The organism is Lignipirellula cremea (assembly GCF_056501455.1).
In genome coordinates, this window is sequence record NZ_CM151415.1 from 5748284 (window position 1) to 5805379 (window position 57096).

Below are 57096 nucleotides of genomic sequence, written 5' to 3' on the forward strand. Positions count from 1 at the left end.
AGGAGCTCGTCGACTGTCTCGTCCATATCAGTCGCAAGGATGCAGGCGTTCGCAGGAACCTGCTGACGCTTGCCGCTTATCTCACGAAACACGCTTCGGAGAATGCCCCGCCGGAAGAAGGGGCGTTAGGAGCAGCGACAGAAACTGTCGCTGAGGCGGAAGCGGGTCGACCGTCGCAAAAGTTCGAGGACGAACTCGCGGCGGGCGCGTCGAGCGACGACGGGACCTCGGAAACCGATCGCTCCGCCGCCGCGCGGGCGAGCCTGCTGGGCAGATCCACCGGCGTCGTCAGAAGCGAACCGACCTTCCCCCGCCCTGCCCTGACGCTCGGCCAGGGCGTCGCCCGTAACGAATCCTCCGCGATCGAGTATCCGGAGCGCTACGCGCCGAAGGAGGCGCTCGGAGCGCGGGTCGATCTGGACCTCGTCGCGCGACGGTTGCGAATGAAGGCCGACGGCAGTCGCTGGGCCGCCGAGCGTCGAAGGTTGCTAGCCGAAGCGGCGGACTACGCCGCGCTGATCGAGCCGAACGATCGCGAGACCATCCGCCGGGCCAAAGAGATACCCGGCTGTTACTTGTGGACCAACGGACCCAACTCGCCGACGCCGGCCGACCTGTCGGTCTTCGATGTTCTGGCGAAGTGCTACGACAACTGCGCGGCCGCGGTTGAGTTAGTGCGACGCCTCGACGAAGCAGAGACGTCTTCGCAGGATCCCGCGATGCAGCGGGCCTTTCACCTGCTGGCGGAGTCGCAGTCGGCGCTTCGCGTGGCGGCGATGCGGGCAGACGGCCCTGAGGACTCCGACCAGTTCGAAGTTTTCCAGTGGCTCAAGACCAACACACGCGACCGGGAGATCTACGTCTCGCGGCACATGCGGGTGAACGATCCGGCGGACCCGGGCGACCGGGACGAACTCGGCGCCCGGATCGCGGCGTTCGACGAAGAGCTGGGCGAGCGTCAGACGCAGTCGAAGAAGCGCAAGAAGGCGCTCGGCAAGGTCAAGCACAAGGCGCAGCTTATCGCCGCCGGCGAAGGGGACGCCGAGGAGTCCTGGAACATCCTGCTCGACACGGTGCAGGAACTGATCGACGACGGGATGCCCCCCAGCAATCGCGAGCTGCGCGAGTCGCTGATCGACATCGTCGAGCTGCTGCCCGAGTCGCTCAACGTGCAGGAAGGCTCGGCCTTCGACCGCGTGCTGCGGGAGATCGACCGGTTCCTGGCGGAGAACCCCGAACCGGTCGCAGAAGTCGAAGCGATCGTCGCGCCGGAAGTCGAGAAGGCCAGAGAGCTGCTGGGGGGTCGCTCGATCATGCTGATCGGCGGCGAGCGTCGGCTGGATCGCGAGAAGGCCCTTCGCGAGGCGCTCGGTCTGGCCGAAGTCTACTGGATGAAGACCAGCGAGCAGCATCAGCCGCTCGACCAGTTCGAGCCGCTGGTCGCCAAGCCGGACGTCGCCTGCGTCGTGCTGATGATCCGCTGGTCGCGGCACGGCTACGGCGACGTGAAGCAGTTCTGCGACCGTCACGGCAAGCCGCTCGTCCGCCTGCCCGGCGGCTACGGCGTCAACCAGATCGCCAAGCAGATCCTCGACCAGGTCGGCGGGAAGCTGGAAGCGATGAACGGGGCGTAAAGCGTCGCCGCGTTCGGCTCTGCTCGAGTCTTACGAGCCAGCGTTCCGGCGGACGGAGCCGCATGGACGTCCGAGGCGCGGGCCGGCAAGACCGACGGCCCCTCGAACGTGTCCGCCTACTCGCTTCCCAGGCAGTAGAGAACCTCCTGCCGCTTGCCGTCATGATCGTCGATGACGCGGGCGTAGATCCGGCTGTCGACGACGGCGGGCGTGGCGTAGCAGGCCGTTCCGAGCTGGCTTTCGCCAAGCGCTTCGTAGCCCTCGGGCGTCGCGCGGAAGACGAGCGACTTGCCGGTCTCGTCCATGACGTAGATCCGATCGTCGACGAGGACCGGCGACGAGTAGTACGTGCCGCCGATGCGCTCCTTCCAGATCTCTTCGCCCGTACCGGCCTTCCAGCAGATGGCGACGCCCGCGTCGGCGACGGCGTAGAGGTAGCCGTCTTTGATCAGCATCGAGGGGACGTAGACCCGCTGGCCGCTCTCCCAGACGACCTTCTTCGAGCCGTCGGCGGCGTAGGCGCTGACATGATTCCGCGGGTAACCGCCCGAGGAATAGATGAGCTTGCCGTCGGTGACCGTCGAGGTGACGCACTCGGTCGTGGCGCCTTCCATCTCCCACAGTTTCTCGCCGGTCAGCGGATCGAAGCTACTCACCAGATCGCAGCCGGTCAGGAACATCTGCGTCTTGCCGGCGACGTCGAGGATGATCGGCGAGGGATAGTTCGGCGTCTTCGGTCGATCGTGGCGCCAGACGATCTTGCCGGTCGCCCGATCGAGACCGGCGACGGCGCCGCCCACTTCCTTGCTGTCGGCTGAAACGATGACGAGCGGCCCGAAGATCGCGGGCGACGAACCGTAGCCCTGGTGATCGACGTAGGGCGTGATCCGCGTCTGCCAGAGAATCTTGCCGTCGAGCGACAGCGCCGAAGTGAACACCGCGTCGTCATGCGGGAAGTTGATGAAGAGCCGCTCGCCGTCGCAGGCGACCGTCGACGAGGCCTGCGTCGCCTTGTCGTTCTTGGGCGGTACGGCCTTGCCGACATGCACGGGCGAGTCCCACACGATCTTGCCGGTCGACCGGTCGAGGCAGAGCACGCTGCGGCGCTCCTCTGCATCGACCGAGGTCGCCAGATAGATGCGGTCGCCGACGATCGTGGGCGAGGCGTGCCCCTTCCCGGGGATCGGCGTCTTCCAGACGACGTTCTCGGTTTCGCTCCACGTCAGGGGCGGATCCTGCCCCGCCGCTGCGACGCCGTCCCGCGAGGGGCCGCGCCACCAGGGCCAGTCGGACGTCTCCGCCGCGACGACCGCGGAGGGGACGCTCGACGCCAGAACCAGAGCGAACGAAAAGAGCGCGGCCGCGAACCTGAGCGACAAGATCGAACTCCTCGCCGGGAGGCAGGCGAGCGGCGAGATTCGCAGAAGCGAGCATCCGCCGCGTCGTGTTTCGGATGACGTTACAGGATAGTCGTCCCTTCGCGGAGAATGTTCCTCCGGGGCTCCTGTCGAATTCCCCTCTGTTCCTCATCGAACCAGCCATGCAGCCGACGATTCGCGAGGAAGAGCCGAGCGACTTCGACGCGATCCGCCAGGTGAACGAGGCGGCGTTCGGATCGCCGGCTGAGGCGGACCTGGTCGAAGCGCTGGGCGAGGGAGGCTACGTGATCGCGTCGCTCGTGGCCGAGACGGAGGCGGGAGTCGTCGGTCACGTTCTGTTCAGCCGGCTGCGGATCGAGACGAAGAGCGAAACTCTGTCCGCGGCGTCGCTCGCCCCGATGGCCGTGTTACCTGTGTTTCAGCGCCAGGGCGTCGGCCACCTGCTGGTCGAAGCGGGTCTCGCGCTCTGCCGGGAGCGAGGCGAGCGAGTCGCGCTCGTCTTGGGCCATCCGACGTTCTATCCGCGGTTCGGGTTCTCGTCCGAACAGGCGAGCCCGATCGTCTGTCCGTTCGGCGCAGGCGAGGCCTGGATGGCGCTGGAGCTGGTTCCCGGATCGCTTTCGGGAGTCACGGGGAAAGTGGTGTATCCGCCGCCGTTCAAGATGTTCGAGTAGCTCAATACCACCCCGGGACAACCAGCGCGACGAACCACGGCTCAGTCGACTTCGACTTGTCGTGCATACACAAATGCTCTGTGCTTTTTTCGCATCGAACGCAGAACGTCGTCTCATTTGGATGAACGTGAAGACTTAGATTCGAGCCGCAAACCGGGCACCTCATCGACTCGAACTCTTCCTGCGAGCACCCGGAAACAATCGTCTCTCGAATCTGTCCCCACGCGTCCATGTCACTGCATAACCAACGGGAAGAACACCAGGACGCGCCGTCATGACCTCCCGCAATTGGCGCCGTCTGAAGTCTGACAGCGCTTTTCCGGGCAATCCACCCTCCGGCGGAACGACGATCGTGACCAGTCCCCTGCCCCGCACGACGGAGAGTTCGAGCGGCGCGTGAGCGGGGATGGCGGTGAGCAGGCGGTGGATGTCGTCGACGCCGGCGACGATGCGTCCGTTGATCTCCAGGATCAGGTCGCCCGCGCGGAGGCCGGCTTCCGCCGCGACGCTGCCCGCAGCGACCTCGTCGACTTCTACGGCCTGATCGGAGTAAATCTGCAGCGCCCGGATCAGCGACTTAGGCAGCGGGACGGAAACCGCGGAGATGCCGAGCTTCCGCCGACGGACGCGACCATGCTCCCGGATCTCCCCCAGAACCCACTTCGCCGTATCGCTCGGGACCGCAAAGCCGAGGCCCTGGGCGAACGCGATAATCGCCGTGTTGACGCCGACGACGCGTCCGCGGGAGTCGACCAGCGGCCCGCCCGAGTTTCCCGGGTTGATCGGCGCCGAGTGCTGCACGACGTTCTCGATCAGCCTGCCGTCCTGCGCCCGCATCGTACGTCCGAGACCGCTGGCGACGCCGGTCGAGACCGCCGACGAAAGACCGAGCGGACTCCCCATCGCGATCACGAGTTGACCGACGCGAAGCGCCCGCGACTCGCCGAGTTCCGTGAAGGGCAGATCGCTGGCCGCCAGTTTCAACACGGCGACGTCGGTCGGCGGATCGTCGCCGACGACTTGGGCGTCAATGCGGTCGCCGTCGTCGGTCACCGCGACCAGCTTGGTCCGCCCGTCGACGACGTGACTGTTCGTGAGGGCGTAGCCGTCGCTGGTCAGCAGAAAGCCCGACCCCGCGCCGCCCGGCTGATGCCCATGCACGCTGATCACTGCCGGCGCGACGGTCTCCACCACACGCACGACGGCCTGCGAATAAGCGTCGAGCAGATCGACGTCGTGCGGGTCAGGCCGCTGCGGACGTTCGGCCCGTGCTGCTGCGGATGAGTCAGGAGACGCGGTATCGCGCCTCGCTTCGTCGTCCGAGGCGAGTCGCAGCCTTTCGTCATTGAATCGGTCGGAACGCATCGGATGCCTCGCTGCTGATAGATCGCGAATCGTGCCGAGCCAGCGCTCGAACGATCGTTCCCGCGATGAATCGTATGCAGCGAGGCAAGGAGGAAGGCTGTGTTAGGTGACGCTGGCTGAGACAACCAGCGCCGCCCAACCGCCGTTCCCCGACTACGGCGCGAACGTCGGCGGCCCCACGCGGACGTCGCGGTAGTCGACGCCGCCGCCGTGATGCTGCAGGCCGAGATAGCCTGCGACGGCGCGCTTGGCCAGTTCAGGCGCGTCGTCGGCTGTCGCATCCGTAATGACGTGGCCGTTCAGGATCACCTGGTACTTCGTCCCTTCGCACGTGATCTGCATCGTGTTCCACTCGCCTGGCCCGCGGGCGCTGCCGCGCTTCGCGGGAACGAGGCCGTAAAGCGATCCGGTGTACTGCCAGGGTTTCAGCGTGGCATACCGTTCGGCGTCGTCATGCAGCAGTTGGACCTCGATGCCGGCGCCATCGCCGTGATGCGAACCCCCTTCGGGAGTCCGCAGGTAGACGCCGGAGTTCCCCCCTTCAGCCAGGCGATACGACAGCCGCAGCGAGAAATCGCCGACCGGTTCTTTCGTGCGGAGCGAGGGGCCGGCCATCGGCAGGCAAGAGAGCACGCCCTCCTCCAGCTTCCAGCAGTCGAGCGGCTTGTTCTCGATGGCGGTCCACGCGTCGAGGTTGCCGGGCATGAGATCCTGAAAGCCGCTTTCGACGACGCGAAGATTGCGGAATTCGTACTGCCCCCCTTGAGGCACTTCGACCTGCAGCGCGAGCCAGCCGACGGGATCGGTCACGCCTTCGGTCGTCCAGGCAGGCTGGCCGTTAAGTTTCAGGCTGGCTTGGTTCCCGACCGCCGTCAGCTCGAACGAGCGCCACTCGCCCGGCTTGATCAGCGATTGATCCGCGACCTGTTTGGGATGCAGTAGCGTCCCCTCTTCGCCCTGTTTGAGGTTGATCTGGCGTCGATCGGGCCACTTCTTTCCTTCGGGCGGGAGAGGGCTGCGGAAGTAGATGCCCGAGTCCCACTTCGATTCCTGCAGCGGTCGATACTCGCCCGAGAAGACGAAGTCGCCCAGCGGTTGGGGATAACGGATCCACCCCTCGCCCGACACGAACCGCAGGACGTCCCCTTCGACTTCGATTTCGCAGTTCTCGGCGATCCAGTCGCCCGGCCCGGTCGATTCGCCGGACGCGTTTTCGCCGGGAATCGTCGGCGACGTCCAGCTTGGGGCATCGGTCGTCGGCTCGTCCGCGGAGGCGAGTCCCATCGACGAAACGAAGCCGATCGACATCGTCAGCGCGAGCGCGATGCAAGACGATCGACCGCGCAGACGGAGATCCGTTCGCGACACGGCGAATTCCTCGAAGAGCGACGGGGGAGCGTTAAGGCGGGATGCGAGAAGCTCTCGCAGCAGCTCCCGATTCTAGTCGCCACGCGCCCGCTCTTCTCTCGCGAGAGACGCCCCGTGGCGGAAACTCGCGTAACGGATTCCGCGCTTCGACGCTTCGCCCCGTACCAGGCGGTCGACGCAGCCGACGGCCTTTCCGAAACGATCATCTCAAGGAGGCTGAGCGATGGCACAAGCGAACAGGCGCAACGCGGCGACCCCAAACCTGGCCGATATCGGCATCAACCTGGCGAAGGTGCATTGCCCGCGCTGCCGGAAGCCGATGCCTCCGCTGCGCGTTCCGACGGGCCTGCACGAGATCCTGTGGGGCGGGTGGTCCTGTCCCCGGTGCGACTGCCGCATGAACAAGTGGGGCTACGGACTGGAACCCGACGTCAGCGAGCCGCCGCTCGCGATGTAGAACGGCTCAGCGGCCGTAGCGATCGTCGGAGGGGCGGGTGAAGCTCTTCTTGAAGTACGTGCCGGCGCGGCCGAGCAGTCCCTCGTCCGCTTCGTCCTGGCCGACGACCGAGGAGTCGCTCGCCTCCTCGTGCGCGACGAGGTAGGACTTCACGCTGTTCATGATCTGCCGCGCACGTTCGACGACGTTGCGAGCGCGGCGGTCGCGATTGCGTAGCGGGAAGACGCCGACCTTCAGTCGGGTTTTCGCGATCCGTTCGGTACCGTCCGCGGGCAGAAATTCCAGATCGATTCGGAACGGAATCGGTCGGTCGTCGGTCCGCCGATCGAGGCCTTGCTCGGCGCTGCTCAGTTTCAGCGAAGCTCCCTCGGCGTCGAATCGCAGCACCTCGGCCGAATGATCGCTCGCGAAGCCGCGAAGCTTTTCGAGAATCATCTCCGCGGGAACGGGCGTGACCAGCACGCGGGTGACGACCTTCTCCGGCGCCGACGTGCCGAGCAGCCATTCGAGCGGCCCGCGCTGCCGGGGAGCGGAGGGCGTTTCGTGCAGCCCGGCGCCGATGCGGACCACGACGTTGCGGCCCATCTCCTTCGCCTGCAACAACGCCCGGTCGGAACGGCGCAGCATCGTGTCGGCCGTATCGCCGTACTGGGCCTCGGTCACGCCGAAGCTCGATGTGAGATTCTTGTTCCCCAGGAACGACAGCGAAGTCCGTTCGAGCGCGACGCGAATCTCTTCCGCCAGCCGCGCGGCGCCCGCCAGATCGCAGTTGGGGCAGAGCAGCAGGAATTCTTCGCCGCCGTACCGGGCGACGACGTCTTCGGTTCGCTTGCGCTGTTCCAGGATCCGCGCGAACGCGATCAGCGCTTCGTCGCCCGCCTGGTGGCCGTAGGTGTCGTTGACCTTCTTGAAGTAGTCGAGATCGCAGATCACCAGCGCGCACGGAATCCGCCGGGCCAGGTGATCGGCCAGCGTCGCTTCGTGCGTGCGGGCGAACTCTTCGCGGTTGAGCACGCCGGTCAGCGGATCGCGGGTGGCCCGTCGCTGCAACGACTCCATCCGCTCTTCGATTTCCATCCGCCCGGAGATGTCCTCGATGACGATCGTGACGCCGTGAACCGTGCCGTCGCCGGAGACGACCGGGTCGATCCGGGCGTCGACCGTCAGAGGCGTCGCGCGACGACCGCGGAGGATCCAGCGGGTCGTGCAGGGGATCTTTCGCTCGACGGCCTTGCGGACCTGATCGTCGGCGGGCGAGAGCCGGACGCCTCGTTCCGAATGCAGATCGAGCAGGCCGGCCGTCCATTCCATGCGCCAGACCGCTTGGCCCGGGACGCCGGTAATCTGCTCCGCCGCCCGGTTCCAGGCGAGGATTCGCAACGACGAGTCGACGAAGATCACGCCGTCGCGCATCCCCTCGACCGCCTTGGCGTAGAAGATGGCTTCGGCAGGCGAATCGCCGCTCGACATCCGACGGCTCTGAAAGCCCCAGTACTGGTCGGCCAGGTTCTGACCCAGGTGCGAGAGCCAGCGCTGCCCCACCCGTTCGAGAACGCGCGTGGCGTCCTTCTGAAGGTACTCGGCGAAGTGGCTGACCAGTTCGGGATCGAACTGCGACCCGGCGCAGGCGAAGAGCTCGGCGACCGCCCGCTCCTGCGACATGGCAGGCCGGTAAACCTGGTCCGTCGTCATGGAGTCGAACGCGTCGACGATCGCCAGGATCCGGGCGCCGAACGGAATCGCCTCGCCGGCGACGTCGAAGCCTTTCTTCGACCCGTCGAAGTAGGCGGAGCTGAAGTGAATCGTTTCCAGCACGGTCCGCGGCGAGCGGCAGCCGAGCAGGATGTTGATCGCGTTCTGGCGATGGTGCTCGACCATCAGCAACTCGTCGCGGCTCAGCCGGCCCGGCTTGGCCAGCACCTGGTCCGGAACGCCGATCTTGCCGAGGTCGTGCAGGAGGAAAGCCATCTCCAGTTTCAGGAGCTCGTCCTCGGCGATCTTGCGGGACAGGAGCCAGGCCGACCCGTTCATCGCCACGCGGAACGAGTGCGCCGCGGAGGGTGCGTGCTTGGCTTCCAGCGCGGTGAAGAGCCCGCTCGCCATGCCCAGTCGCGACTGCACCAGCCGCAGACCCTCCCCCTCCGCGACCTTCCCCGCCGGCTTCGGCGGCGCGACGAGCGGGCGCTCGGCAGCGGTCGCGATCGAGTTTTCAGGGAGCGTCGACATGGGTCAGTCGGCAAGGTTCCGGGAGCTACGTCGACCCCGTTCTGTACGGGAGGGACGATTGCAGACCCTTCGCATGAGGAAACCTAGCTCGCGATCGGATGAGGCGATTCGCTTTCGAGAGACTTCTCCCCCCCGCAAGGCCGCCAGGACAGGTGAATCCCGGCAGAACGATCGCAGGGGTCGAAAGGAATGCTCCGTCCGTTCGGGATGCAGCGACGCGGGAAGCGCCGCCGGTTGGAGGTCCGTCGCCAATCGACTACGATCGACCCGCTCATTCTGAGGCGGTTTCCCACGCGATCGGAGCGACGGCGATGCGACTGGCGATGTGGCGACGCGACGGACAGGACCTCCTCGGCGTCGTCGAACCGGACGGCTGGTACGAACTGGAATCGGGCTCGGACCAGCCCCAGAGCGTGCAGCAGATCGTCTCCGATCTCGACTACTGGGAGCCCCGCGTCCGCGAGCAGATCGCCACCCTGACGAAGAACCCGGGCGAACCCCCTTACGCCTGGCTTCCGCCCATCGGGAATCCGTCGAAGATCCTCTGCGTGGGGCTCAACTACGCCGATCACGCGAAGGAAACCGGGGCCAGCGTGCCCGATCGCCCCGTCATCTTCAACAAGCTTGCGACGACGCTTTCCGCGCACGGGCGTCCGATTGTCCTTCCGCCGGAGAGTTCCAAGGTCGACTACGAGGCCGAACTGGTCGTCGTGATCGGTAAGCAGGGACGCCGGATCGCCGAGGCGGACGCGATGCGTCACGTCGCCGGCTACGCCTGCGGCAACGATGTTTCGGCGCGTGACTGGCAGAAGGAGACGCCCGGCGGACAGTGGCTGCTGGGGAAGAGCTTCGACACGTTCGCGCCGCTCGGCCCCTGCTTCGTCACGGCGGATGCGATCCCCGATCCGGGCAAGCTGAAGATCCAGTTCCGCCTGGACGGCGAGACGCTGCAGGAATCTTCGACCGATCAGCTTTTGTTCTCGATCCCGCGGGTGATCTCCTACATCTCGCAGGTCTGCACGCTGCTGCCGGGCGACCTCATCTATACCGGCACGCCCGCCGGCGTCGGCGTCGCCCGCACCCCCCGCCGCTATCTCCAGCCTGGCCAGGTCGCCGAAGTGGAGATCGAAGGCCTGGGCATTCTTCGGAACCCGGTCGTCGCGGACGGGGAGGGATAGAAGCCATCCCGTCACCGGGCGACGAGCGTGACGGTTAGGCGAACCCTGACATCCGCGACGGTCGGACGAGAAGCCTGCGATTCGATCATCCGATGCAGGCCGGGGCGCCGAATACCAAGAGCAGCGGAGTCGCTCTCGTGCGCTCCGTCAGGCGCTGCCGTCCGATGCTGCCACGACGTTTGCGGAGCGGCGCGACGATCGCCGCAACGCTCGCGACGCGGCGCATCGACCCGTGCGGCGTCGCACGAGCGGACGTCAAGGAAGGCGCCGCCTTATCGATCTCCGAGCGGAGAAGGATCCGAAAGCGAACGCGACGAGCCGGTGAAGCCGGCTCTCGACGTTACTGAGCCGGTATCGCCGGTTCTGTACGTTCCTGTCGGGCCTTTCCTCGCGAAGAGATATCACTCTCGCTCCGTCGCCTCTCCCGCGACGTATCGAAATCGAAGATGGATCTTCGGAGCGGAAACTCCTCGTCTCGTCGTCGGCGCGTTCTACGCGAAGACGCGGCCAACGGCGATGCCGAATCGCCCGCCCCGCGTCGCAGGGCCCGCGTGCGCATCGACGCCGCGCATTATCCGGAAGCGGCCCATCCCCATCGGCAGCCGCGTCTGGCCGACCTGCTTCCCACGAAGTGGTGGTCGATCGGTCTGACCGCGGGCGTGGGCGTCTTGCTCGCCGCCTCGGTGCTGACCGGGTTCGCGTATCGCGTCTCGCTGGCGAGCCTGCTGGGGGAGGAGACGGTCCGCCCGCTCGACCTGACGCTGCGCGGCAACCTCGCCGACTGGCTCGCCAGTTGGACGCTGCTGACGGCGGCGGTCGTTTCCGGAATCGTCTACTCGCTCCGCCGGCATCGCGCGGACGATTATCGCGGACGCTATCGCGTCTGGCTCTGGACCGCCGCCGCGCTATTGCTGGGCGCCGTCGACGCCGCCTGCGGCTTTCACCGCAGTCTCTCGGGCGGAATCGTCGCGCTCACGGGCGTCGCCGTCTGCGGCCAGGGCGCCTTCTGGTGGCTGCTGGCGGAAGGGCTGATCCTGCTCGCGGTCTCCGTCGCGATGATGCGGGAGTTCCTGCGCTGCCGGCTCTCGCTGGCGGCGCTGTCGCTGACGATGCTGGCTTACGCCGGCCTCGCGACCGCGACGCTTTATCGCATCGACGTCAGCGCCTCGACGATCGCCTGGCTGGCTCAGGAGAGCTTTCGCCTGGTCGGTCACCTGCTGCTGACGCTCTCCGTGCTGCTGTACGCCCGGCATGTCCTCCGCGAGGTGCAGGGGATGAGCAAGTCGGTCCGCCGCAAGCGGAAGGCGAAGACCGACGACGCGGAGGATGCTGCCGAGGAACCCCGCGTTCCCCCGCCGCACTTCCGCAAGAAGACCGACGCGGCGAAGCCCGATGCGGCGAAATCGAAGCCCGCTTCGTCGCCTTCGGCAGGAACCGCCCCCGTCGCCAAGGCTCCGACGCCGCCGCCCGCGCCGTCGAATCCTGAACCTCCGCGTCAGCAGCCCGCGCCCGCGGCGAACAAGCCGGCAGCGTCCAGCGCTTCCGACGCCCGCGCTTCCGCTGCGAAGCCGAGCGCCGTCCCGTCCGGCGAAGTCCGTCGCACCGATCCTCCGTCGAAGGGGGCCGGTCCGCTTGCCGGCAAGTTCCGACCGTCCAGCGCGCCGACGACGAGTCCCGTCGCTTCGCGATCGTCGGGGACCGACGAAGAAGAAGAGGACGACGACCGCGGCGCCCGCAAGAACAAGAAGCGCGGCCGGTAGAATGTTCGCAGCGACGACGAGCGGAAGGGACGAACCCTCCGTGGTTTCGTCGCGACGGTAGCTTTCAGACACGGAGGGCTGACACCCTCCGCTCGCCTGACGAACATTCTGCGGAGCCCTGCATGCTCGCTGTCGGATCGCATAACGGACTGGCCGCCGTCGCTCGAACCCGGGAGGCGATGCTCGCGGGCAGCACGCCGCTCGACGCGGTCGTCGAAGGGGTGACGCTGGTCGAGGACGATCCGGCGGAACTGACCGTCGGCTACGGCGGTCTGCCCAACGAAGAGGGGATCGTCGAACTCGACGCCGCCGTCATGGACGGTCGCACCGGACGCGGAGGCGCCGTCGCGGGCCTTCGCGGCGTCCGCAATCCGGCGAAGGTCGCCCGGCTGGTGATGCAGCAGACGAAGCGCGTGCTGCTCGTCGGCGACGGGGCGCTGAAATTCGCCCTCGCGAACGGCTTTCGCGAAGAGGATCTGCTGACCGAGCGCGCGCGGGAGATCTGGCTCTACTGGAAACGCACGCGATCGTCCGTCGATGACTGGAAGGCGCCCGAGGGGCCGCTCACCCCGGTCGCCGAGTGGATCGAAAAGTACTTCTACGGCAAGCTCGGTCCCGAAGGCGCCGACCTCAAGGGAGGCACCGTCCACGTCGCCGCACGCTCGGGCGCGGGCGATCTGGCCTGCTGCACGAGCACGTCGGGTCACGCGTTCAAGATCCCGGGTCGCGTCGGCGATTCGCCCATCCTCGGCGCCGGCCTGTATGCCGATAACGCCGCGGGAACCTGCGGCAGCATCGGCCACGGCGAGGCGAACCTCGAAAACCTGTCTTCGTTTCTGGCCGTGGAACTGATGCGACAGGGTCGCACGCCCGTCGAAGCCGGTCTGGAGGTTCTCCGCCGGGTCGCCGACCGGACGCGCGACGAGGACCGCAACGAGCAGGGCCGCCCGCGGTTCAACCTGCAACTCTTCCTGATCGGTCGCGACGGCTCGCACGCCGGCGTCGCCATGAGCGGCCCCAAGCCCTACGCCGTCGCCGACGAGAACGGCGCGAGGCTGGAAGAGTGCGAGTATTTGTTCGATCGGGAAACATGAAGGCCATCGCGAGAGCACGCGACCTTCATTCCGGCCCTTTCGCAAGCCGCCGGTAGAGTTCGCGATTCTTTTCCAGCGTCTCCTTCATCGCTCGTTCGAACCTTGCTTTATCGCAATCGAGCGCCCGTTGAAGGATCGACATCGCGAACGCTTCGGGCTCGATGGACGTTTCTCGCGCCCGACGCTCGATCCACTCCGCCAGTTCGCCTTCCACGTGCACGACGATCGACATCTGCTCAGATCTCCGACTTTTGATGACCACGGTCGGGTCGTTCAGATTGTCCCGCCGCTTCGGATGCGAACATTAAGGTTCCTTAATGTCAGCGCTCGTCGCTCTTCATCCCGTCAGAACGCGGACTAACGTGGGGTTCGTCCCCCCTCGGCACGTCTCACCCTTCGGCCTCCATGGTTCTCCGCCTCGCTGACAATCGTCGGCCTGACAGTCTGGCGACGCAATTTCGCAACCGCCGGTTCGGGCTCTTTCTGGAACTTTGCGAGCGGCGCTTCGCGGGCCAGGCGACGGTCCGGCTGCTCGACGTCGGCGGGACGTTCGATTTCTGGATGCAGCGGCGGGACATGCTGCCCGGGAACTGGACGATCGACGTCTGCAACGTCGAGGAGCCGAAGGAGCGCGGGTTCGCGGGACTGGCCTTCTTTCGCGACGACGCGAGAACGCTGGCGAGCGTGTCGGACGGCGCCTACGACGCCGTCTTCTCCAACAGCGTGATCGAGCATGTCGGCGGACTCGACGACATGCGGGCCATGGCAGGCGCCGTGCGACGCGTCGCGAAGGCCTACTTCGTGCAGACGCCCTACCTGCACTTTCCGCTGGAACCGCACGCCCTGACGCCCGGCTATCAATACGCTCCGTTCGGCGTCCGCACGGTCATGCACCGTATGCTCCCGCTCGGCTGGTATCCCCGCGCCGGCAACTGGCAGCGGGCGCGGGAGATGGCGCACGACTCGCGGCTGGTCACGCGGTCGCAGATGCGGGATCTCTTCCCGGACGCGACGATCTGGCTCGAACGGAAGTTCGGACTCGTCAAGTCGATGGTCGCCTACGACGGCTTCGGCGATCGGGCGGTTACATGAAGTAGACGGCCAAGCCGTCTCCGCTGTTCGCGGCGTTCGTTACGAGGCGTCGAAGAGGTTCGTAGTACTGAACGATGTAGTCCCGATGAGCGTCGTCGGGATCGTCCCATATCTGGGGGTAAAGTTCGAGGCGAGCCATCTCGCGATTATCGAACCGAGACATGAGCCTTTCGCCGTCGATCGGCGTCAGCGCCTGTGCGATCTCTAGCGTCGTGCTAGGAACGAAAAATCGCACCTCCGGTTCGTCGCCCGCAAGGAAGTCGCCCGGCCCCAACAGAAAGCCTGCCGGCGCCGTCGTCGACTCCTTCGATCCGACAAGAAGCCAGTGGATCGCGTGCCACGCCTTGTCCAAGTCGACATATCGGGACTCGTCCAGGGAGTCGAAGTCCGCCGCAGTATCCGCGAAGGCGGGCATCTCCGAGCGCGACAGAGCATGGATATAGCAAACCATTCCCATTCCGACCTCCGACGCTCGATCGACGATTCGACTACGGACGTCATTTATAGCGAAGCCGGCAACGTGCCTGCCCTGCCTTCCTTGCGAGCGCTGCCGACAGAGCCATAATGGCCTCTTTCCGCGGCGGACCCTGCTGCGGCGTCCTCGTTAGAAGTTGCCGAAAGCTCGCCTGATGTCTCTGCTCGTCGTCGGTTCGATCGCCCTGGACTCCGTGGAAACGCCGACCGAATCGCGCGACGACGTGCTCGGCGGCTCGGCGGTCTATTTCTCCTACGCGGCGAGCTACTTCACGCCCGTCAGCCTGGTCGGCCCCGTCGGCGAGGACTGGCCCGAAGAGCACACGACCCTGCTGCAGGGGCGAAACATCGACACCGCAGGTCTGATGGCGGAAAAGGGAGGCAAGACCTTCCGCTGGAAGGGGAAGTACCTCTCGAACATGAACGACCGGGAGACGCTGGAGGTCCACCTCAACGTCCTGGGCACGTTTCAGCCGAAGCTGCCGGAAAGCTTCAAGCGCTGCGAGTACGTCTTCCTCGCCAACGGCTTCCCGCGCACGCAGATCGAAACGCTGGCCCAGATGCACGGGCCCAAGCTGGTCGTCGCGGACACGATGGATCTCTGGATCCAGACGCAGCATGACGACCTGCTGGAGCTGATGAAGCAGGTCGACGGCCTGGTCCTCAACGACAGCGAGGCCAAGCTCCTCTGCGACGAAGAGAACCTGGTCGCCGCGGGTCGCAAGGTCCTGGAAATGGGGCCGAAGTTCGTCGTGATCAAGAAGGGCGAACATGGCGCCATGTTCTTCTCCCAGGGAGAGACCTACGTCCTGCCCGCGTTCCCGACGGAGCGCGTCGTCGATCCGACCGGCGCGGGCGACAGCTTCGCCGGCGGGATGATGGGCTACCTCGCCTCGGTCCGTAAGGACGACCCGAAGACGCTCAAGCGGGCGCTCGCTTACGGAACCGTCGTCGCCAGCTACAACGTCGAGGACTTCAGCCTCGGCCGCATGCAGCAGATCGAACGGAGCGACCTCGACCTGCGGATGGAACAGTACGAGAAGATGCTCTCGTTCTGACGCCCGTCGACTATCGCTATCGCAACGGCCAGCGGGGGACGGCAGTCCCCCGAGTCCGTCGATCGAGCGCAGCGAAGATCGAGCGTTTTCCTGTCGACCTCGACTCCGCGACGTCGCGAACTTCCTCCGCGCAATAAGCACGGAGGGCTTATACCCTCCGCTCGCCTGTTCGGAACCACCGTTTCATGCAATCCCTCCGCATCTTCCTAGCGATCGACGTTTCCTCGGGCGTGAAAACCCGGGCCAACGATCTGATCGATCAGTGGAGCGAGTCGGGCGCGGCCGTGAACTGGATGGCGACCGAGCAGATGCACCTGACGCTCAACTTCCTGGGCGACGTGCCGGTTGAAGCGACGCCCGCCATCTGCCGCATCGCGAAGCAGGTCGCCGCCGCGCATCCCCCCTTCAGCCTGACGGTGAAGGGCGCCGGCGCGTTCCCCAATCTCGACTCGCCGCGGGTGGTCTGGCTGGGCGTCGAAGAGGGGAGCGACTGGCTCAAGATGCTGCAGCGGGATCTGGAACAGCAGCTCGGCGAGGAGGGCTTCGCGATCGAGAACCGCGCGTACTCGCCCCACCTGACGCTCGGTCGCGTCGTGAAGTCAGGCGGCTCGCTCGACGAACTGATCGCGTGGGTCCGCCGGACGGCGCATTACAACGCCGGCCCGACGCACGTCGACGAGATCCTCGTCATGTCGAGCGTTCAGGAACGCAGCGGCCCCCTCTACCACGTCGTCTGCCGGGCCCCGCTGGGGCAATAAGATTCGCAGCGTAGACATCGACGTATTTCTGAGCGGGGGGGTGTGAACCCCCCGAGTCGGACGCGGCGCCCTGCGATCGACGAATGCGCCTCGCGCGGAAATATCAGCCCACCACGATGTTGATGCTGGACATTCGGATATGGGCGTGGAGAATGCGGGCCATCGTTTTCCAGCCGCTTCTCGATCTGCGAAGGGAGTATTCGCGATGGACCTTATCGACCGCCTGCGAGAACTGGGGACGCGCGTCGAAACGGTGCGAGATCGCTGCCTGACGGAGCAAGGCACGAAAAACGCGCTCGTCATGCCGTTCCTCGTGGCGCTCGGCTACGACGTGTTCAATCCGATTGAGGTCGTACCGGAGTTCACGGCGGACGTAGCGACGAAGAAGGGCGAGAAGGTCGATTATGCGATCATGCGGGACGGCCAACCCATCTTGTTGATCGAGTGCAAAACGCTCGGGGACAAAGGACTCGATCCGAAGCATGCCTCGCAGCTCTACCGCTACTTCACGGTCACCAAAGCGAAGTTCGCTCTCCTGACCGACGGCGCGTTCTATCGATTCTTCACGGATCTGGAAGCGCAGAACCTGATGGACTCGCGTCCGTTTCTCGAGTTCGATATTCGAGAGCTCGACGAACGAACGGTCGACGAGATAAAGAAGTTCACGAAGGACAACTTCGACATCGACACGATCAAGAGCACGGCAAGCGTGCTCAAGTATGTGCGAGGCATTCAGCGAATCCTCGGCGAAGAATTCGTAAACCCTTCCGAAGAGTTCGTCCGCATCCTGGCGCAGCGAGTCTACGAAGGTCGATTCACCCAAAGCGTCCGCGACGAGTTCACGCCGATCGTCAGAAGGGCGTTCCAGGAGTTCGTCGGCGAGATGCTGAATCGTCGCCTGCAAACCGCGCTCGACAGTTCGACGACGACGTTCATTCGTCCGGCCAGCATCGAAACCCCGCCTGAGACTGCGGCGGAACCAGTAGCGGCGATCGTGACGACGCCGGAAGAGATCGAAGCGTTCTACGTCGTGAAGAGCATCATTCGCGACGTCGTCGATCCCGCTCGGGTCTTCATGCGCGATACGCAGTCTTACTGCAGCGTTCTGCTCGATGACAACAATCGCAAGCCGATCTGCAGGCTGTTCTTCAACTCCGCGCAAAAGTACGTAGGCTTGCTCGATGACGCGAAGCAGGTGACGCGATATCCGCTCGATACGCTGAACAGCCTTTACGGCTTCGCCGACCAGTTGCGATCGGCTGCCTCCCGATACGCCCGCGTTACAAACGCGGAACTCGATGCCCCGGGGCGCGATGCAGCGCCGTCAGTCGCGGAGGCCTCTCCAGACGTGACCGTTTAGTTGGAAGAGACCAAGCGTGTACGACTTCAGAGCGCAAAGCGGCGTCGCAACGCGCAACGGCCCGCTCTACTGCGTCGGCTCGGGTACAGTGTTGATTCGCTGGGTTGGACGGATCGCTATGACGCGGTCAGCCCATCACCACGACCCGAGACATCCTGCCTCAGGACCGCGAGAGGCGCGCGACGACTCGATCGGCCCGGCGGAAGAAGATGTAGCCTGCGTAGACGGCGATGATCGCCAGGCAGGCGCCCGCCACGAGGTTCTCTCCGTGCGGGGACGCCCAGTTCGAAGTCTCGGCGAACGGAATGATCACGCTCGGGAAGGTGGCGAGCGCCAGCAAGTCGGTCGCGAGGGTAAAGGTCCGCGACTGAAGCCAGCGACTCGGATCGTACAGTCCAATCGCTAACGCCGACGCCAGCACGGCCAGTTCGTGCCCGGCGATGGCGGGGAAGTTCAGGTAGACGAACGCCGCATTCCACAACGTGTATCCGGCGACCCAGGTTCGCGTCATTCCGACATACCGAAGATCGCGGAAGCGTCCTTCGGTATCGATCCGGATAGCCTTCATCGGGTGCGGGACGGAGACGATCAGCAAGATCCCGCTCAGGCCCAGAAGGTAGTGGGCAAGATGACCGCCGAAGGCGTCCTGAACGACCGCTTCCAGCATGTTGAGCGGCAGCATCAGGAACAGCGCACCCGACGCCCAGCGCGACTTGCCGAGGGGAGTGAAGCGGAGCGCGGTCAGACAGCTTGCGCCGACCTGCAGGCTGACGAGTTTCACCCACGGGAACGCGCCCGCATCGCCGTAGGCCCCTTCCTGGCTCAACCAGATCCAGTATGGAGCCAGGGCCAGCGGAAGCACGAGGAACGCGCCCCACGCCGCCCATCGATTCGCACGACGGAACAGTTCCTGAACCAGGAGGAGCAGCACGGCAAGAGCGACCAGCCTGACGACCAAGTCCAACCGAACTTCCTCCGCCTGCCTGTCCATATCAGACCGCCGCACCCCCTCGATCGGGTGGAACTACGTTATCCGGCTTAGCGACATTTGCGAAGGATCCCGTTCGTTCCCGGCTCTATTCCGCTAGGTTTTTTCCTAAGTCGACGAATAGAATCGTGAAACGTTCGCGAAGAACGCGAATCGAAAGGAAGTACGGATCGAAACGCTGCGGAGCCGTGCGCTGCGACGTAGATCCTCTTCCACGGCTTTCTTGCCTCGCACAGGACGCGCGATGATCGCCATTCCCCGTCTGGACGAGCGGTACGCCCGCCGATTTTCGCCGGAATCGTTCTTCGAGAAGTCGAAGCGCGTCGGCAAGGTCGTGGGACGCGAAACGCTGGAAAAGGCGTTCTCGCTCTACTACGCCATGCGGGACGCCGATACGCCCGCGTGGGCGAAGACGACCATCCTCGCGGCGCTCGGCTACTTCATCGTGCCGCTCGACGCGATCGTGGACGTGGTCCCCGGCGCCGGCTATGCCGACGATCTCGGCGTGCTGATCTTCGCCCTCGGAACCGTCGCGACGCACATCAAGCCGCTGCACGTCGAACAGGCGAAGAAGCGCATTGCCGCCTGGTTCGAAGGCGAGACCCAGACCAAGGCGCTGGCGAAGCCTTCGATCACCGGACCGAGCGAAGCCTCAGCGACGTAGTCCAAGCGACCCGTCCGTTTACGGGTCGATACGAAGCTCGGAAACCGTCGTCCAGCCGTTTACGACGGGCAGTTCGTTCGCGAAGCCGACGGCGGGCCGATCCTTCCAGGGATCGCGAATTCCGATCGCCAGTCGATACGTTCCCGGCGGAACGTCGAACGTGAGCGACGCCTTTTCTTCGAACGGCCCGGGAAGCCAACGCCGAAGGTCCCACTTCGTGCGGTGGATGCCGATCGCCTCGCCCGACGCGTCGAGCAGCGCCCACTCCACTGGCCACGGATAATAGAAGGGCGCGACGCCGAGGTTTTCGCCTGCGAGCGACAGCGACGCCGGTAGGCCCGCCTTCACGCTGGCGGCATGCTCGACCTTCCCGAGGCGGAACTCGTATCCCATGCTCCGCACCAGTTCTTCACTTCGCTGACGGAACGCATCCTCCTTTGCGCCGTCCAGCGCCGGGCAGTAGGGCCCGACCCAGGTGAAGTGCGCCCGCTCGAGCATGGTCGAGGTGACTGCGTAATCCGGCCCGAGCCACTGCGTCGCCTTTCCAGGAGCCATCTCGCCGCCGACGACCGCGACCTTCCAGTTCTCCGCGCGGTCGGCCTTCCGCAACTTCGCGAGGAAGCTCCACTCTTTGCCGTTATCGGTATCCTCCGGGAACATGTCGTCGTGGAAGCCGATCCACTCCTGACGGCCGGCATGTTCGCTCGGATAGCGCACCATGAGCGACTTGTTCGGGAACGCTGCCCGATAGGCGTCGATGACGCGACGTTCGGTCTCGGGCGACGCGTAGAGTTCGCTGCGCGGATAGGTATGCCACTCGCCCCAGAACCCGAGCAGGCCAAGCTGAATGAAGGCGACGCGCGGATTTCGGTCGTAGCGCTCGCCCAGCGCGGCGATCAGGCGCTCCATCCCGGCGACCATCTCCTGGTGATCGTAATCAGGCGACAATCCGCCGCCGTGGTCGTCGTACGGCGTCTCCGTCACGCCCGCCGCCCGCAGCCAATCTGGCAGGCCTGACGGTCGCTTGGGGTAATCGACGTAGACGCGAAAGATCACATGCCTGTCCTTCGCCGCGTCGCTCTCCCAGGCCTGCTCCCACTCCTCGAAGCGATAATCGCCCCGCGTCGGCTCCAGTTCGCGCCACGAGACGTACTGAAACGTCATCGAGTAGGGCTGGCGAATCTCGCCCGCGTCGGCGTAAGGGCACCAACCCTTCAGCGGGTTGTCCAGCGGCCCCGCCTTCGATGGCGGACGGACGACCACTTTCTCGTCCGACAGGGCGCCGAGCGGGAGAATCGCGATCGCCAGCAGGGCGATCCAGAGCAGGTTCAACGACGATCGAATCGGCATGGTCGTCTCGGCAAGCGAACGTCGGAGCCGACTCGTTCGACGGAGAGCGAGTCGGTCGTCGCGACGCGCCTCGATTCTAATCGCGTCGTTCGCCTCTTCGTGTCGGACTGCGTCAGATCGACGAGCTGCCCCACTCGGGCAACCGGACGTCGATGACCTGCATCCCGGCACGCCGGGCGGCCTCGAAGCCGAGGTCGGCGTCTTCGAAGACCAGGCACTTCTCCGGCGCCACGTTCATCCGCCGCGCAGCCTCGAGGAAGACGTCGGGGAACGGCTTGTGCCGCTCGGTATCTTCCTTGGTCACGATCGCGTCGAACCAGTCGGCCAGGCCGATGTGAGCGAGCTGCTCCTCGATCACCCAGCGGAAGCCTCCGCTCGCGACGGCGATCTTCCGCTTGCCCTTCTCCCGCCGGGCGATCTCGACCACCTTCTCCACGGGCAGAACGTGGACGAGCTGTCCGATGAACGCCTCTTCCTTCTGCTGGGAGACCTTGGCCGGATCGAGATCGACGCCATGCTCCGTTCCGAGCATCTCCGCGATCTTGTCGGTCGGCATGCCGCCGAGCGAGTAGAAACGCTCTTCGCTGAACGGAATGCTGTACCGGTCGAACGTCTCCCGCCAGGCCAGGTAGTGGGCCGGCATCGAGTCGGTCAGGGTCCCGTCGCAATCGAAGATCAGGCCCTCGATCGAATCGTCAAGCGTCATCGTCGGTCCGCTGGCGGAGAAACGGCCGGTTTAATCAGAAGGGCCGTCATTACGTTATACGCCAGTCGTCAACCGCTGTAAGGGCGGAGGGAGTCAGTCCGTGTGCCATGGCTGGCTTGCCCAGCCGTGCCCGATGCCGAACCGAGGCGTCGGTTTGAGTAGTTGGACGCGACGACGTCGGACTCGTTCGTCGTACTTCCTGTCGATCGCCCCGATTCGCGATTCCGCACGGCTGGACAAGCCAGCCATGGCACACGAGCCGGAAATCGCACGCTGCGGACGTTTTCACTTCCGCTGCCAGCGATCTTTTTCTTCCAGGACGCTCTTGGCCGCGTCGCCGTCGAGCCAGGCCCTGGCCTCCCCGTCTTCCTTCAGGTAGGCGTCCCAGAACGCGGTCGACAGGGCCAGGATCGACTTGTGGTGGTTGGGATTGCGATTCTGCATGTCGCCGGGAAGCGCCCGTTCGCTGAAGGCGGAATGCTCGGCGCCGTCGAGGACCAGTTCGTATTTGCTTCCCGCGGGCAACGCCGGATAGACCGCCATCCGGGATTCCGCCGTCTGACCGCCGATGGGAGAGACGTCGTTCGTCCCGGTCATCAGCAGCCAGGGCAGCTTCACGTCGCCGAACGCCGCCTCGGTTCCGCCCGCCCGGGGCGAACTGGGGCTGAACATAATGGCGGCGTCGATTCGCGATTCGGCGAACGGCGCCTGCCGGCCCATCTTCTGGCCGCTGACCGCCTGGGTCGTCACCGCGCCGAACGAGTGGCCGCACATGCCGACGTGCTGGAAGTCAAAGCGTTTCTCCAGTTCGTCCCCCTCCTTCATGTTCCGCCGCATCAGCTCGTCGAGAACCGCGGGCACGTCCTTCACGCGCAGCAGCAGATTATTCGCCCCCGCGGCGTCGCGCATCGCCTGCATCCGCTGACGCATCGGGACGTCCTTCCAGACCGATTCGTCGCTGCCCGGATGTTGCAGGAAGACGCAGACGTAGCCCCGCCCCGCCCAATGCTTGCCGAGATAGCCGTTGTTTTCCCGCGATCCGCCCAGGCCATGACTGAACAGGATCACCGGCGCCGGATCCTTCTTCGCCGGCAGCCAGACGCGGATCGGGATCTCCCGCGAACGGGTCGCATCCTCGATCGTCAGGTCGACGAACTTCGGAATCGTCTGGTCCGTGGGGAGGGCGAGAGGGTCGTAAGTCGCCGGCGAAGTAGAGGCAGGCGTGGTCTGGGCGAATGCCGCTACAGACCCTGCGACGCCGAAAAGCATCGCAATGCCAAAACGAAGAAGGATGACCATTTCTTCATACTCGCGTGCGTAGAAACTCGGAGTCGTAAACCAAGAACCCGCAGCGACTCAAATGGTTTCGGTCGAGAGAGTCGCCGAACTGTTCGCTGCTGCCTCCACTGCGGTCACGAGGCGACGACAGTAAAGCTCCGTCACCCGCTCGTATTCCGGAATGTTCTCGTCATCGATCCTAGCGTCGTTCCATGGTCGTCGCCCGGTAAACACCCATCCCAATTGCGCCGCACGAAGAATGTCAGTCGCAGCTTCCGGAGCCGATCCTGCGGGTACGACATTTTGAAGCGGCACCGAGAGGCGCTTTCCGTGCAGCGCGTCGAAAGTCTTGGCAAAGGTATCCGCGAACTCGTCCAGGCGGTTTCGTTCCGCGAACGAACGAATGCATTGGAGCGCCGTAGCGAACTCTTGAAACGCCGATTTAAGGCTGACGCGTACCGAAGGAACCGCAGGAACGTTCGCGATCAGTCCGAGTTCCACTGCGTAAACCGTTCCGCGTTCGCTCTCCCATCGCGGAAACCATAGATCGCTGGACCTGTCGCTCAGGTCGGCCTCGATACGCCATCGCCCGCCGTCGCTCGCGAACGATTCCACCACATTTTCATCGACTTCGGGATCGCCCGAAAATCGATGATGCAATCGCAGCGACACAACGCCGCGTTCCAAGATCCTCGAGTACCACTCTTCAGAATCGCGCGCGAACGCACGCGTCGGATGCGTACCGTCGGCGCTTCGCTTGCCGACGAGTACGAATCGCGTCCAGACGAACGGCGGCGGCGAGAGGGGAGCTACGAACGGCTCATGCAGATTCTTTCGGACTGCGGCGTTGCCGAAGCAGACAAGTTTCGCGAGGTACGCGATCTCTTCGCCCGATGCCTGCATATACCTTCTGCCGCGCGATCAGCGTCCGACCGCAAGTAGCTCGTAAATCCGCGGATCGCCCAAGCCTTCGGCGATGAATGCGGCGCCGGCGAAGTCGTGGTGATGGGAGTGCCGGCTCGGAACGGCGACGGCGCAGGCGCCTGCGCGGATCGCCGCCTTGCAGCCGTTATGGCTGTCTTCCAGAACCAGCATCCGCTCGGGGGCGACGCTGAACTTCTCCGCCGCGGTCAGATAGATCAGCGGCTCGGGCTTACCGTTCGCGATCTCGTCGGAGGTGAGCAGAAAGGCGAAGCGATGCTCGTACGCGAACCGTGAGAGCGTCCTCGTCGCATAGGCCCGATGCGAACTGGTGCAGATCGCCTTGGGCAGGCCCAGACTCTCCACGTGATCGAGCAGCGCCTCCGCGCCCGGCATCCGTTCGAGCCGTTCTTCCAGGATCCGGTCGAAGACGTCGTCCGATTCCTGCGCCAGCGTCGCCACGTCGCAGTCCAGGCCGCAGTCGTCGATCATGATCTGCAGCGCGACGGGCCCGGGCCGGCCCATCATGCGGTCCTTCAGCGCGGATGTGAACGTCTGCCCGCGGCGACGGAGCAGTTCCTCACCGACTTCGTCGTAGAGGATCTCCGTATTGAAGAGCGTCCCGTCGAGGTCGAACGCGACGGCCTCGATCGGAAGCGAATGCCACATAGCTGTCTTGCAGGGCAGGCGCCCCGCCTGCCAGGTACGCTCGCAGGCGGTAAGCGATTCGTAGTAGTCGACCTGGCTTTATTCGTCAGGCGGAGGTTAACCTGATTTCGCGGAGGGAGTCGAGGGATCGTTTTCGATTTTCGCGGAGGCAGGGATGCCGGCAACGAACGAAAAGCTGGAAGTTCGTCTGACGCCTGAGACCCGGGCGGAGCTCGCGGCGTTCGTCCGCAAAGGGGACTCGCCGGCGGCGAAAGTTCGCCGGACGAGGATCCTGCTCCTGTCCGATCGCGAGCACGTCGACGGTCGTCGCACCGACGGCACGATCGCCGAGATCGTGGGGCTCTCCGAGCGGCAGGTCTGCCGGATTCGGCAAGCCTTCGTCCGCGAAGGAAACGTCGCCGCGGCGATCGAACGGAAGGCCCGCTCGGCTCCCGGCGTCCAGCCGATCTTCGACGGTCGCTCCGAAGCGAAGCTCGTTCTGCTGGCCTGCTCGACGCCGCCCGGCGGACGCAAGGCCTGGACGATGCAGCTTCTGGCCGACGAGGCGATGCGGCTGTCGATCGTGACGAAGGTCTCCGAAGAGACGGTTCGCCAGACGCTCAAAAAAACAGGCTGCAGCCCTGGCGGACGCGGCGCTTCTGCATCCCGGAGAAGGATCTCGCCCGCTTCGTCGCCCGCATGGAGAAGCTGCTCGACGTCTACGCCGAATCGTTCGACGACGAGCACGTGCTGATCTGCATGGACGAGGCGGCCAAGCAGATCCTGGCCGACGTCGAGCCGTCGCTGCCGATGACGCCGGGCCAGCCCCGCCGCGAGGACCATCACTACGAGCGCCGCGGCGTGCGGTCGATCTTCTTGTTCTTCGATCCCGTCGGCGGCTGGCGTCGCGTCTCCGGTCGCGACGGTCGAACGCGAGTCGACTGGGCCGAAGAAGTCGCCGAGCTGCTCGAGCGGGACTATCCCCGGGCCGAACTCGTCACGCTGGTCTGCGACAACCTCAACACGCACGACGTCGCGAGCCTGTACCATGCCTTCGACGCCGAGCGGGCGCATCGCCTGGCCCAGCGCCTGCGGATCGTCTACACGCCCAAGAACGGCAGCTGGCTCAACATGGCCGAGTTCGAGCTTTCCGTCCTGACGCGGCAGTGCGTCGGGCGACGCTTCGAAAGCGCGGCCGAGATGGACGAAGCGATGGCCGTCTGGCAGCGCGAACGCAACCGCCTGCGTCAGGCTGCGACCTGGCGCTTCACGACGGACGACGCTCGCGTCAAACTCAAACATCTCTACCCCAACGCCTGACGAATAAGGCTTGGTCGACTACTACAGAAGACGCGTCCAGCGATGACTCAGTCGTTCGCGGCTTCGTCAGCGGGTTCGGTCGCCACGGCGACGGGTTCCCGTCCGCTGAACTTGCGGAGGGCGGGCCAGACGTTTTTGTAGCCGTAGAGCGCGGTCCGTCCAAGGGCGCCGCCGGGCGCGAACACGATCCGCCCCACGTCGTACGTCGTGCCGGGCCAGATGGCGAAGGCTTCGCTCCGCGGGCCCATGCCGTCGAGGTACTGCAGCTCCGGCCGCCGGCACATCTCCTCCAGCATCAGCCAGGTCCGCACCTGACCGGGCGAGTAGGCGGCGTAGGCCTCGTCGTAGCCGATCTTCAGCGAGTGGTAATGCCCCTTCGCGAGGAAGCCGTACTCGAACGCGATCGGCTTGCGATCGAGTTCCAGCGTCACCATGATCAGGTTGCCCGCCTTCGCGAGCAGCTTCGCCTGACGGTAATAGAACTCCATCATGCCGGGCGACTTGAGGACGCTCGTCCCTTCGCGACCTTTCCAGCCGCGGTCTTCGATCTCGATCCCTTCCAGCAGATCGCGACCGACTTCGTCCGGCGCCAGATTGGTTTCGATCCGCAGCCGGAGTGTCCCCATCTCGGTCAGTTGCCGCCAGCGTCGCGCGAGCGTCCGCAGACGCTTCTTCGAGATCCTCGCGTTGAATGAATCCCAGTCGGAACAGGTCGGCACCAGGCCGACGCGGTAGCTGAACTGGCGATGGCTGGGGACGCCCTGCTGTTCGAGCGCTTCCAGCAGCAGGCTCCACCGCGACGACAGGTACGGAATGCCCTGCATCCAGACGAGCGCGAAGCCCGACCCCAGAATCCCCTGCGCGATGGTCTGCGCAGCCAGTTCGGCGTCGGCGGTCGGATCGAGCAGGAAGTCTCCCGCGGGCGACCACTCGTTCCCCGGCAGCGTACCGTAGGCGATCCAGGGCGACTTGTCGGACGCGATCAGAGGCAACGCCGCGACGAAGCGCTCCCCCTGCTCGGCGACGTAGAACTCCAGCCGCCCCCGCGGCGCGAAACGGTCGATCCACTGCAGCAGCAGTTCGCTCTGCGCGATCGGCATCGTCGAATCGCTCGCCCGCCACAGACGATCCCACTTCGCCGCCGCTTCGCGGAGTTCGTTCGTCGAGCGCAGGACGCGGAGTTGATAAGTCATGCGAACGCGAAACGTGGGCGGGAGAGAACGCCGGCGATCTGACCGGGAGGAGGCTCGTGCGAAATCCTAGGTCCCAGCGAGCGACCCATCGGCGGAACTCTTCCTTGCGACGAGGCAGCGAATCGCCCGCAGAGTCGGCAGTTCCGTCACGACCGTCGAATTCGACCGATCTGCTTGCGAACGCTGTCGAGCGATCGGACAATGCTCGATCGTCTATTCGTTAGCAGCTCGTTGATTTTCTCGACGAACTGCGTTCGCCGCACGGACACGGCGCCGCGACGGCGAAAATCAACGGACTGTTGGAACGGAAGTCGACTGCGATGGCTCAGTTCCTCGACGACCACCGCACGGTCGTGGCGCACCGCGCAACCCGACTTACGTCGTACGCGGCTCGCCGGATCCGGCTGCATCAACTTCGTGCGAGTCCCGAATCGGCCGCAGGCTAGCGGAGCGGCAAGGAGTAACGAGTGCATCGAGAACAGCCTGAAGCCTAAATCCATGCTTTGACGATGCACGAGCGATTTCGCCGATTCTGACGCTGTCGGCTTGGGCCAGTTCGCGAAATACTGCTCAGCACGACTGATCCGATCGCCCCCTGACCTCAACCGAACCGCCATGAGCGCCACGATAGATTTTCCTCTGATTCGCACGTCAATCGCCGGCGTGCCGGTGGCGGAGCTGGCCGCGAAGTACGGCACGCCGACCTACGTCTATGACTTCGAGACGATCGAACGGGCGGTCAAGGATCTGGCGCCGTTCGACGTGATCCGCTTCGCCCAGAAGGCGAACTCCAACATCGCGGTGCTCGACTTCCTGCGCCAGCGGGGCGTGCTGGTCGACGCCGTCAGCGCGGGCGAAGTTCATCGCGCGGTTTCAGCCGGCTACGAACTGCACGGCGAACCGCACCCGGTCGTCTACACCGCCGACATCTTCGACCGGGCGAGCCTGGATCTGGTCGTCGAGAAGGGGCTGCACGTCAACTGCGGATCGGAGGAGATGATCCGTCAGCTCGGCGAGCGGTCGCCCGGAGCGAACGTAACGCTGCGGATCAATCCCGGCTTCGGACATGGCCACTCGCAGAAGACCAACACCGGCGGCGAGCAGTCGAAGCACGGCATCTGGCACGAGAACCTCGACGGGGCGCTGCAACTGGCCGATCGCTACGGCGTGACCGTGACCGGCCTGCACATGCACATCGGCTCCGGCGCCGATTTCGAGCACCTGTCGCAGGTCGGCCAGGCGCTGGAGACGATCGCCCGGAAGATCGGTCGGTCGATCACCACCATCAGCGCGGGAGGCGGCCTGCCGACGCGTTATCGCAGCTACGACACGCAGGTCGATATCGAGCGCTACTTCAAGATCTGGGACGAGACCCGCCGCCGTCTGCAGGAAGAGTTCGGCCACGCGATCACGCTCGAAATCGAACCGGGGCGCTACCTGGTCGCCGAGTGCGGTTACCTCATCGCGGAGATCCGCGCGATCAAGCAGATGGGGAAGAACCTCTTCTATCTGCTGGATGCGGGCTTCAACAGCCTCGCCCGACCGATCCTGTACGGCGCTTACCATCCGATGTCGATCAGCCCGGCGAAGGGCGACGCGAGCGAGCGGGAGACCGTGCCGGTCGTCGTCGGCGGACCCCTCTGCGAATCGGGCGACATCTTCACCCAGCAGGACGGCGGATTCGTCTGCTCCCGGGATCTGCCCGTCGCGGAGGTGGGCGATTTCCTGGTGATCGAGGCGGCAGGCGCCTACGGCTTCGTCATGGCGTCCAATTACAACTCCAAGCCACTGCCTGCGGAAGTCGCGATCTATCGCGGCTCGCACCAGACCGTCCGCGCCCGGCAGACGAACGAGGATCTGACCCGCGGCGAGCGCATCCCGAGTTGGAACGGATGAACGACGGACGGAGCGGCGATGCGGCTGCGCCGACCTCGAAGACGGTCATCTCCCGGCTGAGCCTGTACCTGCGGGAGTTGCAGCGCTTCGTCCGCGAAGGGAAGGATCGCACGAACTCCGCGGAACTCGCCCGGACGCTCGGGCTCTCTGACGCGCTCGTGCGGAGGGACCTGTCGACGCTGGGCCAACTGGGGAAGCCCGGCGTCGGCTATCGTTGCGACGATTCGGTCGCGAGGATCAAGTCGATCCTGGGCACGAACCGACCCTGGCGGGTCGCGCTTGTCGGCGTCGGCAATCTGGGACGCGCGCTGCTCGGTTATCGCGGGTTCGCCGAGCAGGGATTTCGCATCTCCATCGCCTTCGACGTCGCCTCCGATAAGGTGGGACGAACCATCGTCGGCGTCCCGGTGCGGCCCTGGACTGAACTGGAACAGGCCTTCGCCGAGGCGCCGATCGACCTGGCCCTGCTCGCCGTTCCGGCAGAAGCGGCCCCGGAAGCGGTCCGTCGGCTGGCCGCCGCGGGAGTTCGCGGCGCCCTGAACTTCGCGCCGGTTTCGGTGGTCCCTGTCCCTGGATTCCCGGTCGTAGGCGTAGACCTGGCGATTCAACTGGAGCAACTCGCCTTCGCGGTTGCCAACGATTCGCCGAAAGATTAGAACGCTGAATTCGCCGGAAACCGCTGGTTCCCGGCGTAGGGTGGAACGCCCGACGTTCCCGCCGCTGGCCCGTGGTGTAACGGTAGCACTAGGGATTTTGGCTCCCTCAGTTAAGGTTCGAATCCTTACGGGCCAACTCAAGCCGCCAATAGGACGATCGACGGACGCTTCGCCGCGCGAATCGGCGGAGACGGAAGCTTCGCGATGCTCCGCTATTACTGCGTAGACGAAGCGGGCGACCCGAATCTTTTCAATCGCCATAAAGCGACGATCGTCGGAACCGAAGGATGCACTCGCTACTTCATCCTCGGCCTGCTCGATATCGCCGACGAATCGCGACTCACGGACGAGTTGACGGACCTGCGGGCGAAACTGCTCGCCGATCCTTATTTGCGTGACGTCCCGTCGATGCGTCCGGAACGGCGAAAGACCGCCTGCCTGTTCCACGCCAAGGACGATTGCCCGGAAGTGCGGCGAGAGGTCTTTCGACTCCTCGTCGCCCATGAGGTCCGGTTCTTCGCCGTGGTCCGGGACAAGCTGAAGATCGTGGAGAAAGTGAAAGCCCGGAACTTCGAAAATCCCGGGTATCGCTATCACCCCAGCCAGCTTTACGAGCGATGCGTCAGTCGCCTGTTCAGGGACCGCCTGCATCAGGATGACGGGTACTCGATCTACTTCTCGCGTCGGGGCACCCGCGAACGAACCGAGGCCCTGGAGAGGGCGCTACAGCAAGCACGCCAGAATTTTCGGCTGCGGTTCGACGTCGAAGCGACCGCGCCGATCGAAGTGCGTGAACGCCCCTCGGCAGCGCTCGCCGGACTTCAGGCTGTCGATTACTTCCTATGGGCGCTGCAACGCGTCTACGAACGCGGAGAAGATCGCTACTGGCAATTCGTCGCCGAAAAAGCGAGCCTGGTTCACGACGTCGATGACGTGCGGAACAAGGCCTACGGCGAGTACTACACGCGTGCGAATCCGCTGATCGCCGCGAAACTGCTGAAAGAAAAGCCGGGGATATAGGGCCGCGAGGGCCACACGGCGTGAAGCCGAATTTCGTCCCCGGTCAGTACCGTAACTATAGATCGGAACTGCGGGAGGTTCAACCGAACGCCGTTTCCGCTCACGACGGCAAGCCGCCCCGATGCCGCCAAACTTCGCCTGATCGCTAAAGCCTGCCGCTCTGCGGGACGATCGGGTGTGACGGTCCGCCGATACGTCGGCGCTCGTTCGTTCGGGATCTGGCGGGGCTTGGGCAATGTCGGCTATGCAGGAAGATTCGCGGGTTGTCTCCGCGATCCGTCGGGACGTACGGTCGGGACGAATCGCGGTCGCGGCGATCGCGTGGACGTTCGCCTTCGGAGCGGCAGCCCCGCTGGGATGGTGCCAGTCGCCCGAGCGTCGCCCGCCCGAGATCATGGATGTCGCCCTCGGCCCGGACGGATCGCTCCAGGGCAAGACGTTGACGGGCCCGCAGAACGCCGTGCAGGCCTTCGAGCAGGTCGACATCACCTGGGAGGGCCGCGTCGTCGCCTCGGCGAAGTCCGACCGCGACGGGAACTTCGAGGTCCGCGGCCTGAAGGGGGGCGTCCACGTCGTCTCCGTCGGCGAACGACATCAGGTCTGCCGCTTCTGGACCGAAGAAACCGCTCCGCCCCATTCCGTTCGCGGCATCGCCTTCGTCGAAAATACCCAGGCCGTCGTGCGAGGCCAGAACGACAAGGGCATGTGGGGCTACGTGAAGAACAACCCTGGTCGCGTCGCGTTCGACGGCGTTCTGCTGGGGACGAGCGTCACCGCTCTGGTCGTCGCCCTCGACGCCAAGGACTCCAGCGACTGATCTAGCAGCTTGAAAGCGGATGGTCGCCGGTCGCCCCAGCGGGCGAGCGACAGTAGAGTGAACCTTCGGCGGGCGCGGTCCCGTCGGTTCCGTTCGCCTCGCTTTCGCACGCATGAAGCCCCTTCCGAGCCTGCTCCTGAGCGCCGACGGCTCGTTCCCGGAGCGCGGCATCCTGGCCGGCGTCGATTACGGCACGGTCCGGGTCGGACTCGCGCTCTGCGACGACCGCCAGTCGATGGCGTTCCCGCACGTCACGCTGCCCGCCAAGTCGAAGGACGAGCTTCGCCGGCAGCTCGAACGCCAGATCCGCCTGCAACGGATCGTCGGGTTCGTCGTGGGACTTCCGATCCATACGAACGGCGCCGAGAGCGAGAAATCCCGCGAAGCCCGCGCGTGGGGGAAATGGCTCTTCGACTGGAGCGCCCTGCCCGTCCGGTTCTTCGACGAACGCTATACGACCTCCCAGGCGGACGAGTACCTCGCCTTCGCGGGCCTGACGAAGAAGCGCCGAACCGAACGCCGGGACCAGCTCGCCGCGCAGATCCTGCTGACGTCCTACCTGGAGTCGAGCAGTCGCGACGTCGAACCCGGAGCGCTCGACGACGATCGGCGGTAAGACGAGGAACTTCGGCGAGCGTTGCCCGTTTGCGCCGGAAACACGGAGGGCTCACACCCTCCGCTCGCCTGGAACCATCGGAGCCGTGAGCTGGCCCGAAAGAAAAGTGTCGCCTTCTGAACCTGTCCGCGCGTATCGTTCATCTGGCGGGGAAAAGCGCCGGCCCAGGTGTCGCGGTCGAAATTCTAGATACTCGACCCTCGACTTGCCCACGACGACCGTTATCCCTATTGCGCCCCCTGCCAGCCGACGTCGGTCTTTTTTCGTACACGAGGATTCGGTATAGGCAGGGTCGCACTGCGAGAGAACGAAGCGCCAGGAAGCGAAGCGACGAGCCATGGCAGGCGACGGAGCCGGGAATCCGCAGCCGGAAGCGACGATCGGGCTCCCCGTCTACAACGGGGAGCGCCGGCTGCCGCATGCGCTGACCTCGCTGCTGGCTTTCACCGGTCCCTCCTACCGCATCGTCGTCGTCGACAACGCTTCGACCGACCGGACGCCGGAGATCGCTGCCGACTTCGCCCGCCGCGACGCTCGCGTGCGGTACGTCCGCAACGAGCGAAACATCGGCGCGCTGCCGAATTTCCTGCGGACGCTCGAACTGGCCGAAAGCCCGTTCTTCATGTGGGCGTCGGACGACGACGCCTGGCAGGCCAACTACCTCGCCGAACTTCATGCCGCGCTGACGGCGAATCCGAAGGCCGTCCTCGCGACCGCCGCCGCCATCCACTGGAGCGCCGAGGGCGCCTACGTCGGACGGATCGAAACCGCGGCTCCGGAAGGCTCCCGCGAGGTTCGCCTGAAAAGCCTCTTCCGTCAGAACGCCTCCTGCTGGATCTACGGGCTCTATCGCACCGAGTGGCTGCGCGGCGAAGCGGGACGCCTGGCCGAGTATCCGCTGTTCGGCGCCGACGTGATCTGGCTGGCCACTGCCCTGATGTCGCAGGAGGTCGTCGGATCGGATCGGACGGCCATCTTCAAGCGCCAGCGTCCGGGCGGCGCCTACTATCACGACGACGAGCAGGGCTTTCGCCTCTGGCGGGCATTCCTCGCCGCGGCAGCTCGCGAACTGCCGAAGCATGCCGCGACGCCCCGCATGGCCCGGCTCGCCCGGCGGGAAACGCTGGGCCTGGTCTATCGCTCCTACGTGCGGCGGAGCAACCCGCTCAAGGCGCTCGCCCGGCCTTTCGCGCTGGGCCGTCACTTCCTGAAGCAGCAGTTCGGGATGCCGATCCGGGAAGCGGATCTCTTCGCCCATCGAACCGACGCCGGCCTGCAAAGCTGACCCGTCGCCTCCTGCGGGCCGGTTCGCCCCGGTAAGCTTTACCCATCCAGCCGGTCGGCCCCCGCCCGCGGCTGCGGAATCGAACGACTCGACCGACTGAAGACGCCGCATGAAACCTGACGAATTCGACGCCCGGAACAAGACGATCATCGCCGCGATGGGGCGGGACGAAGAACTGCGCGCGGCGTCGCGGAAGTGGTTCGACCTCGCGTCGCAGCACGAGTACTCCTACCACTTCAAGTGGCTGGGCCTGCCGATCATTCAGTTCCCCCAGGACGTTCTCGCCGCTCAGGAGCTCATCTGGGACGTCAAGCCCGACCTGATCATCGAGACCGGCATCGCCCGCGGCGGCTCGCTGATCCTGTACGCGTCGCTGCTGCAACTGATCGGCGGCGAGGGTCGGGTCCTCGGGATCGACATCGACATTCGCGAGCACAACCGCCAGGCGATCGAATCCCACCCGATGGCGCATCGGATCGACATGATCCAGGGCTCGTCGATCGACGACGGCATCGCCGCCGAAGTTCGCCGCCGGGCGGAAGGCAAGAGCCGCGTGATGGTGATGCTCGACTCGAACCACACGCATGCGCACGTGCTGCGGGAGCTCGAGCTCTACGCCCCGCTGGTGACGAAGGGGAGCTACCTGATCGTCTTCGACACGGTGGTCGAGCTGATGCAGCCCGACGCGTTTCCTTATCGGCCCTGGTCAGTCGGCGACAACCCGATGACGGCGGTGCGGGAGTACCTGAAGACGACCGACCGCTTCGAGGTCGACCGGTCGATCGACGACAAGCTGCAACTGTCGGTCGTGCCCGAAGGCTGGCTCCGCTGCGTCCGGGACTGATCGACTGGCCTTTGCCGGACCCGCGTCCGTCAGATGCCCATCTGACCGAGGACGTCGATCAGGCGCCGCATAACGCCGGAGAAGGTGGGGTGCGCGGCCTCGAAGGCCAGTTCGGCGTCTTCGAGCTTTTCGAGGACCCCTTCGTCCTCGTCGCCCAGCGCGGGCTCGTCCCGCTCGACGATCCGCGACAGATCCTTCTTCGCATCCTCGGCCAGCGCCCGGGTGGTCGGATCGACGTCGAGCTCCGGAAGGAGCGTCTCCATTTCCTGGAGCAGCTCGCGCAAACGCTCGTGCGGGTTAGAAGTCGACATTCCGTTCCGTCGGGCTGCGGAGAGACGAAAAAAGCGAAGCCGCCGGATGACGACTTCGCCTGATTGTAATAGCCCCGGCTCGCGAGTGTACGCGACCGGCGGTTCGAGCGATGATCTAGCTCTTCGACAGGCCGTTCAATTCTTCGTTCAGCTTGTCGGCTTCGCGCTGCGTCGTCTTGATCGAGGAGTCGATGCTCGACAGCGCCTTCTCGGCGGCCTTCGCGCGACCCTTCGCCTCTTCGACCCGCTTCCGCGCCGCTTCGACCTCCGACCCGACCGGCGTTTCCGCCGCCTCGGCGTCGGAAACGGCTTTCTCCGCCTCGGCGAGCGCCTGCTTCGCTTCGTCGGACGCGGTCTCCCGCTTCGCCCGCTCCTCCTGCAGCACGGTCAGGTGCTCGTCGACGAGCTTGGTCAGACGCTCGATCTCCGCCTTCCGGAGTTCCGACGCCGCCGACGAGGAATTCTCGCCCGCCTTCATCGCGGCGAGCAGATCCTGAACCGCGACCGACGTCAGGGCGTAGCTCTCGACCCGTCCCGCGCGGCAGATGTTGATCCCGATGACCTTGCCGTCGAGATCGACGATCGGGCCGCCGCAATACTGCGGCTGAAGCACGGTGTCATGCTGCAGCACGCCGCTGAACCCGCCCCGGCGATCGCTGAGCCGACCGCCCAGGCTGTTCTGGAACTCCTTGCGGTCGTCGGGATCGACCTGGCTGGCGTGCTTCAGGACCGCGCCGAGGAGAATCGATTCGTCGCCTCGTTTGATCTTGAGCAGGATGCGATCGCCTGCGCGATGCTGCTTGACGTTCCGGCTCATTTCCTCGCGAGTCTTGACCGCTTCGCCGTTGACCGCCTGCACGACGTCGTTGACCAGGATGCCGGCTTCTTCAGCGCCCGAGTCGGGCAGCACGCGATTGATTCGCACCCCGGCGGCGTCTTCTTCCATGTACACGCCGATCACGGCGGTCGGCGCCGGAAGATCGCGGGGAGCGACGCTCACGACGCCCAGCGCGAGGGGGCGATCTTCCATGCTCGCGGTCGCCAGCCAGCTGCCGACCTCCGGCACCTGATCGGCCCACGGAACCGTCGGCAGATCGGAGGCCTCGATCTTGAGCATCGCGACGTCCGACGCGAGATCGGTCGCGACCACCCGGGCCGGATACTCGGCGCCGTCATGCAGCCGGCAGATGAGATCGCCCTTGAGCTCGCTCGCCTTGGTGACGATCAGCCCTTCCGAATCGACGATCGCTCCGAGCGAAAGCAGATCGTCGCCGCTGACGATGGCAGCCGTCGCCTTGCGAGCCTGCTGCATCGACGCCTTGAAGACGTCGCGGATCGCGTCGTTATTCTTCTGGAATTTGCCGTACCGCGGAGTCCCGAAGAGCCGCCCCATCCAGTCGTCGTCCGGCTTCCCGGCAGACTTCGCAGATGCGCCGTCGGCTTCCGCGGCGTCGGACGCTTCGGCGACGTCGTCCGCCTTCGCCTCGTTCTGGGCGCCGTCGTTCGCTTTCGGATCGCTCTTGGGCTGCGGATCGTCAGCGAGGACCGGAGTCGCCGCCAGCAGGAACGCTGCCGCTATCTGCCACCAGGCTTTCATAGTTCGCTCCGTCCTATCGCGTTTTCGGTCGATTCGTGTGCGTCGGCTTCGAGCCGGGCTTTCGCCTAGCCCTTCTTTCCGATCGTCATCTTCAGTTCCACGGTCTCTTCGCCCCGCTTCACTTTCAGCGTGACTTCGTCTCCCGGTTCGGTCTTCTCCACCGCGGCGGAGAGGTCCGAGAAGTTCTTCACCGGCGAGCCTTCGAATTCGATGATGACGTCGCCTCCCTGCATGCCGGACTGTTCCGCGGGCGAGCCGGGATACACCGACTCGATCAGGGCGTTGTCGACGTTCTTCGCACCGCGGACCCCGATGAACGGCCCACCGTCGATGTCGCCCCACTCCTGCGATTCGGCGAGCCGGTCCCAGGAGTCGGTGAACGTATTGACCGGGACGTGCATATTCGACGCGATCGATCCGCCGATCCGGCTATGGATGCCGATCAGCTTGCCGTCCATGTCGAACAGGGGTCCGCCCGAGTCGCCGCCGACCAGCGTGCAGTCGGTGACGATCGTCGACCGGCTGACCGACAGGACGCGACCGAGTCGCAGTACCGGCTTCCGGCCCGGATCGAACCCGCCCGGATGTCCGAGCGCGACGACCCACTGGCCCGGCTTGAGATCGTCCGAATCGCCCAGTTCCACGGGAACGAGGTCTTTCAGATCGGTCTCGATCCTCATCATGCCGCCGTCGACGCGCTTGTTCGATCCGAGCGTCTTACCCTTCTTTCGCGTCTGATCGGCGAACAGAAAGGTGACGCCGAGGTCCTTCTTGCCGTTGACGTGCGCGGCGGTCAGCACCGTGCCGTCCTTGTCGACGACGACGCCCGAACCCTGCGAGGGTCCGACCTGCACGCCGACGACGGACGGGGTGAGCTTGGCCACCAGTTCCCGCATCCGCACCTGCATCGCCCGCAGGCCCGCGGCATTCGGTTCAAGTTCGCCCTTGAACAGGGCGGGCAGATCGATCGGCGGCTCCTGAGCCAGTTCCGTCGACGCGGCGGCGTCCGACACGATCGGGGCGGCCACCGGTTCGGCGATCACCGTCGCCGTTCCGGCGCTCTCCTGAGCGAACGCCGAACTTGCGAAGCCCAAGGCGAGAAGCGAGAGCAGAACTGCGGAGAGAACGCCCTTCGACACCGAACTCGCCGATCCGGAGGTGCGCGAGCGAAACCGAGACGTCATGAAGCGTTCCTTCGTCGGCGAGATGCTGTTCCGGATCAGGCAGTCCGTCGCCGCCGGTCGCGGCGAAGCGATGTCAACCTTTAGAGTTCCAGACCTGTACGCGAGTTACGGCCGTTTCGCCGCCGAAAACCGCAGGCGATTCGATAGGCGTAGCGTCGTTCCCCTTCGAAGCGCGGGGGAAGCGTGACCGTGCGAGACTCGCCAGTCGACCGACGGATCGAATGCCGGACCGAGCCGACGTTCGCGTGCGAAGGGGACCGGAGAGCGCGCTTAGCCGCGCACGAAGCATGAGACCCCTGGTTCACCCAATTTTTATAATCGGCGTTAGGCAGAAGCAAGAAAATACTTTTCCTAAGTCGCCATCGAATTGGCTGTGCTTATCAACGAATGGGCGATCATTCTCCTGTTCGATCATCTTCCGCCGCCCTCGGACGAGAACCGGCGTCGAGAAGAACATTTTCACGCAGCGGCGTTTTTCGACGCAGCGAACAGGAGCGCGAATGGCGGCGAAACTGATCCTTGGATGCGGTTACCTGGGTCGGCGAGCGGCCGACGCCTGGAAAGCGGAGGGGCACGACGTCTGGGCGGTGACGCGATCGACGGAGCGTGCCGCGAAGTTCGCGGCTGAAGGGTTGAACCCCCTCGTGGCCGATCTGACTCGCGAAACGCCCGATTTCCCGCCCATGGACGCGGCGCTGTTCGCCGTCAGTTGGGATCGGTCCTCCGGCGCGACCCCGCGACAGGTTTACGTGGAAGGCCTGGCTCGCACTGTCGATGCGCTGGCACGATCTTCGCCGGACCTGCGAACGTTCCTGCTCGTCAGCACGACCGGGGTCTACGGCGACGGCGACGGAGGCGAAATCGACGAAGAATCTCCCTGTCATCCCACTCGGGACTCGGGCCAGGCGTACGTCGAGGCGGAGCGCCTGCTGGCCGAATCGTGGCTGGGCGATCGGTCGATCGTGCTAAGGCTGGCCGGGATCTATGGCCCGGGCCGGATTCCGCTGCTCGGCGAACTGCAACGCCGGGAGCCCCTCGCAGTGCGGGAAGAGGCGAGCCTAAACCTGATCCACGTCGAAGACGCGGTCGAGACGATTCTGGCCTGCGAAGCGCGGGCGCCCCGGCCCAGTTTGTACTGCGTCTCCGACGGACACCCGGTCCGCCGCGGCGAGTGGTACCGCGCCGTCGCCTCCGCCTTTAGCCTTCCCGACCCGGTCTTCGCTCAGCCGGCGATCGACCAGCCGATCGTTCCGGGCGGGCGTCGCGGCGGAGACAAGCGGGTAAGTAACGACAAGCTGATGCGAGAGATCGGCCCGGCCTTCCGCTATCCCAGCTATCGGGAAGGCCTGGCGGCGGAAGCGAACCGCGAAGCCTGAGAAGGCCAGGATCCCGCGGCCAGCGCACGAAAAAATCCGAGCGGGGTCGCATCGGACCCCGCTCGGAAACGTCCCCCCCGGGATCTGTAACGCGAGGCTGTCGCCGTCGCGTCCGCACTCTCCCGATCGTCCGCCCGCCGCGAAGGCTTCAATCGCAGGCTTCGGTACGCGGGAAAAGTTCGTCGCCGGATCGCCCGGATGGGGTAGAGCACGCCTGCTCCTCTCGCCAGTCGACGCAGGGCGCCGGGTCGCTCTTGACCCGGCCCTGCCCCGCATGGTTCGCTTCCGCCCGCAGCAGGTTTGACTGGAAAGCTGTAGCGAATTTGACGATGAAGCCGAAGAGTCCGCGTGCGCCGACACCCGGCTGCCGGTCCGTCAATCGCTGTGCGTCAGTTCGATCGAAGAGTTTCGGGCGCCGCTGGCTCCGCCAGCGCCGAAGCTCGGAAGTCGGTCCAACGCGAGCGATCCGGCCTCTGGAAAAGCGCTGGCAGAGCCAGTGGCGCCCGGAGGAGAAGCTGACAGTTTGCAATAGACGCTTCACTAAGAACGGGATCGAGGTCGAGCGATGAGCGAAGCAGCCGACGCCTCCGCATCGAAGAAAAAGAACGCTGAATCTTCGCCGTTCGGCGCGAGTGCAACCACGTCGGGACGCATCGGCTGGCCCCTGTTTCTCGGGGGCTGGACGACGACGATGTTCTTCGGCCTCGTCTTCTGGGGACCGCTGCATAGCCCGGCGCTCGTGCGGTACGTCTCGGGACACCCGGTCTCCTACGTTACGCAGACGCTCTTCTTCATCGCGGTCTGGGCGCTGGCGCTGAAGAGTTGGGAAGCGTTCCGCCAGCGGTCGATCAGCCGCGGCGTGCGCCTGACGCTGGACGAAGGCGCGGAGATCGCCCCGGCCAGTTACCTCGCCGCCTGGAAGAAGCTGCCCGAATCGAGGCGAGCCTCCGCGCTCGGTCGCCGCCTGTACGCCGCGATCACGTACGCGTCCAAGGCGCCGACGTCGCCCGAGTTCTCGGAAGAGCTGACGAACCTTTCGTACAAGGACGCCGACGAGCAGCACGAGTCCTACTCGCTGATCCGCATCGCGACCTGGGCGATGCCGATGCTCGGCTTCCTCGGGACGGTGCTCGGCATCGCGGACGCGCTCGGCTCGCTCGACCCGGCGACGTTCTCGACCGACATGGAAGGCTCGATGAAGGGGCTCACCTCCGGCCTCTACGTCGCCTTCGATACGACGGCCCAGGCGCTGGCCCTGTCGATGCTGGTGATGTTCGTGCAGTTCTTCGTCGAGCGCGGCGACCGCACGCTGAACGCCCTCGTCGACGAGCGGACCGAAGCGACCGTCGCGCCCCTGCTGAACAACGAATTCTCCGGCGCCCGCGATCCGCGGCTGGGCGCGGTGGAGAAGATGAGCCTCCGCGTCTTGCAGACGCTCGAAACGGCCGTCGTGCAGCAGACGCAGGCGTGGAGCCGCGTCATGGAACAGAACCGCGTCGCCTGGAATCAGGAACTGCTCGGCGCCCAGCAGACCTGGCAGAACACGGTCGCCCTTTCGATCGGTCAGGCCGCAGTCGCGCACGCGGACAAGCTCGGCGATCTGGAAGAAGCGAGCGCCGAACGGTTCCGCAAACGCTGGGATCAATGGCAGAGCGCCTTCGCCGAACAGACCAAGGCGATTCAGGCCCAGCAGCGCGAACTGAACGAACTCGGAACGACGATGCGCAGCGTCGTCGAAGCGACGGGCGACCTGACCAGCCTCGAGAACGCGCTCCAGGCGAACCTCGCAGCCGTCGCCGGCGCGGGCCGCTTCGAGGAAGCGATCAGCAGCCTCAGCGCCACGATTCATCTTCTGAACGCTCGCCTGAATCAGCCGACGCCGCCCGTGCGGGTCGTCGCTGCCGAGGCTACGGATAAGGCCGCATGAGTCGTCGACCGGTCCGCCGAGCGACCGGAGGAATGTCGCTCTTCCCGTTCCTCGCCGTGCTCATCTGCACGATGGGCGCCCTCGTCGGCCTCCTGATGCTGATGATCGCGAGCGCCAGCGCGCAGGCGGCCTCCGTCCGCGTCGCCATCGACGAGCAGCTCGCCACGGATGAATTATCCGGGGACGAAACCGACCCCGAGCCTGCGATCGTCCTCCCCTCGTTCGACAACGAAGCGGACGAAGAGAAGGCGTACCAGGCGCAGATCGCGATCGAAGACGCGGCCTGGCGCAAGGACATGCTACTCAAGCAGCGCGAAGAACTGACTCGGCAACTCTCCGAGCGCCGCAACGAAGTCGGCTACCTCGAACAGACGCTTCGCACCCTGCGCAGCCAGGCCGACGGCCTCCTCGCGCAGGCGAAGGCTCTTGAGGAGGACGACGGCGACGCCGAGGCGCTGAAGAAACAACTGGCTGATCTGGAGCGTCGCATCGCCGAAGAGTCGACGAAGCTGGAAGCGGCCAAAGCGGCCCAGGCGGCGGCTCCGACCTCCTACGCGATCACGCCCTACGACGGTCCGACCGGCACGCATCGCCGGCCCATGTTCATCGAATGCACGGGCGAGGCGGTGATCCTGCAGCCGGAAGGGATCGTCCTGAATCAGCAGGATTTCGCGGGGCCCCTGTTCCCGGGAAACCCGCTCGACGCGGCCCTGCGCGCCGCGCAGGAGTACCTCCAGACGCATGGCGGCGAGAGCGTCCACGGCTCGGCCTATCCGCTGTTCGTCGTGCGGGAGGAAGGCGCCGTCGCCTACAGCGTGGCCCGTAGTTCGATGAAGAGTTGGGAGAACGAGTTCGGGTACGAACTGATTCCGAACGACATGAAGCTCGCCTTTCCGCCGGTCGATCCGGGCCTGGCCGCGGCGATGCAGCAGGCGGTCGAGGACGCGCGCCAGCGCCAACTTGCGCTCGCCGCGGCGCAGCCGTCGCGGTTCGGCGGGTCGAACGGCGGCGGACGCATCCTGCACGCCACGCCCCGCGGCGGATTCGTCGCCGCGGGAGGCCGGCCCCCCAGCGGCAAGTCGGGCAGCACGTTCGGCGCCGGCACGCCCGACAAGCCGATCGAGGGTTCGTCCGGAACGGGCACCGACAAACCGACCACCGCGAAGAACATCTCCGAAGAGAAGTCGAAGTCGCCGGACGCGAAGCCGGGCTCGACCGCCGGCTCGGGCGGCGCCGAACGGAAGAGCGCTCAGGACGAGAATCGCCCCATCGCCGAGAAGCAGGGCGAAGGCTGGGCCGTGCCGGAAGCCGACGCCCTCACCACGCCTCTGGAGCGACCGATCCGCGTCGCGATCGAGGCCGACCGGATCCTGATCGTCGCCGAAACGATGAGCGGCAAGGAATCGACGCAGATCGCGCTGACCCCGCGCACCGGCGACGCCGTCGGTCCGCTGGTCGGCGGCGTGCAGGAACGCATCAAGAGCTGGGGCTTCGCCGGGCGCGGCTTCTACTGGCGACCGCGGATGGTGGTCGAGGTCCGCCCGGGCGGCGAACGTCGCTTCGCGGAGATTTCGCGGCTGCTCGAGAACAGCGGCATCGTGATGGAGACCGCGAAGCCATGATGCGAAGGCGCACGCAAACGAGCGAAGGCGACCTGCCCGGTCAGGACTCCTTCATGGACGTGGTGGCGAACCTCGTCGGCATCCTGCTGATCGTGGTGATGCTGGTCGGCCTGCGCACGCGCGACGTCCTCGTCGAACGCGAACGTCAGTCCGCCCTCGCCGAAGCGCAGGAAGAACTTCCCGCCGCGAAGCCGGCACGGACCGACGAACCGCCGGCGGACCCTCCGCAGATCGCCGCCGCGCCGGAGGTCTCGCTCGAAGAGGCGGCCGCCATCGAACGGACCGCCGACGACATCGAACGGGAGATGCAGGAGCTCGCGCGGCAGATCAAGCTCGAAAGTCAGATGGCCGAGTTGAAGCGGGCCGAGCGTACGCAGGTGCAGATGATCCTCGCGTCCGCAAAGGTCGAACTCGACAGCCGGGCGCAGAAGCTCGACGCGAACCGCCGCGAGAGCCTGGATTTGGTCGCGAAGGTCCACGAAGCGAACGCGAAGATCGTCGATCTCTCCCGCGCGCGCTCGACGGTCGAAAGCCAGGTCGACCGGCCCGTTCCCCTGCCGCACGTACCGACGCCGATGGCGCAGACCGTCTTCGGTCGCGAGCTGCACTTTCGCCTGAAGGACGATCGTCTGCTCTACGTGCCGTGGGACGCGATGGTCGAAGAGCTGAAGATCGACGCCGAGAAGAACGCCTGGAAGCTGCGGGACTCGCCGCGGATCGAGGAGCGGATCGGCCCGTTCGAGGGCTACCGCATGGAGTACGCGCTCGTGCGCAAGTCGCACGTCCGGGAGTCCGCCGCCGGAGTGGCGACGATGCAGGCGATCGAACTCGAATCGTTCACCGTCGAGCCGATGCAGGAACCGGCCGGCGAGCCGATCGAGGTCGCGCTCTCGCCGGAGTCCGACTTCTCGCGACGGCTGGGCCAGGTCAGCCCCAAGGCGTACACCGTGACGCTGTGGGTCTATCCCGACAGCTTCCGCCGCTTCCGCGAAATCCGCGAAGCCCTGATGCAGCGCGGCTTCCTGACGGCCAGCCGACCCATGCCGGCAGACCAGAAGATCGGCGGCTCTCCCAGCGGCAGCAGGTCGATGACGCAGTAGGACGTGAAGCGCTCCAACGCATCTCGTCAGGAACGCCAGAGCAGAACTGAAACGAACGGTCCGAACACGCCTGAAAGGGCTGCGACCGCCGCCAGGTTGAAGAATCGAATTGCGAGAGGCGATTCGCACGAACGAAACAGGGCTGCGGCGATGAAGCTCGCGATCGCTAGATAAAGCGAAACGCCGACGAGGGCGAGGATCGCCGGCGCCCAATCAGCTTGACCGGCGTGCCTCAACCCCGCCCAGCAGACGGCGAGGCCGATGAGAATCGCGAAGTGAGTTCCGAAGAGCCAACGGCCCAGCGCTTCTAACCGCTGAAAAGCTACGTCGTTCAATCCCGTCTCCCGCCAGGACGGACACGGCCTCCGCCAGCGCCGCTACCTCCGCCGCCCCCTTCTTCACCGAGGGCCAGCGTGGTGCGGGGGTTGGGCTGCACGGGAGGACGCGGCGTCGGTCGCACGCCTCCGCCGCCTCCTTCTTCGCCCAGAGCGCGCGTGGAGGGACCGCCGCCCCCCTCTTCGCCGAGAGCCTTCGTCGTGACGGGCGGCTTGTGCGGAATGCCGCCTCCCTCTTCGCCGAGAGCCTTGGTGGTGGGGACGCCGCCCCCTTCTTCGCCCAGCGCGAGCGTCGTGGGGTTGCCGCCGCTTCCCTCCTCGCCGAGCGCGAACGTCGTCACGCCTCCGCTCCCCTCTTCGCCCAGGGCATACGTGGTGACGCCTCCTTCTTCGCCCAGCGCGTACGTCGTGACTCCCCCCTCCTCGCCGATGGCATAGGTGGTCGCGCCGCCCCCTTCCTCGCCGAGCGCGAAGGTGGTGTCGATCGCTCCTTCTTCGCCCAGGGCGTAGGTCGTGGGATCGATCACGCCCCCTTCTTCGCCGACGGCTTGCGTCGTGGCAGGAGGCGCTTCGCCCGCGCCGGCTTCCTCGCCGAGCGCCATGGTGGTCCGTTCGCCGGCGCCCTCTTCGCCGAGGGCCATGGTCGTCGCCAGCGCCTCCCATTCGACGGCTGCGACCTGCGGATGGGCGAGCAGGATCGCGAGCGCATCGTCCCCCAGCAGCTCCCCGCCGTCGCGATGGACGGAAAGCTGATCCTCGCGTTCCTCGACCGCGACATCCGCCGCGACCTCGGCGAGCGCACGCTTCAGATCGTCCGCGACCCGGGCCGTCGCCGCGAACGTCCCGGCGGGCGGCGTCTTCTCCCAGCCGTTCGGCGCCAGCGTCACGATCGCCGCGTTCCGCGCCCCCGCCTCCAGCGGCGCGACGAGCTTCATCGAAGGGACGTACGGCGCCACGCGCGCGACGGCCAGTTCCTTCGTCAGGTCGCGAGCCTCCGCCTCCGTCAGCCAGGCGAGATAGCCCGCCGGCCGCGCGGTATCGCGAGCGAGAACGTCCGCTCCGCCCCCATCCGGCATCGGCGGCGGAGGGGGAGCGCCGTCCTCGGGAAAGACTTCTTTCGGAGCGGCGGGTTCGAGATCAGGTTCTTCGAAGACTTTCGCCGCTGCGGCGCCCTCGGCTCCGCGAACGAACGGGCCGAGGACGTTCAGCCGCTCGCGCGTCGCGAGCCGCCAGAGATCGCCGAACTTCGACTGCACGACGTACAGCCCGCGGCCCTCGAACATGGGCAAAGCGCCGATGCCGGCTGGACCCGCCTCCTGGGCGAACAGCGGAGCGCCCGAACTGGCCAGCGCCGCGCCCGACGCCGCCAGCATCGCGGCCAGCGCCTGCCGTCGGTCGAGCTTCACCTGGTAACGTCGCTGCGACGCCGGCGCCTGGCCGGAGGATGCGGCAAGGCCCGGCGTTAGAATGCGGTCGAACGGATGAGCGGACATGATCGGTTATCTTTCTCGCGGAGCAGCCCCTGCCCCTCGCGCGAATGCATGCTGATCTTGAAGTCTAAGCCTTCCGGAATTCGCTGGCCAATGAACAACCTCTCGCGAATGCATCGATGATCCTGATTCTTGGCCGACCGGACGACGATCACGCGCGCTTCGTGCGGGAGACTCTAAGGACGCGTGGGGTTCGGGCGGAGTTCCTTTCCAGCCTCGACTTTCCCGGCAGCGTCGCGGTCACTTTCGATCCACGACACGGAATCGGACGACTGACGCTGCCTGGCGACGAGGGAGGGATCACGATCGCCTTCGACGAAGTGCAGGCGGTCTACTGGCGGTCGTACGACGGCGTTGGAGAGAGCGAACTTCTCGTCGATCCGATGCAGCGGCACATCGCGCGGCATGACAGCCGGAGCCTGTTCGAGTCGCTCTTCTTCGCGCTCCCCTGCCGCTGGGTGAACGGCGTCGAAGGCTTCCGCCTGCATCAGACCAAGCCGGTCGCCCTCGCGAAGGCCGCGGCGCTGGGGCTGCGCATTCCGCGGACCTGCATCACGAACGATGCCGAGTCCGTGCGAGCGTTTTGCGAGGACGTTCCGCATGCGATCTTCAAGCCCGTGCAAGGCGGAGCGGCGACGGCGCCGATCGAACCGCGGCATCTGACCGAGAAAGCCCTCGCGCGGCTGAGCCTGGCGCCCGTGACGCTGCAGGAAGAGATCCCCGGGATCGACGTACGGGTCTTCGTGGCGGGCGAGCGGGTCTACGCGTGCGAGATGCATACCGACGCGCTCGACTTCCGCGACGACCTTCACGCCCGGATCGTGCCGATCGAGTTGCCTGACGAGATTCGCCAGCAGGCGCTCCAGGTCGCGACGGCGCTCCATCTGGTCTGGACGGGCATCGACTTCCGCCGGACGCCCGACGGCGAGTGGGTCTTCTTCGAGGCGAACCCCTCGCCCATGTTCCGCGGCTTCGAGCAGCGCACGGAGTTGCCGCTGACGGAGGCGTTGGTCGCGTTGCTGATGGGCTCCGGATAGCTGACCTCCCGTAGGGCAGGCGCCCCGCCTGCCATCGCAGCAGCAACCAGCTTCCGTGGATGTCATGTGTGCCATGCCCACATCTCCGAAGGAAGGGTGGGCATGTAAAGGGCCGGCCGAAACCAACATGCCCACCCTGCTGGCGCGATGTGGGCATGGCACACTACGCGATTACCGTTCGCGGGAGCATTCCCCCCGGGTCGGCGGGAAGGCGGCTCGGCCTTAAACTGGGCGGTTTCTGCGGCGACTGACGGCGTTCGATCGATGCCGGAGCGAACGAGGGCATGACTCGATGAAACTGGGCCTCGCCTTCAAGGCGTTCTTCAAAATCCTGGGCGACGGCGCCTTCGCCGAACGCGTCGAAGCGGCGTACGAGGGGAAGAACCTTCCCGCCGCGGAACCGAAACCGGCGGCGCCTGCCGAACCGGCGAAACCCGTTGCGAAGCCGGCTCCGGTCGTGATTCAGTCGGTGCAGAGCGAGGCGATCGCTCTGCTCGCCGCGCTGCAGCGGGAGTCGCGGCTGGTCGACCTGGTGATGCAGCCGCTCGACGGTTACGACGACGCGCAGATCGGCGCCGCCGCGCGGGACGTCCTGCGCGACGCTCGCTCGGCGCTGGAGAAGACGGTCGCCCTGCGTCCGCTGCGCAGCGAAACGGAAGGCTCCACCATCGAAACCCCGACAGACGCCGACGCGGCGCAGTATCGCCTGACCGGCGCCGTGCAGGGTCAACCTCCGTATCGGGGCGAGCTCATTCACGCCGGCTGGGTCGCCACGAAGGTCGAACTGCCCAAGTACGTCGGCTCGGTGGACTCCGCGCGGGTGGTCGCTCCCGCCGAAGTGGAAGCGAAGTGACGCGGACGGCGCGGCTGCGTCCCCCTCGTTCGATGAAGCGCCCGAACGCGCGTGATGCGCGAAGAACGGAACGGCCTGAATGAGCTCTCAATACGTTCTCGGAATCGATCTCGGCACGACGAACTCCGTCGTCGCCTATGCAGAGTTGCCGGAAGGTCCGCTGCAGCCGGGCGAGAGCGAGCCGGAGATCCGCCTGCTGCCGATCCCGCAGCTCGTCGCGCCCTCGACGGTCGAAACGAAGACCAGCCTCGCTTCGTTCGCCTATCTCGGCAGCGAGCATGAAACCCGCTCGAACGGGCTCGACCTGCCGTGGGCCGAAGGCCGATCCTACGCCGTGGGCGAGTACGCCCGGCGGCAGTCGGCGAACTTTCCCGATCGGACGGTGAGCGCGGCCAAGTCGTGGCTCTGTCACCCCAAGGTCGACCGCCGGCAGCCGATCCTGCCCTGGAACGCTGGCGACGACGTTCCGAAGATCTCCCCGCTGACGACGTCGCGGTACTACCTCGAACATCTGATCGCGGCCTGGGACCAGACGTTCCCCGACGCTCCGGCGGCGAAACAACGGGTCGTCCTCACCGTGCCCGCGTCGTTCGACGCGAGCGCTCGGGAACTGACGCGGGAAGCCGCGCTGGCCGCGGGCCTGCCCGCCGATCTGATTCTGCTGGAAGAGCCCCAGGCGGCGCTCTACTCCTGGTTGTCGCAGCAGGGCGACCGCTGGCGGAAGACGCTCAAGCTGGACGACGTGCTGCTCGTCTGCGACGTGGGAGGCGGCACGACCGACCTGACGATCGTGTCGGTCGCACAGGAGGGGGGCGACCTGACGCTGCGGCGACTGGCGGTGGGCAATCACCTGCTGGTGGGCGGCGACAACATGGACCTCGCCCTCGCCCATCACGCGGCGCAGAAGTTCGCCGATCAGGGCAAGTCGCTCAACCCCTGGCAGACCGTCAGCCTGTGGCACGCCGCGCGCGTGGCGAAGGAGACCCTGCTCGCCGAGGAGGCGCCGGATTCGCATCCGGTCTCGATCCAGCAGCGGGGGAGCAAGCTGGTCGGCGGAACGATCTCCGTCGACCTGACCCGCGACGAAGCGCAGAGCGTACTGGCCGACGGCTTCTTCCCGCAGGTGGGACTCGATTCGCGACCGGAGCGTCGCCGGGCGAGCGGCTTCCAGGAGATCGGCCTCCCCTTCGAGGCGGACCCCGCGATCACGAAGCACCTCGCCGCGTTCCTCGCCGCACAGGCCGGTCAGGGCGATTCGCCCGGGCCGGTTCGCCCGACGCACGTGCTGCTCAACGGCGGCGTCTTCCGCAGCGGCCTCTTGCGCGATCGTTTGCGCTCGACGCTGGCCGGCTGGTTCGGCGGTAGCGGCGCGTCAGACGGTCCCGCGCTGCTGGAAGCAGGGGTCGATCTCGACAACGCCGTCGCTCGCGGAGCGGCGTACTACGGCTTCTCCAAGGAGCGGGGCGGCATCCGCATTCGAGGCGGCACGGCCAGGTCGTACTACGTCGGCATCGAGTCCGCCGGCCTCGCCATCCCCGGCGCACCCCGTCCGCTGGCGGCGCTCTGCGTCGTCCCCTTCGGCATGGAAGAAGGAACCGAGGCCGACGTTCCCTCGCGGGAGATCGGCCTGGCCGTCGGAGAGCCGGAGCAGTTCCGCTTCTTCTCTTCAGCCGTCCGGCAGCAGGACAAGCCAGGCGCGACGCTACAGCACTGGGACGCGGAGGAACTGGTCGAGACCGACCCGCTGGAAGCGACGCTCGCCGCGCCCGAGGGTCACGGCGAGGCCTACGTCCCGGTGAAGTTTCAGTCCCGCGTGACCGAACTCGGCATGCTCGAACTCTGGTGCGTCGACGCCGAAGACGCGGAACGCAAGTGGAAGCTGGAGTTCAAGGTGCGGGAGGATTGAGTCGCTCGCGGCGTCACCGCGCCGCGATGAACTCGATGCCGTACTCCTCCGCCAGATCGTGCAGGCGCTGGATCTCCTGCTCGTCGGGGGGAGAGAACTCCGTCGGCGCCGTGTCGAAGACCTGCCCTGCCCGCTCGAACATCTTCTCGACGCCGCCCGGGGCGGTGAAGATCAGCATCCGGGCAGGCGCCTGGCTGACGTTGCGGAACGAGTGCGGCACGCCGATCGGCAGGTAGGCGAAGAAGCCCGGCCCGCCCTGGAGGGTTCCGCTGGGCGCCTGGAACTGGATCTCGCCTTCGAGCACGAAGAAGCCTTCGTCCTCGTTCGCGTGAATGTGGACCGGCGGACCGCCGCCGGTGAAGACGGTCGCCTCCCAGATCGAGCAGCGACCGTTGGTTTCCTCCGCCGTGGCGAGCATGCGATAGAGATCGCCGACGATGCCGATCAGCTTCCCTTCGCCCGGGCCGCGATAGGAGAAGGGCTCGCGGTCCTGCAGCGCGGCCTCGGCGGTCTGCTTGTCGACGGCGAACGCGGAGAGAACGAAGACCTCCGCCTCTTCCTCGCCCAGGTTCTGAATCGACCAGGCGACGCGCGAGGAGACGCGAACGAAGTCGCCCGGTCCGATGGTGCGAGTCTGTTCCGCCGCGTGAAACTGCACGCTGCCGCGAACGACGTAGAGCGTCTCTTCGGCGACCGTGCGTCCCGACAGGCTGGCCCCTGCCGCCATCGTTTCCAGGCGGCAGACGCAGCGGTCCTGAGTATCTTCGGGATTGGCCAGTCGGCGGATCGAGCGGCCCGATTCGCCCGGATCGATCGCATCGTCCCGTTCGAGAAAGATCGCTTCGCGGTCCATCGCGGGTTCCTTAGGCGCGAACTCAGAGGAGGTAGATCGTCGGCGTCAGCACTCTACAGATAGACGCGCCGGTTATAAACCCACCACTCGAAGATCACGAGTCCGAGGCAGGCGAGCACGACCCACTTCCACCACTCGTTCCGCGCGGGCGTCCAGTCGGCGCTGGCGGCGAGAGCCTCGCCTCCGCCGATCTTCAGCTCCGCCGGCGCGAGATCGCTCTCCCGCGGATCGAACAGGTTGACCGCGAAGCGCCGCTGGATCTCTTTCCCGGGCAGCCGCACGCCGTAGACGCCGGTCCGTTCGGTGAAGGGATAGATGAACGTGGCTTCGCCCCGACGCTCGATCGGCGTCACGTCGCCGGCAGGACTCACGACCTCGATCCGATCGGACGGCACGTCGACGCGCACGGTCGTCGATTCGCCCGGACGGACCGAGCTCGCGACCAGCGCGCCACGACTGCCCCCGAGGTAGCCGACGACGTTCTGCACGAAGATCGGGAAGCTGAGCTTCCTTGGCCAGTCGGTGTTGACCAGCGTCTCGCCGCCTTCGCCCTGATCGTAGAACGAGAACCCGAGCACGACATCTTCGAAGCCGCCTCGCGGAGCGACCTGCATCACCGGGCCGATGTCGGCTTCGAGCAGCGTTCGCGCGCCTTGCGGACCTTCGATCGTGCGGGCTTCGGCGATGGCGATGTTCGAGAGCGCCTCGATCAGGTACATCACGGGATGCGCCCGGTCCGAATCGACCAGGATCGGCGGCCCCTCCAGTTCGCCCGCCGTCCACTGGTCGCCCGGCGGCAGCGTCGCGATGTAGAAGGCGTTCGCCTGCGGCGGTCGCACCGGCGCGACCCGGTCGTAGATGATCAGGTCGTACCGGGCCTCGTCCGCCGCGAGTTGATGCTCCTTCGTTTCGAGCAGCGCGGGCGCGCCGACCTCGACGTCCGCGATCTCCGCCACGGCGTCGGTGGTGAGAGCCAGTTCCCACGGACCGTTCCCCGGGGTGACGAACAGGACGCGGGCCTTGCGGGCCGGATTGAGCGCGGCGTAGGCGACGTTGTCGATTTCCAGATCGTCCTGACCCTCGGGCGCGATCGACAGACGCAGCGTTCCCTCGGGCGGACGACCGTCGGTGAGGTCCATGTCGAACACGACGTCCCCCTCGTCCCCGGGCGGGATCGTCGCGCGGCGGGCGTCGATCAGCAGATCGTCGAGGTAGAGCGACGCCTCGACCGATCGCTCTTCCAGCGAGAAGTTCCCGAGACGACCGTAGATCTGGAACTGCTTCGGCTTCTCCATGTTCCGTTCGGCGGAGAAGGCGAGGATGCCGACGTTGCTCGGCGCGTCGACGCCGACCTGCAGAAACTCCGGGTTGAGGTTTCCGAGCGCGAAGTCGGGCACCGCCGCGACGCCGCCGTCGCTGACGATGAACAGCTTCGCCGGCTTCGCCTCGGCGGTCTGCACGTCGGTAGCGTCTTCGCTCGATCGACCCGGGTTGGCCAGGCCCGACGCCGCACGGAGCGCCTCGTCCAGGCGAGTGGGCCGCTGGGTCGGTTCGACTGCCTGAATCTTCTGCCGCAGCAGCGAGCGGTTGTCGGTGTACTCCTGCACGACCTGCGCTTCGTCGGAGTAGGCGATCACCATCGCCACATCGGAGGGGCCGAGCTTTTCGACGATCTCCAGCGCCCGCTGCTTCGCCTGGTCGAGCCGGCTGGGGGAAACGTCCTTCGCCGACATGCTGGCCGAGTTGTCGAGCAGGATGATGACCCGGCTCTCCAGCAGCTTCGTCCCCATCACGCCCGGCCGCAGGAACGCGAAGAGCGCGAGCAGGATCACCAGCAGTTGCAGGAACAACAGCAGGCTCTGACGAAGTCGCTGCCAGAAGCTGTTGACGTGCAGATCCTCGATCGTCCGGCTCCAGAGGTAGGTGCTGGGCACCTCGACCGGCTTGCGACGGAGCTTCAGGAAGTAGAGCGCGACGATCGCCGGAAGCGCGAGGCCCGCGACGATCCAGGGCCAGGGCGAGAGGATCGGATTGAAGTAGTCCGTCACCGCACGAGCCCCCGCTGACGCAGGTAGCCGGCGACGAGCTGCTCGACCGACCGGTCGGAGGGGCTCATCAGGTAGGTCATCCCCCGGCGGGTGCAGTAATCCTTGGCGCCATCGACGAAGGCGGCCAGCGTCCGACGGTACTTCTCCAGCAGCGGCCGGCTGACGGTGATCTCCGCGGCGTCGGCGTCTTCGCAATCGATCAGACGCAGGTCGCCGTGCAGATCGGGATCGATCTCCTCGGGCGCCAGGACCTGAATGACGTAGGTATCCATCTCCTGGGCCAGCAGGTACCGCAGGGCCGTCTCGTAGCCCTGTTTATCCATCAGGTCGCTGATCAGGATCACGATCCCTTTGCCCGAGTTCCGCAGGCAGAAGTTCTTGACCCCCTGCTCGAGCGAAATCGGTTCGCCCGGCTGCATCTTGTTCATCTGGTCGACGAGCCGCATCCGCGACGCCCGTCCGCGCAGCACCGGCGCCCGCTCGCGGACCGACGACGACATGGCTTCGATACGGACGCGATCGGCCCGGCAGAGACCGACGTAGGCGAGCGACGCGGCGAGCTGCTTGGCGAAGCGGAACTTCGTCGGATCGCCGAACTGCATCGACGGGCTGTCGTCGATGAGCGCGTAGAAGTGGAGGTCTTCCTCCTCCAGGAAGATCTTCAGGAACAGCTTGTCGAGCCGGGCGAAGAGGTTCCAGTCGATGAACCGCAGATCGTCGCCCGCGACGTAGTTGCGGAAGTCGGCGAACTCGACCGACTGCCCCTTCCGCTTGCTCTTGCGTTCCCCCTTCATCCGACCCCGGAAGATCTTCCGGCTGACGAGCTCCATCCGCTCCAGGCGTGCCAGGAGCGACGGCGGAAGAATGTCGTCGGAGAGGGGTTGGGAGGACATCGAACTCTCGGAAAAACGTCAGCGAATCAATGCGTACGGCGTTTCGATCAACAACCCGCCGCGGTCAGGTTCAATCCCAGTTCAGTCGACAAGGCTTCCAGTCGTCCTGCGTCTCGGGCGGCGACATGGATTTGCCATCGATCGGTCCACTTCAGAAAGCACGCCGTCGCCCCTTCGCGGCGATAGGCACGCATGCGGTTGACCGTCCCGACGTAGCCCCAAGCCTCGTCGAGAACCTTTCGGAAGCGACTTCCCACCGGCGCCCATCCGCTGACTGCGACGCCTCCGCCGTACGCGGCTGCCCAGCAGAGCGTCACCAGGAGAAAGTTCGAGCAGTTCGGCGTCTCCTTCATCCAGCGCACCGGTTCGTCGTTCACGGCCATGTAGGCGGGCGGGTCGTTGCCTTCTAGCGCTGTCCCGTAGATCACGACCGCCTGGTTCTCTTCCAGGAAGACCAGCTTTCCGGCGACGACTTCCCAGCGATCAGGCGGCAGAAAACGATCGTTCGCGCTATGAAAGTCGAAGGCGCGACCAGCCACGGCGTAGAACTCCTTCAGCGGGATCGGCGCGACGACGCCGAGGCCCTTCTCCGCCCTGCGAATCTCCGACGCGGGGGTACCGTCCTTCTTCCGAAGGGGTCTGCCCAAGTCTTCGAACATCTCGCGATAGGTTTCGCGGTAATCGGTCATCGGGATAGCGTTCCCTACGCCACCGCGGCGGCGACGGGGGCTTCGGTTCCCTTTTCGGGGAGCTTCTCGAGGATCTCCAGCAGGACGTGGTCGGTGTCGATCCCCTCGGCCTGCGCCTCGAAGTTCAGGATCACGCGGTGCCGCATCGCAGGCAGGAAGACCCGCCGGACGTCCTCGAAGCTGACGTTGTAGCGACCTTCGAGGAGGGCCCGGACCTTCGCGGCGAGCGCCAGCGTCTGCGCGCCGCGGGGAGACGATCCCCAGCGGAGGTACTGGTTCGTGATGGGGAGCGCGTACTTCCCTTCGGGGTGGGTCGCGAGCGTCAGTCGGACGACGTAGTCGCGGACGTGGTCGGCCATGATCACGTCGCGGATCAGGCGCTGCCACTTGTTGATCTCCGAGCCGTCCATCACCTTCTCGGGCTCGACCTTGATTCCCTTGGTCGTACGGTCGACGACGGTGGAGAGCTCTTCGCGACTCGAATAGCCGACGACCAGCTTGAAGAAGAACCGGTCGAGCTGCGCCTCGGGCAGCGGGTAGGTTCCTTCCTGCTCGATCGGGTTCTGCGTAGCCAGCACGAAGAAAGGCCGTTCCAGTTCGTAGCGATGGCCGCCGATCGAGACGGTGAATTCCTGCATCGTTTCGAGCATGGCCGACTGCGTCTTCGGCGTCGCGCGATTGATTTCGTCGGCGAGGCAGATCTGCGTGAAGATCGGCCCCCGCTGAAATTCGAAGACGCGGCGTCCCTCGGGCGTTTCCATCACCATGTTGGTGCCCAGGATGTCGGACGGCATCAGGTCGGGCGTGAACTGGATGCGATTGAACTTCAGATCGAGCGCCTGCGAGAGCGTCTTGACCAGCAGCGTCTTGCCGAGACCCGGCACCCCTTCCAGCAGGCAGTGCCCGCCGACGAAGAGGCAGGTCAGCACGCCGTGGACGATGTCGTCGTGACCGACGATGACCCGCTGGACCTGATCCTTGACCGCGTGGTAGCGGGTGCGGAATTCTTCGGCCTGCTGCTGCAAGTTCTCGGCGAGCGACATAGAGCGTGATCTCGGGGAAATTTAGTCGTGTGCGTTCCGTCGTTCGTTTCGGCGAGCGAAGAGCGTGAGCCTTGCGTGGTCCTTCGTAGGGTGGGTCATGGACCCACCTTTCTTTACTTCAGTCGGACCGAACCTCGAAAAAGGTGGGTCCATGACCCACCCTACGAAAAGAGGCTTCGGCGCTTACGCCATTCGTCTAATCGTTGTCATTCTTGTCTCTCGCCCGTTTCTTGGCGTCGAGCAGGCGCGAGGTGTAGGTCTTCTCGTCGTCGGGCGAGACGTTCGTCTGCGGAGCGCGACGCGTCTCGGCGCGCGCGGCGGGAGCGGACGCTTCGTCGAGCGAACGGCGGATCTCTTCTTCGCTGCGTCCGGAGCCGTTGCCGCCCGCGGGCGCCTGCGGTTCGAAGCGCGTGGCGGCGCGACGTTCGTCGATGGACTGCGCGATCGATTCCTTGCGGCTGCGGAGGCGATCCATCCGCACGGCGGTCTCTTCCGAAGGGGCGGCGGAGCCGAAGCGGGCGCGGAGATTCTTCCAGATCGCGGCGGTCCATTCGAGGCCGACCGTCACGCGGCGGAAGAAGACGTCCAGGAAGAAGATCCCGGCGGCCAGCGTCAGGGCCCACCACCACGCGTCCTGCGAACTGTTCGCCCGGGCGAGCGTGTGGCGGAACGTGTCGACCTTCAGCAGTTCGTCCATCCCTTCCCGCGACATGTCGCCGACGATCGCGCGCCCCGGCTCGCCTCCCTTGGGTTCGAGCGACGCGAGCGATTCGATAAGCGCCAGGTTGGTATCGCGGAAGCGGAACTCCTCCGAATACGGGACGTTGATCCCGGCCAGCACCGGCGCCTGACCGACGCCCGGCACGGCGCTGACGATGAAGGTGCCCGCCATGTCGGCGTCGAATTCGCCTTCGTACTTGCCGGGCGCGGTCTGCCGCAGGTTCAGGTTGCGGCTCTTGAGTTCGGGATCGACGACGACGGCGCCGAAGTCGATGAAGTTCTCGAAGTCGTCCTGCTGGTTGAGCGCGGTGACGACGATGCGCCCCTTGCCGTCGCGGACGTCGGTATCGACGAGGAACTTGTTCTCTTCGTTCACCGGTCGCATCGACCAGCGGATCATCTGGCTGAAGAGCTTGTCGTAATAGGGCTGGCTGGTCCAGGAGTTCGTCCATAGCCGCCCCGCGTCGCTGGTGAAGACGACCGAGCGCCCGATGCCGTAGTTCCACGTGGCCAGCAGCGTCGCGTTCGCCGGATCGGGCGGTTCGGGCGAGACGAGGGCGACCTCGACCAGCGGGCTCTCCTTGACCGTGGTCATGACGAAGCCGGTGATCGGGTCGAAGTTGCCGTCGAGCCCGGCCAGGATCTCGTGCGAGCCGACCTTCTGCGGCGTGAGGCCGGCGGCCTTCTCGTAGATCAGCGGCCGCGAGACCTTCCGCGCTTCGCGCTGATAGATGCGGGGGAGGGCCTTGGGATTGTTCACGACGTAGTACTTGCCGCCCGTCGCGTTCGAGATCTTCTGCAGCGTGTTGCTTCCCGCGGCGCCGTGCGTGCCGACCGCGACGGTGGTGACCTGGATCTTGCCGTCGATATATCCCTGGATCGTGGCCTGGGTCGGTTCGGCGGGATCGCCGTCGCTGATGACGATCATGTGCTTCACCGACGCGTTGACGCGGTTGAAGCTCGCCAGGGACATCCGCATCGCGGGGTCGAACTGCGGCATGTCGCCCGGTTCCATGCGATCGAGCAGGCCGGTCATCTTGTCGCGATTCTGGTCGACGCGAATGAGCCCCCCCTGGGTCTTGCCCCAGAGCCAGGTGTCACCGGTGAAGTCCCAGTGGATGAGCCCGCAATAGTCCATGGGGCCGAGCGTCTTGATCGCTTCGCGTCCGACGACCTTCTGCCAGTGATTGCCCTGGGCCAGTTCCGAGGCGTGCATCATCAGCACGAGCGCCCCGACCGCCTGGATCTTGGAGTTCTTGATGGTGAAGTCGACGGGCATCGCCTTTTCGAGTTCCGTATTGGCCCAGCCGCCGGCGCCGAAGCTGTCGGGACCGCCGAGCATGACCAGGCCGCAGCCCATCTGTTCGGTATTGCGGACCAGCATCGAAATCTGGTCGTCGGTGAAACTGGACAGGTCGTCGGCTTCGTCGCCGCCGGTCCGGGGAACGTCGGCCAGGATGACCGTGTCGTAGCTCTGCAGTTCGGCCAGATTGGTGAAGAGGTTGTCCGTCGCCTGGAGCGTCACTTCCAGGTTCTCGCTCCGCAGCCGATCGATCAGCAGGTCGAACTGGCCGCGATTCGCGGCGTTCTCGATCATCAGGATGCGGCCCTTGCCGCGGACGTGCGTGAAGGCGGTGACGCGGTTGTTCTGGGAGACGCCGTCCTGGGCCTGATCGTAGGGCGTGAACTCCGCCTCGTACGTGAAGACGCCGGGCTGATCGATTTCGATCTGGAAGGGGTAGGCGTTCTTGCCGGAGTCGAGCTCGACCGGCTGCTCGGCCAGCAGTTCTTCCGCCTCGCCCGAGCGACGGAGCAGACGGATCTTGCCGCGGACCTTGCCCTCCGGGTTCTCGGTCGTCGGGGCCGTGTCATTCCGCAGCAGGACCAGCGCCTGGTACTTCTGTCCCACGCGGGAATCGTTGGGGAGCACGAGCTTGTCGACGGCGACGTCCCCCGCGACGCCGGTCGGAATGGCGACCGCGTCGATGCCGATGCCGTCGGCGACGAGCGCCCGGGCGACCGATCGGGCGTCG

At 65.8% G+C, this 57096-nt stretch carries 49 protein-coding genes, 1 tRNA gene and 1 pseudogene (2 of these 51 only partly in view); 27 read left to right on the forward strand and 24 right to left on the reverse strand.

From position 1 onward, the window contains the following. Positions 1 to 1634, forward strand: partial view of a hypothetical protein gene (locus tag SH602x_RS22585; protein WP_479474427.1) — the 3' portion only. It extends 64 nt beyond the left edge of the window; only the last 1634 of its 1698 coding nucleotides appear in the window; its start codon lies beyond the left edge, outside the window; the stop codon is at positions 1632 to 1634. 116 nt (positions 1635 to 1750) lie between these two features. Here the strand turns inward: SH602x_RS22585 and SH602x_RS22590 are convergent, their stop codons facing one another. Next, entirely contained in the window at positions 1751 to 3013 is a 1263-nt protein-coding gene (locus SH602x_RS22590) for an outer membrane protein assembly factor BamB family protein (protein ID WP_479474428.1), read from the reverse strand. A gap of 161 nt (positions 3014 to 3174) precedes the next feature. Between SH602x_RS22590 and SH602x_RS22595 the strand changes: the two genes are divergently transcribed. Next, entirely contained in the window at positions 3175 to 3687 is a 513-nt protein-coding gene (locus SH602x_RS22595; protein ID WP_479474429.1) for a GNAT family N-acetyltransferase, read from the forward strand. Positions 3688 to 3849: 162 nt separating this feature from the next. Here SH602x_RS22595 and SH602x_RS22600 read toward each other — a convergent pair whose 3' ends face one another. Continuing rightward, on the reverse strand, positions 3850 to 5052 hold the full coding sequence (locus SH602x_RS22600) for a S1C family serine protease (protein WP_479474430.1): 1203 nt from the start codon (positions 5050 to 5052) through the stop codon (positions 3850 to 3852). Between the two features lie 153 nt (positions 5053 to 5205). Further along, the gene (locus SH602x_RS22605) at positions 5206 to 6420 is read right to left on the reverse strand and encodes a 3-keto-disaccharide hydrolase (RefSeq protein ID WP_479474431.1); all 1215 of its coding nucleotides are present in this window, start codon (positions 6418 to 6420) and stop codon (positions 5206 to 5208) included. A gap of 223 nt (positions 6421 to 6643) precedes the next feature. Between SH602x_RS22605 and SH602x_RS22610 the strand changes: the two genes are divergently transcribed. Further along, positions 6644 to 6877: a hypothetical protein gene (locus SH602x_RS22610; RefSeq protein WP_479474432.1), complete on the forward strand. Its 234-nt coding sequence runs from the start codon at positions 6644 to 6646 to the stop codon at positions 6875 to 6877. Between the two features lie 6 nt (positions 6878 to 6883). On the opposite strand, the gene SH602x_RS22615 is transcribed toward SH602x_RS22610, so the two are convergent. Then, the gene (locus SH602x_RS22615) at positions 6884 to 9103 is read right to left on the reverse strand and encodes a diguanylate cyclase (protein WP_479474433.1); all 2220 of its coding nucleotides are present in this window, start codon (positions 9101 to 9103) and stop codon (positions 6884 to 6886) included. 311 nt (positions 9104 to 9414) lie between these two features. Between SH602x_RS22615 and SH602x_RS22620 the strand changes: the two genes are divergently transcribed. The 3 genes from SH602x_RS22620 to SH602x_RS22630 all read left to right on the forward strand — a co-directional run bounded on the left by SH602x_RS22620 (position 9415) and on the right by SH602x_RS22630 (position 13135). After that, on the forward strand, positions 9415 to 10281 hold the full coding sequence (locus tag SH602x_RS22620; protein ID WP_479474434.1) for a fumarylacetoacetate hydrolase family protein: 867 nt from the start codon (positions 9415 to 9417) through the stop codon (positions 10279 to 10281). A 551-nt stretch (positions 10282 to 10832) separates the two neighbouring features. Continuing rightward, complete coding sequence (locus SH602x_RS22625; protein ID WP_479474435.1) at positions 10833 to 12041, forward strand: hypothetical protein; 1209 nt, start codon at positions 10833 to 10835, stop codon at positions 12039 to 12041. Positions 12042 to 12163: 122 nt separating this feature from the next. Beyond that, positions 12164 to 13135, forward strand: a complete 972-nt coding sequence (locus tag SH602x_RS22630; RefSeq protein WP_479474436.1) for a glycosylasparaginase — start codon at positions 12164 to 12166, stop codon at positions 13133 to 13135. 25 nt (positions 13136 to 13160) lie between these two features. Here the strand turns inward: SH602x_RS22630 and SH602x_RS22635 are convergent, their stop codons facing one another. After that, a complete protein-coding gene (locus SH602x_RS22635; RefSeq protein ID WP_479470865.1) occupies positions 13161 to 13367 on the reverse strand; it encodes a hypothetical protein in 207 nt (68 codons plus the stop codon). 173 nt (positions 13368 to 13540) lie between these two features. Here SH602x_RS22635 and SH602x_RS22640 point away from each other — a divergent pair, with 173 nt between their 5' ends. Continuing rightward, positions 13541 to 14227, forward strand: coding sequence for a class I SAM-dependent methyltransferase (locus SH602x_RS22640; protein ID WP_479474437.1), 687 nt, complete (start codon positions 13541 to 13543; stop codon positions 14225 to 14227). Here the strand turns inward: SH602x_RS22640 and SH602x_RS22645 are convergent. Continuing rightward, positions 14220 to 14678: a DUF1877 family protein gene (locus SH602x_RS22645; RefSeq protein ID WP_479474438.1), complete on the reverse strand. Its 459-nt coding sequence runs from the start codon at positions 14676 to 14678 to the stop codon at positions 14220 to 14222. The two genes, SH602x_RS22640 and SH602x_RS22645, sit on opposite strands and share 8 nt — an antisense overlap. A 178-nt stretch (positions 14679 to 14856) precedes the next feature. Here SH602x_RS22645 and SH602x_RS22650 point away from each other — a divergent pair, with 178 nt between their 5' ends. The 3 genes from SH602x_RS22650 to SH602x_RS22660 all read left to right on the forward strand — a co-directional run bounded on the left by SH602x_RS22650 (position 14857) and on the right by SH602x_RS22660 (position 17877). Next, positions 14857 to 15759, forward strand: a complete 903-nt coding sequence (locus SH602x_RS22650) for a PfkB family carbohydrate kinase (RefSeq protein WP_479470863.1) — start codon at positions 14857 to 14859, stop codon at positions 15757 to 15759. Positions 15760 to 15944: 185 nt separating this feature from the next. Then, positions 15945 to 16517, forward strand: a complete 573-nt coding sequence (thpR, locus tag SH602x_RS22655) for an RNA 2',3'-cyclic phosphodiesterase (RefSeq protein ID WP_479474439.1) — start codon at positions 15945 to 15947, stop codon at positions 16515 to 16517. Positions 16518 to 16722: 205 nt separating this feature from the next. Continuing rightward, positions 16723 to 17877: a type I restriction endonuclease gene (locus SH602x_RS22660; protein WP_479474440.1), complete on the forward strand. Its 1155-nt coding sequence runs from the start codon at positions 16723 to 16725 to the stop codon at positions 17875 to 17877. Between the two features lie 160 nt (positions 17878 to 18037). Here SH602x_RS22660 and SH602x_RS22665 read toward each other — a convergent pair whose 3' ends face one another. Then, entirely contained in the window at positions 18038 to 18841 is an 804-nt protein-coding gene (locus SH602x_RS22665) for a DUF5692 family protein (RefSeq protein ID WP_479474441.1), read from the reverse strand. Between the two features lie 268 nt (positions 18842 to 19109). Here SH602x_RS22665 and SH602x_RS22670 point away from each other — a divergent pair, with 268 nt between their 5' ends. After that, complete coding sequence (locus SH602x_RS22670) at positions 19110 to 19529, forward strand: YkvA family protein (RefSeq protein WP_479474442.1); 420 nt, start codon at positions 19110 to 19112, stop codon at positions 19527 to 19529. Positions 19530 to 19547: 18 nt separating this feature from the next. Here the strand turns inward: SH602x_RS22670 and SH602x_RS22675 are convergent, their stop codons facing one another. From SH602x_RS22675 to SH602x_RS22695, 5 genes are all read right to left on the reverse strand, one after another. After that, positions 19548 to 20879 carry a DUF4832 domain-containing protein gene (locus SH602x_RS22675; RefSeq protein ID WP_479474443.1) on the reverse strand — a complete coding sequence of 444 codons (1332 nt, stop codon included), beginning with the start codon at positions 20877 to 20879 and terminating at the stop codon, positions 19548 to 19550. Between the two features lie 112 nt (positions 20880 to 20991). Next, positions 20992 to 21585, reverse strand: coding sequence for an HAD family hydrolase (locus SH602x_RS22680; protein WP_479474444.1), 594 nt, complete (start codon positions 21583 to 21585; stop codon positions 20992 to 20994). 285 nt (positions 21586 to 21870) lie between these two features. Beyond that, complete coding sequence (locus tag SH602x_RS22685) at positions 21871 to 22854, reverse strand: alpha/beta hydrolase family protein (protein ID WP_479474445.1); 984 nt, start codon at positions 22852 to 22854, stop codon at positions 21871 to 21873. Between the two features lie 87 nt (positions 22855 to 22941). After that, on the reverse strand, positions 22942 to 23550 hold the full coding sequence (locus SH602x_RS22690; RefSeq protein WP_479474446.1) for a hypothetical protein: 609 nt from the start codon (positions 23548 to 23550) through the stop codon (positions 22942 to 22944). Positions 23551 to 23784: 234 nt separating this feature from the next. Continuing rightward, positions 23785 to 24453, reverse strand: coding sequence for an HAD family hydrolase (locus SH602x_RS22695; protein WP_479474447.1), 669 nt, complete (start codon positions 24451 to 24453; stop codon positions 23785 to 23787). Positions 24454 to 24607: 154 nt separating this feature from the next. Here SH602x_RS22695 and SH602x_RS22700 point away from each other — a divergent pair. Further along, positions 24608 to 25752, forward strand: a protein-coding gene (locus SH602x_RS22700) for an IS630 family transposase (RefSeq protein ID WP_479472857.1) whose coding sequence is annotated in 2 segments (ribosomal slippage) — positions 24608 to 25055 and positions 25055 to 25752 — 1146 coding nt in all. Because the reading frame shifts where the segments join, the coding sequence is not laid out codon by codon here. 47 nt (positions 25753 to 25799) lie between these two features. On the opposite strand, the gene SH602x_RS22705 is transcribed toward SH602x_RS22700, so the two are convergent. Together SH602x_RS22705 and SH602x_RS22710 are read right to left on the reverse strand one after the other, a co-directional pair. After that, the gene (locus SH602x_RS22705) at positions 25800 to 26576 is read right to left on the reverse strand and encodes a GNAT family N-acetyltransferase (protein WP_479477134.1); all 777 of its coding nucleotides are present in this window, start codon (positions 26574 to 26576) and stop codon (positions 25800 to 25802) included. A gap of 159 nt (positions 26577 to 26735) precedes the next feature. Then, positions 26736 to 26948: pseudogene (locus SH602x_RS22710) on the reverse strand (GNAT family N-acetyltransferase); the annotation flags it as partial. 612 nt (positions 26949 to 27560) lie between these two features. On the opposite strand from SH602x_RS22710, the gene lysA reads away from it, so the two are divergent. From lysA to SH602x_RS22750, 8 genes are all read left to right on the forward strand, one after another. Continuing rightward, positions 27561 to 28841: a diaminopimelate decarboxylase gene (lysA, locus tag SH602x_RS22715; protein ID WP_479474448.1), complete on the forward strand. Its 1281-nt coding sequence runs from the start codon at positions 27561 to 27563 to the stop codon at positions 28839 to 28841. Continuing rightward, entirely contained in the window at positions 28838 to 29497 is a 660-nt protein-coding gene (locus SH602x_RS22720; RefSeq protein WP_479474449.1) for a redox-sensing transcriptional repressor Rex, read from the forward strand. Before lysA ends, SH602x_RS22720 begins: the two co-directional genes overlap by 4 nt. Before the next feature lie 65 nt (positions 29498 to 29562). Beyond that, positions 29563 to 29633: transfer RNA gene (locus SH602x_RS22725), tRNA-Gln, on the forward strand. A 68-nt stretch (positions 29634 to 29701) separates the two neighbouring features. Then, the gene (locus SH602x_RS22730) at positions 29702 to 30517 is read left to right on the forward strand and encodes a DUF3800 domain-containing protein (RefSeq protein ID WP_479474450.1); all 816 of its coding nucleotides are present in this window, start codon (positions 29702 to 29704) and stop codon (positions 30515 to 30517) included. A 244-nt stretch (positions 30518 to 30761) separates the two neighbouring features. Further along, positions 30762 to 31334 (forward strand): hypothetical protein, encoded by a 573-nt coding sequence (locus SH602x_RS22735; RefSeq protein WP_479474451.1) that lies wholly within the window; start codon positions 30762 to 30764, stop codon positions 31332 to 31334. 112 nt (positions 31335 to 31446) lie between these two features. Further along, positions 31447 to 31950, forward strand: coding sequence for a Holliday junction resolvase RuvX (gene ruvX / locus SH602x_RS22740; protein WP_479470835.1), 504 nt, complete (start codon positions 31447 to 31449; stop codon positions 31948 to 31950). Positions 31951 to 32287: 337 nt separating this feature from the next. Next, on the forward strand, positions 32288 to 33235 hold the full coding sequence (locus tag SH602x_RS22745) for a glycosyltransferase family 2 protein (RefSeq protein ID WP_479474452.1): 948 nt from the start codon (positions 32288 to 32290) through the stop codon (positions 33233 to 33235). 109 nt (positions 33236 to 33344) lie between these two features. After that, positions 33345 to 34079, forward strand: a complete 735-nt coding sequence (locus SH602x_RS22750; protein ID WP_479474453.1) for a cephalosporin hydroxylase family protein — start codon at positions 33345 to 33347, stop codon at positions 34077 to 34079. A 29-nt stretch (positions 34080 to 34108) separates the two neighbouring features. On the opposite strand, the gene SH602x_RS22755 is transcribed toward SH602x_RS22750, so the two are convergent. The 3 genes from SH602x_RS22755 to SH602x_RS22765 form a co-directional block, all read right to left on the reverse strand. Continuing rightward, positions 34109 to 34390 (reverse strand): DUF4404 family protein, encoded by a 282-nt coding sequence (locus tag SH602x_RS22755; RefSeq protein ID WP_479470832.1) that lies wholly within the window; start codon positions 34388 to 34390, stop codon positions 34109 to 34111. Positions 34391 to 34505: 115 nt separating this feature from the next. Continuing rightward, on the reverse strand, positions 34506 to 35987 hold the full coding sequence (locus SH602x_RS22760; protein WP_479474454.1) for a S1C family serine protease: 1482 nt from the start codon (positions 35985 to 35987) through the stop codon (positions 34506 to 34508). Positions 35988 to 36052: 65 nt separating this feature from the next. Then, on the reverse strand, positions 36053 to 37171 hold the full coding sequence (locus tag SH602x_RS22765) for a S1C family serine protease (RefSeq protein WP_479474455.1): 1119 nt from the start codon (positions 37169 to 37171) through the stop codon (positions 36053 to 36055). Between the two features lie 500 nt (positions 37172 to 37671). Between SH602x_RS22765 and SH602x_RS22770 the strand changes: the two genes are divergently transcribed. The 4 genes from SH602x_RS22770 to SH602x_RS22785 all read left to right on the forward strand — a co-directional run bounded on the left by SH602x_RS22770 (position 37672) and on the right by SH602x_RS22785 (position 43196). Then, positions 37672 to 38547, forward strand: coding sequence for an SDR family oxidoreductase (locus tag SH602x_RS22770; RefSeq protein ID WP_479474456.1), 876 nt, complete (start codon positions 37672 to 37674; stop codon positions 38545 to 38547). Between the two features lie 565 nt (positions 38548 to 39112). After that, the gene (locus SH602x_RS22775; protein ID WP_479474457.1) at positions 39113 to 40474 is read left to right on the forward strand and encodes a MotA/TolQ/ExbB proton channel family protein; all 1362 of its coding nucleotides are present in this window, start codon (positions 39113 to 39115) and stop codon (positions 40472 to 40474) included. Further along, positions 40471 to 42096: a hypothetical protein gene (locus tag SH602x_RS22780; RefSeq protein WP_479474458.1), complete on the forward strand. Its 1626-nt coding sequence runs from the start codon at positions 40471 to 40473 to the stop codon at positions 42094 to 42096. The genes SH602x_RS22775 and SH602x_RS22780 overlap by 4 nt, the downstream gene beginning before the upstream one ends. Beyond that, complete coding sequence (locus SH602x_RS22785; RefSeq protein ID WP_479474459.1) at positions 42093 to 43196, forward strand: hypothetical protein; 1104 nt, start codon at positions 42093 to 42095, stop codon at positions 43194 to 43196. The genes SH602x_RS22780 and SH602x_RS22785 overlap by 4 nt, the downstream gene beginning before the upstream one ends. A gap of 331 nt (positions 43197 to 43527) precedes the next feature. Here the strand turns inward: SH602x_RS22785 and SH602x_RS22790 are convergent, their stop codons facing one another. Further along, positions 43528 to 45024: a hypothetical protein gene (locus SH602x_RS22790; RefSeq protein ID WP_479474460.1), complete on the reverse strand. Its 1497-nt coding sequence runs from the start codon at positions 45022 to 45024 to the stop codon at positions 43528 to 43530. 116 nt (positions 45025 to 45140) lie between these two features. Here SH602x_RS22790 and SH602x_RS22795 point away from each other — a divergent pair, with 116 nt between their 5' ends. From SH602x_RS22795 to SH602x_RS22805, 3 genes are all read left to right on the forward strand, one after another. After that, positions 45141 to 46058 (forward strand): ATP-grasp domain-containing protein, encoded by a 918-nt coding sequence (locus SH602x_RS22795; protein ID WP_479474461.1) that lies wholly within the window; start codon positions 45141 to 45143, stop codon positions 46056 to 46058. Between the two features lie 292 nt (positions 46059 to 46350). Further along, positions 46351 to 46911, forward strand: coding sequence for a DUF2760 domain-containing protein (locus SH602x_RS22800; protein ID WP_479474462.1), 561 nt, complete (start codon positions 46351 to 46353; stop codon positions 46909 to 46911). A 79-nt stretch (positions 46912 to 46990) separates the two neighbouring features. Continuing rightward, positions 46991 to 48817, forward strand: a complete 1827-nt coding sequence (locus tag SH602x_RS22805) for an Hsp70 family protein (protein ID WP_479474463.1) — start codon at positions 46991 to 46993, stop codon at positions 48815 to 48817. A gap of 13 nt (positions 48818 to 48830) precedes the next feature. Here the strand turns inward: SH602x_RS22805 and SH602x_RS22810 are convergent, their stop codons facing one another. From SH602x_RS22810 to SH602x_RS22835, 6 genes are all read right to left on the reverse strand, one after another. Continuing rightward, on the reverse strand, positions 48831 to 49670 hold the full coding sequence (locus SH602x_RS22810) for a cupin domain-containing protein (protein ID WP_479474464.1): 840 nt from the start codon (positions 49668 to 49670) through the stop codon (positions 48831 to 48833). Between the two features lie 53 nt (positions 49671 to 49723). Further along, positions 49724 to 51718: a VWA domain-containing protein gene (locus SH602x_RS22815; RefSeq protein WP_479474465.1), complete on the reverse strand. Its 1995-nt coding sequence runs from the start codon at positions 51716 to 51718 to the stop codon at positions 49724 to 49726. Further along, on the reverse strand, positions 51715 to 52611 hold the full coding sequence (locus tag SH602x_RS22820; RefSeq protein WP_479474466.1) for a DUF58 domain-containing protein: 897 nt from the start codon (positions 52609 to 52611) through the stop codon (positions 51715 to 51717). Before SH602x_RS22820 ends, SH602x_RS22815 begins: the two co-directional genes overlap by 4 nt. Before the next feature lie 47 nt (positions 52612 to 52658). Beyond that, positions 52659 to 53300 carry a hypothetical protein gene (locus SH602x_RS22825; RefSeq protein ID WP_479474467.1) on the reverse strand — a complete coding sequence of 214 codons (642 nt, stop codon included), beginning with the start codon at positions 53298 to 53300 and terminating at the stop codon, positions 52659 to 52661. Between the two features lie 14 nt (positions 53301 to 53314). After that, a complete protein-coding gene (locus tag SH602x_RS22830) occupies positions 53315 to 54343 on the reverse strand; it encodes an AAA family ATPase (RefSeq protein ID WP_479470815.1) in 1029 nt (342 codons plus the stop codon). 196 nt (positions 54344 to 54539) lie between these two features. After that, positions 54540 to 57096, reverse strand: partial view of a VWA domain-containing protein gene (locus tag SH602x_RS22835; RefSeq protein ID WP_479474468.1) — the 3' portion only. It continues 533 nt past the right edge of the window; 2557 of the gene's 3090 nt are visible here — the last part of the coding sequence; the start codon falls outside the window, past its right edge; it ends in the stop codon at positions 54540 to 54542.

Coding starts and splice junctions, on each gene's coding strand:
- SH602x_RS22705 (WP_479477134.1), bottom strand. CDS start 26,576: ATGCAGGGCATTCCGTACCTGTCGTCGCGGTGGAGCCTGCTGCTGGAA.
- SH602x_RS22670 (WP_479474442.1), top strand. CDS start 19,110: ATGATCGCCATTCCCCGTCTGGACGAGCGGTACGCCCGCCGATTTTCG.
- SH602x_RS22760 (WP_479474454.1), bottom strand. CDS start 35,987: ATGAAAGCCTGGTGGCAGATAGCGGCAGCGTTCCTGCTGGCGGCGACT.
- SH602x_RS22745 (WP_479474452.1), top strand. CDS start 32,288: ATGGCAGGCGACGGAGCCGGGAATCCGCAGCCGGAAGCGACGATCGGG.
- SH602x_RS22630 (WP_479474436.1), top strand. CDS start 12,164: ATGCTCGCTGTCGGATCGCATAACGGACTGGCCGCCGTCGCTCGAACC.
- SH602x_RS22595 (WP_479474429.1), top strand. CDS start 3,175: ATGCAGCCGACGATTCGCGAGGAAGAGCCGAGCGACTTCGACGCGATC.
- SH602x_RS22800 (WP_479474462.1), top strand. CDS start 46,351: ATGAAACTGGGCCTCGCCTTCAAGGCGTTCTTCAAAATCCTGGGCGAC.
- SH602x_RS22680 (WP_479474444.1), bottom strand. CDS start 21,585: ATGACGCTTGACGATTCGATCGAGGGCCTGATCTTCGATTGCGACGGG.
- SH602x_RS22645 (WP_479474438.1), bottom strand. CDS start 14,678: ATGGTTTGCTATATCCATGCTCTGTCGCGCTCGGAGATGCCCGCCTTC.
- SH602x_RS22685 (WP_479474445.1), bottom strand. CDS start 22,854: ATGCTTTTCGGCGTCGCAGGGTCTGTAGCGGCATTCGCCCAGACCACG.
- SH602x_RS22810 (WP_479474464.1), bottom strand. CDS start 49,670: ATGGACCGCGAAGCGATCTTTCTCGAACGGGACGATGCGATCGATCCG.
- SH602x_RS22730 (WP_479474450.1), top strand. CDS start 29,702: ATGCTCCGCTATTACTGCGTAGACGAAGCGGGCGACCCGAATCTTTTC.
- SH602x_RS22650 (WP_479470863.1), top strand. CDS start 14,857: ATGTCTCTGCTCGTCGTCGGTTCGATCGCCCTGGACTCCGTGGAAACG.
- SH602x_RS22620 (WP_479474434.1), top strand. CDS start 9,415: ATGCGACTGGCGATGTGGCGACGCGACGGACAGGACCTCCTCGGCGTC.
- SH602x_RS22695 (WP_479474447.1), bottom strand. CDS start 24,453: ATGTGGCATTCGCTTCCGATCGAGGCCGTCGCGTTCGACCTCGACGGG.
- SH602x_RS22775 (WP_479474457.1), top strand. CDS start 39,113: ATGAGCGAAGCAGCCGACGCCTCCGCATCGAAGAAAAAGAACGCTGAA.
- SH602x_RS22795 (WP_479474461.1), top strand. CDS start 45,141: ATGATCCTGATTCTTGGCCGACCGGACGACGATCACGCGCGCTTCGTG.
- SH602x_RS22825 (WP_479474467.1), bottom strand. CDS start 53,300: ATGACCGATTACCGCGAAACCTATCGCGAGATGTTCGAAGACTTGGGC.
- SH602x_RS22755 (WP_479470832.1), bottom strand. CDS start 34,390: ATGTCGACTTCTAACCCGCACGAGCGTTTGCGCGAGCTGCTCCAGGAA.
- SH602x_RS22790 (WP_479474460.1), bottom strand. CDS start 45,024: ATGTCCGCTCATCCGTTCGACCGCATTCTAACGCCGGGCCTTGCCGCA.
- SH602x_RS22615 (WP_479474433.1), bottom strand. CDS start 9,103: ATGTCGACGCTCCCTGAAAACTCGATCGCGACCGCTGCCGAGCGCCCG.
- thpR (WP_479474439.1), top strand. CDS start 15,945: ATGCAATCCCTCCGCATCTTCCTAGCGATCGACGTTTCCTCGGGCGTG.
- SH602x_RS22610 (WP_479474432.1), top strand. CDS start 6,644: ATGGCACAAGCGAACAGGCGCAACGCGGCGACCCCAAACCTGGCCGAT.
- SH602x_RS22735 (WP_479474451.1), top strand. CDS start 30,762: ATGCAGGAAGATTCGCGGGTTGTCTCCGCGATCCGTCGGGACGTACGG.
- SH602x_RS22635 (WP_479470865.1), bottom strand. CDS start 13,367: ATGTCGATCGTCGTGCACGTGGAAGGCGAACTGGCGGAGTGGATCGAG.
- SH602x_RS22830 (WP_479470815.1), bottom strand. CDS start 54,343: ATGTCGCTCGCCGAGAACTTGCAGCAGCAGGCCGAAGAATTCCGCACC.
- SH602x_RS22660 (WP_479474440.1), top strand. CDS start 16,723: ATGGACCTTATCGACCGCCTGCGAGAACTGGGGACGCGCGTCGAAACG.
- SH602x_RS22750 (WP_479474453.1), top strand. CDS start 33,345: ATGAAACCTGACGAATTCGACGCCCGGAACAAGACGATCATCGCCGCG.
- SH602x_RS22780 (WP_479474458.1), top strand. CDS start 40,471: ATGAGTCGTCGACCGGTCCGCCGAGCGACCGGAGGAATGTCGCTCTTC.
- ruvX (WP_479470835.1), top strand. CDS start 31,447: ATGAAGCCCCTTCCGAGCCTGCTCCTGAGCGCCGACGGCTCGTTCCCG.
- SH602x_RS22805 (WP_479474463.1), top strand. CDS start 46,991: ATGAGCTCTCAATACGTTCTCGGAATCGATCTCGGCACGACGAACTCC.
- SH602x_RS22785 (WP_479474459.1), top strand. CDS start 42,093: ATGATGCGAAGGCGCACGCAAACGAGCGAAGGCGACCTGCCCGGTCAG.
- SH602x_RS22640 (WP_479474437.1), top strand. CDS start 13,541: ATGGTTCTCCGCCTCGCTGACAATCGTCGGCCTGACAGTCTGGCGACG.
- SH602x_RS22600 (WP_479474430.1), bottom strand. CDS start 5,052: ATGCGTTCCGACCGATTCAATGACGAAAGGCTGCGACTCGCCTCGGAC.
- SH602x_RS22675 (WP_479474443.1), bottom strand. CDS start 20,879: ATGCCGATTCGATCGTCGTTGAACCTGCTCTGGATCGCCCTGCTGGCG.
- SH602x_RS22765 (WP_479474455.1), bottom strand. CDS start 37,171: ATGACGTCTCGGTTTCGCTCGCGCACCTCCGGATCGGCGAGTTCGGTG.
- SH602x_RS22820 (WP_479474466.1), bottom strand. CDS start 52,611: ATGTCCTCCCAACCCCTCTCCGACGACATTCTTCCGCCGTCGCTCCTG.
- SH602x_RS22770 (WP_479474456.1), top strand. CDS start 37,672: ATGGCGGCGAAACTGATCCTTGGATGCGGTTACCTGGGTCGGCGAGCG.
- SH602x_RS22720 (WP_479474449.1), top strand. CDS start 28,838: ATGAACGACGGACGGAGCGGCGATGCGGCTGCGCCGACCTCGAAGACG.
- lysA (WP_479474448.1), top strand. CDS start 27,561: ATGAGCGCCACGATAGATTTTCCTCTGATTCGCACGTCAATCGCCGGC.